This is a genomic window from Flavobacterium ovatum, assembly GCF_040703125.1.
Lineage (GTDB): Bacteria > Bacteroidota > Bacteroidia > Flavobacteriales > Flavobacteriaceae > Flavobacterium > Flavobacterium ovatum.
The window spans coordinates 2,711,715-2,769,385 of the sequence record NZ_CP160035.1; the positions used below are offsets into that span (position 1 = coordinate 2,711,715).

The following is a 57,671-nucleotide window of genomic DNA, read 5'->3' on the forward strand; positions in this document are numbered from 1 at the left end:
CTGACGTAGGCTCGTTAATATTTTTTCCTTTTTTCGAATATAAATCTGAATACAGAGGATCTGTGGTGTCAAATTTATCTTTCTTGTTATAGTAAGACCAGTTGAAAGCAAAGTGAGAAGAAGCTCCCATGATCATCCCTTTGTCACGTCCTGCTTTAAATAACTCCCCTAAGATATCTCTTTTTGGTCCCATGTCAACAGCATTCCATCTGGTAACAGTAGATTTGTACATCGCAAAACCATCATGGTGTTCTGCTACAGGAATTACATATTTAGCTCCTGATTTTTTGAATAAATCTATCCATTCTTTAGCATTAAATTTTTCTCCTTTGAACATTGGAATAAAATCTTTGTAACCAAATTTCTTTTGATCACCCCATACTTCTTTGTGGTGAAAATACTCTTTTGCAGCCCCTTTCATATCTGGTTTCAATTGAGCTGAGAATTTGATAGAATCCATATACATATTACGTGGATACCATTCAGATCCAAATTCAGGAACAGAGTATGCTCCCCAGTGGATAAAAATTCCAAATTTGGCTTTGTTGAACCATGCTGGATCTTTGTAGTTAGCTTTAATAGATGCCCAATTTGCTTCGTATTTAGGCTTTCCGTTAGCGGTAACTTTCGAAGAACCCGATTGGGTAGGTTTACATGACGCAATAAGCAGCACAGCAGCTATTGGGATCATTAAGTTGAGTTTCTTTAAATTCATCTTAGTGCGAAATTAATTGATTGTTTATTTTACTTTGCGAAATTCGTTTACTAGCCGTTAACAATGTGCTACGTATGTCTTAAATCATAGCTTAAATGATTCTGTACAGTTTTAACTAGACTTTTTTGGCTTTTAATCTTGATATAAGTATCGAATCCGCTTGATTAGACCAAGGTGAGATGAACTTTTCTCCTTTTATATTCCCCGTTTCGGGAGTCAACTCTCCTGTTATTACATTAAACCATTGCATCGTGCGATCCCCGTGCTCTGGTTTTAGATGCCAAGCATTGAATCCGTAGTTTTCTTTATTAACATACATTAAAGTTACAGCTCCATCCTCTGAAGTTAAATTATACGCACTTCCATTTTTTTGAGGAGTAGGTTTCATTTTACCAAAATCGACCATTGTAAATAATTTTTCCATGTGTTTGAAGTACTCAAACTTGGGTTTCATAAAATCTACTGGTTGCTCATATGGATTGTAAATTATAGCGTTCCATGATGTTCCTTGCCAGTAATATGTTGTGTAAACACCTGCAAAAAGACACATATAATTGCGTCGCAAACAATGTTCAGCATTTATATAATCTCCTGTAAATACCACATATGGTGATTCTTCATACCCACCATGTTCAATATTGAAAACTGGTTTTTTGAATTTGGTTTTTGCCTCCAGCATTTTGTTGTATAAATTATCAGACCAATCTTGAGTGGAAATAAAATCTACATTTTCTGGGTATTTCGAACAAAATTTAAAATCATGTACCGACAATAATCGATTGAATTTATCCCCTTTTCTAGCACGCTCAATGCGACCATTGATGTATTTTTCATCGGCTCTACCGTAAAATAATGCTTCTTTAGAAATGTCCCAAACCACATTCGGAAAAGCTTGATACCTTTTGATGACATAATCAAAATACATATTATCAGCTTCTGTATCCATATCTGGCCAAGCGACCAATTTGTTCCAAACATAAATCATCAAGTGAGAGGCGATTCTTTTGTCATGCATCAAACTGATGGTTCGGTCTAACTTTTTGAAAAATTCAGGATTCAAACTGCTAAAATCTGGTTTTTTATTATTTCCTAAAAAAGGATAAATGTCCTGAGGTCCACCAAATTCATGTTCAGGATGGTCTTTTAATTTCGGATCTTTTTTCCAACTCACATCATAAGAAAAGACATTCATCACTACTTGATTGAACCCATTCTCTTTAATAAGGTTCAATAAATGCTCTGATTTTGGGGTTGCTTTATCATTTTTATAATCCAAAGCAAATAACCAATCACACTCAAATGCCAATAGGAAATAAGGGGTTCCATCTTGGTAAAAAAAGTTTTGCGGTTTGTCTTTATTAATTACTATTCCTCCATGGTTGTCTGCCTTGTTTTTGGTTACAGTGACTTTTCCTTGTTTATTATCTAATGCTTTATCATCTGCAAAAGTGACATAGTTCCATTCACCTTCTAGAGAACTAGAAAAGCGAATTACCCATTCATTATTTCCATTGTAAAATCCAGGAACTTCTTGTGTTGTTCCATTTTTATGGTTGAAAGTCGCTCCAAATCGAGTTGTAAATGGTGATTTTTGGTTTGATTTGGTAGTAATTATTATATCTAAAACTTCCCATTTTGGAATACTACTATTTTGGTTCGATTTGTATTTTATGGAAGTTATTTGGCTACTGATTTGAATCGAAAAGAGTAGTAGGGCAAGAGCAGTTAATTTCAATAGTGCTTTCATGGTTATCAAGATTAGTCATTCCAATGTTGGTCAATCACTTTTTGAATGTGAGGGAATTTTTTTCCATCTTCTTCTTTTAATTCTTTTCTTTTTGCAGCCAATTGTAATTTCAAGTCGGCAATAACCTCCTTATAGGCTGGATTATTATAGGCATTATTCATTTCCTCTGGATCTTTTGATAAATCATAAAATTCCCAAGCTGCTGGTGTATCCATTTCAAAAAGATTTCCCCAACTTTTTTTATTCCAATCTGCTTTTGGATCTTTAGTATCTACCCAATATTTTCCGTAAAAAAAGATTAGTTTATATTTTTTGGTACGAAGTCCAAAATGTGCAGGATTTGCATGGGAGTGTGCCATGTGCATCCAGTACCTGTAGTAGGTAGATTGTTGCCAACCTGCAGGCTCTTTTCCGGTTTCAAGAATGGTTTTAAAACTGTGGCCTTGCATTTGTTTTGGTGCTTTTCCTCCCGCTAATTCGATTAAAGTTGGAGCAAAATCGGTATTGTTGATAATAGCATTGGTTCGTTGACCCGCTTTAATTTTTTCTGGATATCTTATAAAAAATGGCATACGCATGGATTCTTCATACATCCATCTTTTATCAATATAATCGTGCTCTCCTAGCATAAATCCTTGGTCACCAGTATACACAATAATAGTGTTCTCATAAAGTCCTTCTTTTTTCAGGAATTCGATTAATCGCGCTACATTATCATCGACACCTTTTACACAACGCAAATAACGTTTTAGGTACTCTTGGTACGTAGCGTGAGTGTACGCATTTGGAGACATATCATCTCTAATTTTTTTAGCTGGATCGAAATTAGGGTCTGAATTTTTAAGGGAACTTTTGTTCCATAACATCATTCCTTGACTTCTGATGGTATTTCTTTTAGAAACGGATGATCCTATAACATGTAGCAACGAATCATTGGCGCCTCTAGTAGCGATTGATCCATTGTTACCGTTGTAATACAAACTTGCTGGTTCTGGAATTTCGGTATCCTCCAGATAATCTTTGTAACGAGGAGCGTATTCAAAATTATCATGTGGTGCTTTGAATTGGTGAAATAATACAAACGGTTTATTTTTGTCTCTCTTATTTTTTAACCAATTGATCGAAATATCTGTAATTACATCAGAGCTATGACCTTTGTATTGTTTCCCAATTTTATCTCCTGCATCTGGATTTGCATAAGGTGTTCCAGATTCTGTTAAATACGGATCAAAATAAGACCCTTGTCCTCCGTGCTGCGTCAACACGCTGTAGTAATCAAAATTGGGTTGATCATGTAAATGCCACTTTCCTATTAATGCTGTTTGGTATCCTAATTTCTTCAACTCAATAGGTAAATATTGTCTGTCCATTGGTAATTCTCCTTCAAGATCTAAGACGCCATTGGCCTGGCTGTATTGACCTGACATGATAGCTGCCCTACTTGGTGTACAGATAGAGTTATTCACAAAGCAATTATCAAATATAATTCCTTCGTTTGCAATTTTATCTAAAGTAGGAGTGGGGTTTAATTTTGCCAATCGACTTCCATATATACCAAATGCTTGAGTGGTATGATCATCCGACATGATGTAGATGATGTTGGGTTTTTGAGTTTTTTTTGAATTTTTTTGAGCATTTATATTGGTAGAAATCACCAATGCAAGAACACAAGTTGCAAATGTTTTAGGAATCATTTTTTTTATTTTTATTGAATGATAAATATCTATATTTAGAAGTGAAAGGACTACCACATATGATTTTTATAAGGAAACAATGGGTTTTATATGCTAAAAGGAGCGGTCTGTGTAGACCGCTCCTTGACAAAACTAGACAAACTAGCTCTTATTTTTTAATTATTTTGGCAGATTGACCATTGTCTGTTTTCAGCAAATAAACTCCTTTTTTCAATCCTGATAAATCAATAGTTTTTTGAGCAGGGATTGATTTTATTATTTGTCCTAAACTATTAACGATAGAAATCGTTTTTACACCATCAATATTCGGTAATGTCACATAATCTGATGTTGGGTTTGGAAAAACATTAATTTCGCTTAGGTTTGATTTTTTAAGTCCCAATGATGTTGTAACTGTAAAATCAGTAGTATTTGGTTTTACTGGGGTGAAATTTGGATCAGTTCCATCTGCAATTCTAAACATATAAATATAAGTAGGTGCAGGTGTTGAAGCATGATTCACATAATTATTTCCAGCATCTCCGGCATTCGGATCAAATACAGGTCCTAACTCTGATGATAAATACATTGACCCCGTACTACTATTAATTAAAGCAGCAGGTACATTTACATTCAAAATTGCAGAAACATTTGTTCCTGCTGGTAAGACAGTACTGTTAGTTACTGCACCATGCCACACATCTGAAAACAGATTTACATCATTTACAGTCCCTCTAGTTTCTGTCCAAAAAATAAATTTTATTCCGTCTACAGCAATATCTGTATCTGAAGTGTACTTAATTGGAACAGCCAAAGATGTTGCTGAATTAAAACTCATAGGACTTGCATCCCACGACCATGCATCGCCAGAAGGAGCTACGATCGTAATATTTTGTTCTACCGCACCACTAGACCATTGCAAATTGCTATTTTGGAACCCCACTCTTAAAACGTAATATTCACCTGGTGCTAATTGCGCACTAGTAGGAAACGCGACCGCAGGATTACCAATTGTAGCTGGTATAGTCCATGCTTTTGTTGATGTCCCAGAATTTGTACCTGTAGCTGTTGCATCATTTACACCTGCTTTCCAACTAGATGAACCTGCAGCATTTTTTAACTGAATACTGTATTGCAGAATATTGCCACCACCAGGTTTACCTACCGTGTAATTTGTACCTGCGCCATCATTACCAGCATCATAGCTAGCAGAGAAGGTGTAGTTTTTTCCAATTTCAAGTGTGGTATGATTTGAAATCCAAGTTACAGTTGGTGCGGTTTGTGCAAACACAATAGTAGACATTATTAGAACGGTTAATAGTAGTATTTTTTTTATCATCTTTAATATTTGTTTTTTGTTGTTTGTATTAAATTATAAACCCGTTGGGTGAAATTAGTTTTAGAAAGTAAATTTTAATCAGTTCGAGTGATTTTTGATAGAACCCTGAAGCGTCGGGAGTATCGAGAACTAGAAAATTTATTTTCAACGCTAATAGTTATGTTTTTACCAACTTCACCCAACGAGTAAATTATAAACAGAAATTTAGGCGTTTTACAATTCTATTCTGCCTACTAAAATTATAGTATTTTGTAAATAGAATAATTAGATAATTTCAAAAACCTTTTGAAATTAATTAGCAATTATCATAGTAGCTTGAACATTCTTAAGCTCTGGAGTAAACGAAGCATCATTACCTTTAATCATACGTAGCTGATAAAAGTAATTTTTGATTGGAGCTTTGTATTGGTCATCCTTAGCATTTGGGTCATGACTAGCCAACTCAGCTGACGGCCAAATTAAATTGTTTGTTTCCAAACCTGTAGGAGGATTTATAGTGATGGTAGTACTCACATTTGTTCCTGCTGGCAACACCCTTTTGTTAGAATATAAACCGTGCCACACATCACTAAATGGATTTGTAATGGTCCAGAGGGTGAACTTCAATCCATCCACTGCGATATCTGTTTCTGAAGAGTAAGTAATTGGTATTTCTAATTTTTCAGCTGCTTTCAAGGTGATTTCTGCTGCTTTAAATCCAACAGCATCCGCCACAGTTTCAGAACCTCCTATAATGATTTCATATTCTGCGGATGCTTTTGCCCAAGCATCATTATCATTTTGAAAGCCAACTCTCATTACATATACTGTTCCTGGAGTTAAGCTAGCCGACGGTGCTAAAGATGGAATTTTCCAATCCCTCCCAGCCATACCAGCATGCTTATTAATAGATTCCGGAATAGTAACACCTGCTTTCCATGTGTATTTATTCCCTGCTTTTTCTGAAATTGAAAATTGAACAGTTGTTTTGGCATTGTATTTTTTTCCATGCCCATCATCACCAGCATCATATTTAGCTGCCAGTGCATATGTTTCACCCACTTCCATTTTTGCGGGTGGCGCACTTAACCAAGTAGAAGTTGGAGCAGTTTGTGCAAATCCTACTGCTGTAGTCAATAGTAGTGTTAGTAAGTGTGGTTTTCTCATAATCATTTGTTTTAAAAAATTAGTATTTTGTCAAAATTAGAAACTAATACTGCCTACCCCTTGTACAAATGGTTTTGAAACTACCTCAAATGATCTAATACTGCGTTTTTCACAATAAAAAGCCGTTTGCGTCTAGTTAAACTAGACACAAACGGCTTTTGTAAAAATAGAATTATTTAAAGTTTACGGTCTCACAGACTTAACAGCGATGTAAAAATTGTCGTAATAAACCGTTCCTGCACCTGGATTTAATTGAATATAAAAGGATTGACCAGCTGCATCTGAGGTAGGTACATAATCGATTTCGTAGGTTTTCCATTGATCATTATCTGCAGCATTATAGGTAGAACTAGGTCCATTTATTTGTACTTGCGGATAAATTAAAAATATTTTATCCCCACTCACGGATCCTCCTGATTTTACAAAACGGCTGTAACGAATGGTATAAGTAGTTCCTGCAACAAGATTAAAAACTTTTGAAGTTCCGTTTCCTGAGCTCTGAAAACGTGCTCTTTCTACTCCTTGCGCAACTGCTTTTATACTTGATGATCCTGTTAGCTTTTGCTCTGTCGAATAAGATATTGTCCCGCTGTTATTATTACTTGCTACCCAAGTTGCACCAAAAACATCTTCAAAACCACCAGCTGCTGTTCCTAAAAAGTTCAGATCATAATTAACAACTGCTTTATCTGTAAAGGCTACTAAATTTCTTTCATCCGAAGATTTTATACTTCCAGCTGCATAAGAAATAGTCACTACATCTGCAGGGTACAATTTACCAATTACTTTAATATCTAATATTGATTCATTAGTTGCATTTTGTGTAACCGAATTAATCGGGAAACTTATACCGTTTACTTTTACAGTAAAAAAGCTTTTTTGATCTGCAAATCCAGGTTCAATATCGGCACTCAATGGAAGTTGAATTGTTCCATCAACAAGTGTTTTTATCGATCCTGCTTGTACAAAGGGTTGATCAGAAGGACCTACCCTAAACTGAATTGGAATTTCATAGATTGTAGAACTACCGGGTACATTTTCTGTAGCTGCTCTCGATGCTGTTAACGTCGCGCTGAAAGTTCCTAGTTTTTTGAAAATGATAGATGCTATTTCCAGTTGAGAACTCACAATTACAGCTCCAGTAGCAATGTTTGTAATTTTCCAAGTACGACCAGTAGGTCTTGAAGTATTAGGTACTAATGCACTTAGATCTTTGAACTCCAATTTCTCACCTGCTTTTAAATCTATAAAAGCGCCAACTTGCTTGTGGTCAATAATAGTTCCATTTTGTGAAATACTTAAATCTGGAACAACAAGATCATAAACATCTACAATGATATCTATTTCAAGAACGTATTTTCCAGCCCATTGACCTTCAGTTTGTAACACAGCGACCACATCACCACCCGGATTATTTGCATAGATACTTGCTGGTCCTCTTCTAAAGGTTACAGGTTCGTTAAAAACATTAAACATTTTAACTTTTGAGGTAATGTTTCCTTTTTTGAATAATACATTTATTGTTTTCTCCTCTGTCTTTGTTTGTCCAGGATTAGCAATCAGGTGGTCATATGTTTTTGCACCTTGAGGAATTGGTCCTTTTAAGAATTCATTTCCTTCTTCTATTTCCCAAGTATGGTATATAGCCCCTTGTGAAACATCTTGAAAAGTTTCATAGGAACCATAAACTGCTGTTTTATTATCTCCTTTTCCATAAGTACTGTAAAATCCAGCATCAGAATAGGTACTTGGCACTACATAATCTTGATTACCACAACCTACTGCAACGAATACAAGCAGTATGGGTGCTATTATTTTTATTATTTTTTTCATGACTTTGTGTTTTTTTTTGAACGTTTTTTCACAACAAATCCTTATTTATAAAGACTTGAATTGGCATTGATTTCAGAAAGTGGGATAGGTAAATATCCATGTCTTTCGGCATCATAATTTGCAGCCGCTAGTACGAATTCATTTAATTCTGGCTCAGCAATTCTTTGATTTACTGCATTGGCATCTGGAATATCACCCGTGTCATAAACTACACATCTAAAACGGATAGGGTGTGTACCATTAGTATTAGCTTTTAAATTATAGTTATCATATCTCAAAGTAGAAAGATATTGAAAACGTTGTTTTGTTATTCCCCATCGTCTTAAATCCAGTAATCTATTGTCTCCACCTTCAAAAGCTAGTTCTAGTGGTCTCTCAGTATGTCTTAAGTGCTCAGTAAGTGTAGTCTTCGTATAAACTATTTCGTCAAAAGAAGTTTTACCATCATTAAACTCAGAATTAGCAGGGTTTGTTGCGCTACCTAATAAAACTACATGCGAACGTTTTCTAACCTTATTAATATATTTTGTTGCTTCACCAAGATTACTAGATTCAATCATACATTCTGCATACATTAAGAATACATCGGCCAAACGAATCAATCGTACATTAACTCCTGATCTACCTCTAATTCCTGAAGCAGTGTTTGTTTCATCTTTGGTTTGAATATCCCAGTTGGTATATTTTCTCCAATACGATATGTGTTGTTTATCAAATTTAGCTAATTCTGCAGTTGTATTAGCCCCATAATAACCAAAATCGGGATTAGTATCATCTGCTAGAGCAATAGAATAGGAAGCTCTTTCGCTATACCTTCTATTTTTGATAACACCATAAACATCTGTAAGTCCAGTATTTTTTGGATCCAACATATCAACAGGGTCTTTTTTATACTTCATAATTACCCAGGTAGCTGGAAACGACCCATTCCATCCTCCAGCACCAATTTGTTGTCCTAATTGACTAGAAAGCAATTGATCATTATTAGTTTGATCTGCTTTTAAAGTAGCCGTGTAATTCACTTCCAAAATTGATTCTTTATTGAATTCATCTTGGGTAGTAAAATTACTTCCAATGTTTGGCATCAATTCATACCCATAATTATCAATAACACTTTTAAAATAAGTTGCCGCTTTTGTAAAATTGCCCTCATATAAGTAACTTTTACCCAATAGAGCTTCACAAGCACCAGCTGAAAATCTTCCTGCAGGAGCATTATCTGCTAAAGGAACTTCCAACAATTTTTCTTTAGCGATTTCTAAGTCATCTCTATAGAATTTTAGAACTGCATCAGAAGAAGATAATGGTTTTTGATACTGTGTTTTGTCTTTTGGCACAAAATCAAAAAGGACAACAGATCCTTTGTTGAATGAATTGTGTAGCATAAAATAATACCATCCTCTTAATGCTCTTGCTTCTGCATAAATTCTTAACGCTACTAATTCACTATCTGCATTAGCAAACGTACCTTTTAATCTATCATAAGCTTCGATTACTTGATTTGCTCTAAAAACTCCTTGATACAGCGCAGACCATTTGTTGTCTGGCAACTTACTTGTATTATTAAAAAGCTGCTCGTAGTATTCAAATTGTCCATTTAATGGTCTCAAATAACTAGGATATGCAATATCACTTCTTTCGTTTTCACTGGTCATATAAACACAATTCTCATCTTTAAAGGAATGATAAACAGCATTTAGTCCACTTTCTAGGTCACCTGTAGTTTTCCAAAATTCACTTGCAGGAAGTGCATTGGGATTTTTTTGATCTAAAAAATCATCTTGACAAGAGTTAAGCACTAGTGCCAACCCAAGTAAAATAATTAATCTATTTTTTATATTTTTCATCTGATTGTATTATTTATGAAACTTAGTAATTAGTTATCTTCTCTTAAAATTGAAGCTGAAGTCCACCGTTAAATTGTGATACCGTTGGGTAATTACCTCTATCTAAACCTCTTGTACTTAAACCATTATTACCAACTTCAGGATCATAACCAGTATATCTAGTTAAAGTTAATGGATTTTGTGCTGTTACATAAAAACGCACCTTACTAAAAGCGGTTTGACTTAATGTCTTTTTAGGAATTGAATATCCAAAAGTTAAATTTTTCAATCTAATATAAGATCCATCTTCTAAGTAGTAATCAGAGTTTCCTCTATAACTATTTGTATTTACACCTCTATTAGCAGGAACCTCTGTATTGGTATTTTGAGGACTCCAAGCATAAAGTATATCTTGATGTGTTAATGATTGATAAGCATAAGCTTTTGTACCATTCATTACTTTTGAACCCGAAACACCATACCATTGCATAGATAAATCAAAATTTCTGTAATCTAATGAAAGATTGAAACCCATCTCAAAATCAGGTAAGGCACTACCAAAATAGCGTCTATCTGCTTCGGTGATATATCCATCTCCTTTATCAGCAACACCATCATTGTCAGTATCAATAGTTGGTTGATCAACATATCTTAAATCACCTAGCTTAACATTTGCATTAGGAACTAGTGCCTTATACTCATCTAACTCTGCTTGATTTTTAATTACTCCGTAAGAATCTAATAAGAAATAAGCACCTGCTTCATAACCCGGTGTAATAACTGTTACCAAATCATTATTGTTGGATCTATTACTGATGTAGCTATTATCAAGATTAATAAATGGATTTTCTGGAGGTGTGTGTGTAACTGTATTTTGGTTTTTAGTATACGTAAGTCCTACATTAATTTTCATTTTTTTGGCATTGAACTTATAATTAAGCGCATGCTCTATTCCGACATTTTTCATACTACCAATATTGAATACAACATCTCTGTTCGATCCAGATACACCTGCAGAAGGAGGTAATACAATACCAAATAATAGATTTTCTTTCTTACTTTGATAAATATCTGTAGTTAAGGTAAGTTTGTTTTTGAAGAAACTCATATCATAACCAAAATTAAATTCTTTTGAAGTTTCCCAACCCACTTCTTTATTTGCATACTCTAACTGAGTGGTACCATAAGCAATTGATTGACTGTTTCCAGTACCGAAGAAGTAATCTTGAGTTGGAGAAACAGTTGATTGATACGTATATTTAGAAAAACGATCGTTTCCTGTCGCACCATAACTTGCTCTAAATTTGAAATTATTGACTATATCTTTATACTTTTTCCAAAAATCTTCGTCAGACACATTCCATCCCACAGAAACCGATGGAAAATAACCAACTCTACTATCAGATGCAAATTGTGACGAAGCATCTCTACGCAAACTTGAGCTAAACAAGTACTTCCCTTTGTAGTTATACTGTACTCTACCCAAGAAACCAACAAGTGTAGCAGTGTAATCATTATTGCTTGAACCTACAATTGCACTACCAATATAATTATCTAAAGTAGTAATTAGCGGATTTGCATTTTGTTGTTTAGTTGCATAAAAACTAGAAAACTCTGTTATCTCAGAAGATGCTACTAATACAACACTTAAGTTATGTTGTCCAAAAGCTTTTTTATAATTGGTAATAAATTCTCCTGTTAACTTAGAATAAGTATCACTAGTAGTTGTGTTTGAAGAAATTGGATTTTCAGGAACTAATTCTCCATTACTTCTATAAACATCCAATTTTGGAATAATTCTAATTCTTTTAAAATCATTAAAAGTAGCACCTCCACGAGCGGTAAAACTTAAATTTTTTGTTAACTTATATTCGGCTTGGATGTTTCCAATACTACTGTTTCCGTTTTTATTATCCTGAATTTTAAGGTTTCTAGCTACAGACGCTAGTCTTTCTCCTTCAACTCCATCATCAACACCTGCGATTAGTTCAACTCCAGGCTCCAATGATTGTTGGTAGGCATGGTATCTTAATATTTGTAAATTAAGACCATTGTTTCCTACTTGCTGCTCGTCTCTTCTAAAACTTACTCCAGTATTAATTTTCCATTTTCCTTTAGTAAAAGCAGTATTAGAACGAATATTAAAACGAGTAAATCCTGAATTAATTAAAACTCCATCTTGCTTGAACAAACTAGAGTTAAGACTGTATGTCAAATCTTCTTTACCCCCAGAAACGTTTACGCTATGATTCTGAATAGGAGCATTATTTTGTAAAATTGTTTCAGACATATTGGTGTTGTTAGACAACTGCGACTTATTTCTTTCAATATTATTAGCAATACTTCCAAATATATTTGCAGGATTTGCTGCTTCATTTTGAATCAATTGTACATATGATTCTTGTTCTGGCGAAAGAAAGTGGTTCTTTGAAGTAATCTTTTGGATTCCATACTCACTATTCACACGAATAGCCATGGTGCCTTTTTTACCTTGTTTAGTCGTAATTAAGATAACTCCACCCGCAGCACGAACACCATAAATAGAAGCAGAAGAAACGTCTTTTAACACTTCTACAGATTCGATTTCGCTATTACTCAAACCAGGATCACTGTCAAATGGAATACCATCAACAACAAATAAAGGCTTGTTTTGTCCTTCTAATACCGAACTAAAACCACGAATAACAATGTTTGAATTCGACCCCGGATTACCTCCACTCGATACAACATTCAATCCAGCAACCTGTCCTTGTAAAGCATTACCCAAATCAGAGGTAGTTTGTCTAACAAGATCTTCTGCAGTAATCTTTGTAACAGCTCCAGTAACTTCTTTTTTCTTTTGTGTACCGTAACCTACAATAACAATATCATCAAGTTCGTTAATAGTTGTTTTTAAATCAATATTTACTGTAGTTCTGCTATTTAATTTAGCATTTTGAGTAACAAAACCGATATAACTAAAGCTTAATATATCAGTCTCTTTTGCTTGGATTTTGTAATTTCCGTCAAAGTCTGTAATAGCACTTTTACCATTAGGTCCCTTGATAATTACACTCACCCCAGGTAAAGGACCTCCGTCGCCGGTTACCTTTCCTGTTACCAATTGGACTTTCTGTGCTTGGACAACTCCAAAACAAAATAATAACAACATTGTTATTGTTTTAGATTTGAGTTTCCAATTCATTAGTAAATTGAATTTCATAATTGTTTGGTTATTTAAAGTTTAGATTACAAAGGTTTAAATTATATAGGTTTCACAGGGGAACATATGTTTTTAAAACTGTAACATATGTGCGTTTATGTTAAATTCAGTTAATTTATGATAAAATTATCTTTATTATTAGAGATTTTTTATTAAAATAAATTTTAAATTTAATTGCTACTTTTATAAGTAAACGGAGTCATTGATAATAAATTTACTAATTTTTTCCTCTTTATTATTCATAACATAGTTAATTCCTATAATATTTATAGAGAGTTGTAGGAAACTATAGAATATGTATTGACTACGCTAGTACTGAGAGAATTATTCTAACTATTATTTTACAGTTATCTAGTATTATATAGTCACAAGTAGAAAATTTTTCTATACAACAAGCTAATAATTTGTATTAAACAAAAAAACGCTACACAAAATGAATTGTAGTAACGTTTTCTTTGTTAATTATTATAATTAAAAGCTTATACCAATTGAAAAACTTTTTCTAAGGTAATCCATTTTTCACCATCTTTAGCCCAAGGCAATTCTTGTTGGTAATTCCACATTAGTTTTTCCCATTCTTGCACTTTTGGGTTTTCGGCATCCATTTTTGATTTTTGAACTGGGTCGAAAGTTTCATCGACTTCCATAATCATAAACATTCTATTACCTGTTAAGTAAATTTGCATATCAACAATACCAGCATCTTTGATACTTTTTGTGATTTCTGGCCAAGCCTTACCTGCGGCATGGTATTCTTTGTATTCAGCGATTAATTTGGAATCATCTTTTAAATCACATGAAAAACAATATCTTTTTGTACTCATTTTTATTAGTTTTTTGAAAGTTTGTACGTTGAATAACCGTATAAAGTCACAACAGATAAACAGATTAAGGGTAATAAGAATGAAAAATTAACCTCAGGAATAAATCCTAAAATTTTTACATCCGAAAAACCAGGACCTCCCCAGTCTAATATTCCTCCTTGTAAAACGGGCATTAATGCACCACCTACAATTGCCATAACTAATCCTGCAGATCCAATTTTAGCTTCTTCTCCCATATTTTTCAATGCAATTCCGTAAATTGTAGGAAACATAATTGACATAAAAATAGAGATACAAATTAAAGAAATCAATCCAGGAATTCCTTGTAAAACAATCGCACCTGCACAACAAAGCACTCCTCCAATACCAAAAAGCATTAGTATTTTGGATGGATTTATTTTTTTCATTAAAGCTGTACCTACCCATCTTCCTGTTAGGAACAATATCATCGCAGTTACATTATAATAAGTAGCTGTCAATTCTAATCCAAATGTTTGATTGATATTATCAACATATTGAAAAATATAAGTCCAACACATAATTTGAGCACCCACATAAAATGCTTGTGCAACTACACCTAATTTATAATTTTTATTAGCAAACAGTTTCGAAAACGATTCTGACAATGACATTTTATCTTCTTGAGGTGTTTTTGGGATTTTTGTAAAAATGATTATCGCTAATATCACTAGTACTAAAACTCCTAGACCAATATATGGAATACTGATGATTCCTAAATCATTTTCACGAATGGAAGCTACTTCAGTTGAAGACAAAGCATTGTATGCTTCGGTTGTATAATCATCAGATTTCAAAGCATTCATTACAAATACTTGCGCCATAATCATTCCACTTAAAGATCCTATTGGGTTAAAAGCTTGTGCTAAATTCAAACGCTGTGTAGATGTTTCAGGGTCACCTAAAAATAAAATCAAAGGATTTGAAGTAGTTTCCAAAAAAGCTAAACCACAAGTAATAATCCATAATGAAAGTAGGAAATAGGTAAAGTCTTGATAAGCTGCTGCGGGATAGAACAAAAAAGCACCTGTAGCATATAAAAGTAAACCTACAATGATTCCTGATTTATAACTGTATTTTCGAATAAAAAGGGCCGCTGGCATAGCCATGAAAAAATATCCGAAATAGAAAGCGAACTGCACCAAAGAAGCTTGCATGTTTGACAACTCCGGCATTACTTTTTTGAAAGCAGAAACCATCGGATTAGTTAAATCATTTGCAATTCCCCACAATGCAAATAAGGAAGTAATAATGATAAAGGGAAAAAGTAGTTCTTTGCGGACTACTGGTTTATTCACGGTTGTATTCATAATTTGTGGTTATAATAGTTATCTGTTGCTATACTAAAAGTTTTCAGTTGATAAAAACAACAATTAGGTTAAATTATTAGAAATCGTTCTTGTTTATTTTTTTAAATTCGTTGAGGCTAATTTAGCAGCAATGATGGTTTCGGTAATTTCATCAAATATAGATTCCTCTAATTTACCTTCTTCCCAAGCATTAAGTAAATCAACCATTTGTTCTTTTTTACTTGGTCCCACCACTACTCGGTCTGCCTCTTCGATAGAGAAGACGTATCTTAATGCTAATCGAGACAATGGGATGTTATTTTTAATAGCTATCTCGTTAATTTTAAGGGCTGTATCTACGTCTAAATTGGTTACCCATTCATTATTTGGTCTATCGGTATTATATTCTTCCAATCGTCGTCCTAACAATCCCATGTGTAATGCTGAAGCCGCATAATAAGCAATATTCTCCTTTTGAATTTGAGGAATATCTCTCTCAAAACCTGACAAGTTGCAAGCATCCATTTTTAGAAATCCCGAAAGCACATCAAAGTTTTTTTTAATCATATGAGGATAAAAAGGCTCAGTTGGATTTCCCCCAATTCCTAACATTTTGACAATACCTTCTTTTTTCAAACCGTTCAAGCAATCCATAATTTCATCCATTCTTTCTACAGGTACCAAATGTGGCTCGTGTATAAACAATAAATCTATAGTATCTATACCAAGTACATCTAAACTTTCATAAACACTTTTTCTCATGGTTTCTGGAGAATAATCAACGATACAATCATCTGCTCGATCTGCTTTTAAGCGTCCGACTTTTGTACTAATGAATGGTTTTTCGCCAGTCCATAATTGCAATGTTTTCCCTAAAAACTCTTGAGATCTGTTGTAGGACGGGGCTGTGTCAAAAACACGAACTCCATTTTCTAAAGCATACATTAGCGTGCCAACTGCGTCTGATTCCTCAATAGGTCTCCACACTCCTCCTAAACCGGAACACCCACAAACGAGACGGCTTTGATTATTAAAAAAATCACTTTTTGTATAATCCCCTTTTATATAAGTCGGTTTTATTTTCATTTTATTTACTATTAAAGGTTATAAAAATTAATCGCATTTTTTCCCATAATAGCATTTTGCTGTTCTGGTGTCAAATGAGCTATAAATTGTGTTACTAATTCTTTTGTTTTTGTATAATTTCCAGCCACTAAACATACTGGCCAATCAGACCCAAATAATAATCGCTCTGGCCCAAAAGCTTGTAAAACCAAATCTATATATGGTTTGATTTGCTCCGGTGTCCAAGATTGATAGTCGGCTTCAGTAGTCATTCCAGATAGTTTGCAATACACATTTTCGTGTTTTCCAATAGCCAACATTAAATTTGCCCAACCTTCATAAAACCCATCTTTGATATAGGGTTTTGCGATATGATCGATGACAAATTTTTGGTTTGGAAACTTTTGTACTAATTCTAAAGCTGCTCCTAACTGATGTGGTAAAATCAAAATATCATAGGTAAAACCATAATTCTCTAAGGCAGCAATACCTCTTAAAAAATTTGGCCTTAGTAGAAAATTATGATCTTCTTCTCCTTGAACAACGTGTCTAAAACCTTTTAGTTTTGGATACGAACTATAAACCTGAAGTACTTCTTCAATGTTATTAGCTCTTAAATCTACCCAACCTACAACTCCTTTTATAAAGTGATTCTCATTAGAGAGTTGCAATAAAAAATCAGTTTCTTCTAGCGTTTGATCAGCTTGAACTGCAACACAACCATCGATTTTATTTTCTGAAAAAACTTTTTGTAAATCTTCGGGCAAAAAATCCTTGCGAATGACAGCCATTTGGTCGTCAATCCATTCGTGTTTTTTAGACTCATATTGCCAAAAATGTTGATGTGCATCTATTATCATGACAATACATTTTTGATACAAGACTCAATACCATTATTTTCAATTTCTTCCAAGTTTTTTGCTACAGTAGCGCTTAGATTTGGTATAGTATTTAGGTTCACCCCCCAAATGGATTCATTACCTAATATTTTTTGTACCAATTCAGTGTAACCAATCGAATCAGCATCTTTTTGACTCCAAATTATTTTGAAGAAGTCTAGTGTCTCTGTAGCATCATTGATAGGAATGATTTCGTTGTTGTATTCTCCTTTGTAAAAACGAATTAAACAAGAAAGTGAAAAAGCAATTCTTTTAGGTAATTGCCCTTCATTCTCCGTGTATTCTTTTAAGGCAGGATACAATCTCGCCATAAATTTGGAAGTGCTATTTAAGGATATACTAATCAAGAAATGCTTTAATGTTGGGTTCTTGAAACGATCTAACACTGCATTGACGAAATTTTGCAGTTCATCATCTGGGAAATTTTGTAATGTTTTGGTGATTTCTTCTGATAAAACTTCCTTTACAAATTGTAAAATAACTGGATTATCCATCGATTCTTTTACTGTTCTTACACCTAAAAGATATCCAACTGGAACTAACGAAGTATGTGCTCCGTTGAGAATCCGCACTTTCATTTCGCGATAAGCACTTATATCATCTACAAATTGTACGTTCAAATTGGTTTTAGCAAAAGGCAATTCTTCCTGAATAATTTCAGGTCCTTGAATTACAAAACTGTGGTAATCTTCACCAGCAACTAGTAAAGGATCATTATAACCAATTTTCTCTAAAATCTCATCGGCACGGTCTGTTGGGTAACCAGACACGATGCGATCGACCAATGTATTACAGAAATAATTAGAATCTTCAATCCATTGAATAAAATCATTTGATAAATTAAAATGATGCGCATATTGAAGGATGGCTTTTTTTAAAGCTTCACCATTATTTTCAATTAATTCACAAGGCATCAAAATACAACCTTTGGAAGGTTCACCCTTAAAATGATTAAAACGGTGGTGCAACCAAACGGTCACCTTTGCAGGAAATTCGTGTGGAGGATTATCGTTTAATTGGTCAGTTTCTGAAAAACGAATACCCGATTCGGTTGTATTTGAAATGATGAACCTCAAATCTGGATTTTCAGCTAGTTTCAAGTATTCATCCCATTCTGTGTAGGGCTGAATCACACGACTCACGCTTTCTACAAGGGTAACAGTTGATATTAAAACTCCTTTTCGGATACCATCCAAGGCAACATGAAATAAACCATCTTGTTGTTTTAGTTCCTCATAATCACCTCTTTGTGTAGGTTTTATTATTACGACACTTCCTTTGAACTCCGTTTCTTTATTTAATACATCAAACATCCAGTCGCTAAAGGCACGAAGGAAATTCCCACCGCCAAATTGCATGATTCTTTCTGGTGCAGTATAGCTGTTGTTTGCTGTTTTTCTATTTAATGGTTGCATGTTTTTTCTATTTAAAATTATAGTGAAACACCTCTTTTCCAAGGAATAAAATCGTTTTGTCCTTTTAATTCGGCTTTCGTAATTATTTCTCCGCTGGCTGTTTTGATAATAAATTCTAATAATTTTTCGCCCATACTTTCAATCGTATCTTCACCGGTAATTACTGTTCCAGCATTAATATCAATGATGTCTTTCATCTTCTCGTAAAGCTTTGTATTACTGGACATTTTAATAACTGGTGCAATAGGGTTTCCTGTTGGTGTTCCTAATCCAGTTGTAAAAACGATAAGATTACAACCAGAACCGGCAAGTCCTGTAGAACATTCTACATCATTTCCTGGGGTACAAAGTAAATTTAGACCTGGCTTTGTGATTCTTTCTGCATAGTCTAATACTTCAACCACTGGCGAAGTACCACCTTTTTTGGCCGCACCAGCCGATTTCATAGCATCGGTAATCAAACCGTCCTTGATATTTCCAGGCGAAGGATTATTTTCGAAACCAGAACCAACTGCTATTGCAGATGCTGAATACGCACGCATAAGAGTTGAAAATTTGGTTGCATCTTCTTTAGTTTCACATCTATTGATAAGATCTTGTTCCACGCCATTCAATTCTGGAAATTCAGACAAAACAGGAGTTCCTCCAAGCCCTACTAATAAATCGGATGCGTATCCCAAAGCTGGATTAGCAGAGATTCCTGAAAACCCATCTGATCCTCCACATTCTAATCCTAGAACGATTTTGTTAATAGGAGCAGGCTTTCTTTCGATTTTATTGGCTTCAATTAAACCAATAAAAGTATGTTTTACCGCTTCTTCGATTAATTGTCTTTCGCTAGCACTTTTTTGTTGTTCTAAGTAATGAACTGGCTTTGAAAAATTAGGATCTAATTTTTTGATCGCATTCTGAAGCATTTCTATTTGGGCATTTTGACAACCTAAACTAAAAATAGTAGCCCCCGCCACGTTTGAGTTTACAATATAGCCTGCTAATAAATTGCATAATACTTGAGAATCCTCACGAGTACCACCACAGCCGCCATCGTGTTTTAGGAATTTTATTCCGTCCACATTTGGAAAAAGTCTATTTTTTGTTATTTCTTCTTTGGTAGCAATAATTGGTGTATTCAAAATATCTTCGGCAGAACCTCCTTGCTTGTATTTCTGAATCAAAGCATCGGTATCAACAGCGAAATCTTTTTTAGTTTGATAGCCTAATTTATCAGCTAATGCGCCTTCGAGTACATCAATATTTCTATTTTCACAAAAAGTAAGCGGAATCACCAACCAGTAATTTCCAGTTCCAACAGAACCATCTGCTCTGTGATACCCGTTAAAAGTGCGACCTTCAAATTTTGAAGTGTCAGGAGCTTTCCATATAAACTTTTCTTGAGACTCATTAAAATCTGCTGATGCATGTTTGATGTTTTCAGTCGTAATTGCAGCCCCTTTTAAAATAGGTTGTGTTGCTTTAGCGATTAAAACACCGTACATAAAAATTTGGTCCCCAACTGCTAAATCAGTTGTGGTAAATTTGTGTTTTTGTTTGATGTTTTCGACAAGCGTGATCTCAACATCATTATGTGTAATTACAGTTCCTTTTGGTAAGTCAACAAGGGCTGCAATTATAGTATCATTTGGATGTATTTGTACAAAAGTTTTTGACATTTTATTTGAATTAAGAATTAAAAACTACAGTTGCTTTGATAACCCCAGTTTCGGGATTTAACCAACTATCAAAATTTTCAATCATTTCTGTAAATGGAACCGAGTGCGTTATAAATGAATCTGTTGGAAACTGATTAAGCACGCTAATTACGTGCTCAAAATCCTCAGTAGTAGCATTTCTACTGCACATTAAAGTCATTTCTTTAGCATGTATTTTTGGATGAGTATAAGTCAGTTCCCCTTTTGATAGACCTACTAAAACAAAGCGTCCTCCATGAGACATATAGTCTGGACAAGCTTCTATCGCGTACTTGTTTCCAGAGGCATCAAATACGGCGGTACATAGATCACCGTTTGTGATTTTCATAATTTCTTCTACTGCATTTTCTCCTGCTTTTACAGTATAATCAACTCCTATATCCTCTTTGGCATATGCCAAACGTTGTTCGTTCATATCTATTGCGATTACTTTAGCACCCGCAATTTGAGCTAATTTCATAATTCCAATCCCAATAGGACCACAACCCACAACTGCAACAGTTTCGCCCGGTTGAATAGCCGCTCTACGAATGGCATGCGCGCCAATAGCTAATGGTTCTACAATTGCCATTTCGTTATCCGAAAGGTTATTGGCTAGTAAGAGAATATTGGATGGAACCGTAATTTGTTCTTGCATACCACCGTCAGTATGAACACCTAATACTTTAATATTGGTGCAACAGTTTGTTTTTCCATTTCGACAAGCGATACAAGTTCCGCAACTTATATACGGCATAACAACCACCTTGTCTCCAGATTTTATTCCTCTTGCATTTTCTCCAATTTCAATCACTTCAGATGCTAATTCATGACCTAAAATTCTTGGATATGTAAAGAAAGCTTGGTTACCTGCATAGGCATGTAGATCAGTTCCACAAATTCCAACTTTATTAATTTGTAATAAAGCTTCATTTTCTTTTCTAATAGGAGCTTCTTTTTCTTTTAAGATAAATTCTCCTGGTTTTTCGCAAACAATATATTTCATTTATAAAATTTTATGTGGTTTAGTGACAATAATTCAATCGATTGAACAACTTGATAAAAATAAAAGATTTACATTAAATCTTTTATTGAGTTGTCTATCTATAAGTACTTGTTTTACTTATAGATAGATGTGTATTTTTTATAAAATATATATTTTGTTTTTTAATAAAAAGGATATATATTTGTTCAATCGATTGAACAAATATAAAAAAAAATTGGAAATAAAAAAAAAATCAACCATAAAAGATATTGCAGCTGCTTTAGGGTTAACTCCTTCGGCGGTATCTAAAGCGCTGAGTGATCATCCGCGGATAAGTGATAAAACGAAGGAAGCTGTTAGGCAAATGGTTGTGACGTTAGACTATCAACCAAATACTTTATCCAGTGCATTGCGAAAAGGAAGGAGCAACTTAGTAGGCGTTATTATCCCTAGGATAAATAGTAACTTCTTTTCTTCGGTAGTAGAAAACATGGAAGAAGTTTTAAATGCTAATGGTTACAATATTGTCATGACGCAGTCTAATGAGTTATATGCCAAGGAATGCAAAAGTATTGATTCCTTACTTGGTATTCAAGTTGATGGAATCATAGCTTCTATGGCAAATGAGACAATTTGTTTGGATCACTATGAAAAAATTAAATCCAAAGGAGTTCAATTAGTGCTATTTGATAGGGGAGAAGATGAATTACAAGTAGACTACGTAGGTATTGATGATTATAAAAGTAGCTACTTAATTATCGAACATTTGTCGAAACAAAATTGTAAAAAAATTGCTCATATCGCAGGTTTTAATCATATTCGCATTTATAAAGACAGAGCTTTAGGATATAGAGATGCCCTTGAGAAATATGGATTACCTTTATACGAAGAAATGATTATCGAAAGTAATTTACGAGTTGAAGACGGGCGAAGAATTATGAAAGAATTATTAGCTTTGCCGGTAAGACCAGATGCTGTATATGCTGCGGGTGATTATGCCGCTCTTGGTGCGTTACAAGTTTTGAAAGAAGAGAATATAAAAGTGCCTGAAGAAATTGCTTTAATAGGGTTTAGTGACGAGCCCTTTACTTCATTGTCATCTCCTTCTATTACCACGATAAATCAGCACAGTGCGCAAATCGGAAAATTGGCGGCCGAATCTTTTTTAGAGAGAATAAAAAACCCTAATAGTAACAAGAATTTAAAAAAAATTATTCTAGAACCCGAATTAATTATTAGAGATTCATCAAATAAAAAAACACATAAGAAAAATTAATACACTCAACAATGCCACAAGCTAATAAACATACAACCAATATTTCCCGTTTTTCTACTTTTATAATATTCTTTTTTTTGTTTACATATGTTTGTAATGCACAAAAAAAGAATGCCTTTATTCATTTAACTACAGAAAATGGTTTGTCACAAAGTGATGTAAATACTATTTTTCAAGATAGTCAAGGCTATATGTGGTTTGGAACTCACGACGGATTGAACAAATATGATGGTTACAATTTTACGGTATTTAATCCAATTTTAAATAATAATAAAAGTATAAGTAGCAATCTCGTTTGGAAAATAGTAGATGATATCAAAGGCAATTTGTGGATTGGAACTACCGGAGGTGGGTTAAACTGTTTTGATAAAAAAACAGAAACTTTTACTCAATTTAAAAATAAAGTTGGAGACTTTAATAGTCTATCGAACAACACCATCAATTCTTTATTTAGAGATAAAAAAAACAGACTCTGGATTAGTACTAAAAATGGTATCAATATGTTGGACTTAAATAAGCCTATCAAGAAAGCTATATTTAATCATATTGGTGTAAATCTATCCAAAATGAGTGTAACTAATAGTAATCGAGGTTTTCAATCTTTTTTTGAAGATTCTAATGGGGATATTTGGTTAGGAAGTAATTTAGGACTATTGAAATTATCAAGAGATAATCAAGGTGAACTTTTTTTTCAATTGGTTAATCTAGGAGGTGAACTTGAAAACACATTGGTTAGAAGTTTGGTAGAAGATGATTTTGGGAGATTGATTCTGTCAACTTCTAAAGGGATGTATATTTTTACTAAAAATGGAGACAATAAGAAATTAGTAAAAATTCATAACGAGAATTTCAATATTTTACTAAGTACCAAAGGTTATCTTTGGGGATCTTCGAATAATGGTTTGTATCGTTTTGAAAATTCTTCGGATTTAACTGTGCCAAAAGAAATTAATTATTATATCAATGATTTAAAGAATCCCGATTTTAGTTTAAGTAAAAATGATGTTCGCTCATTATTCATCGATAGGGCAGGAATGTTATGGGTAGGAGTCAATGGTGGTGGAGTAAATAAATTTGATCCAAATATCAAAAAGTTCAAGCATGTAAAAAAAGATCTTAATCCCAAAAGTATTAATAATGATAAAGTACGTGCACTTTTTGAAGATAGCAATGGCTATTTGTGGGTAGGTACTGAAGGAGGTGGATTGAATTATTCTCCAAAAGGAGATAATACTTATACTTCTTTTGAAAAATTGAATTCTTCAATGCCTAAGATTTTTTCATTTGCAGAAGTTCAGGAAGGAGCAACAAAAAAACTACTTATAGGTGGTGAGTTTCAACATGGACTTTATGAATTGGATATCACCAACCCGAAGACTATTTCTTCAAGTAAGCTCAAGTATATAGATGGTGTTAATCTAAGTGTGTTTTCCCTATTAGTCGATTCCAATAAAAATATATGGATTGGAACTTATGGTACTGGAATCCACAGATGGTTGGCTACAAAAACTCCTGGAGTTTATAAAAAAGACATCCTTTATGAAAATGTAAATAATTTGAAAAGTGTTCCAAGTAATATTATTCGATCTATATACGAGGATAAAAAAGGTACTATATGGTTTGGAACTGGTGATGGTTTATGCAAACTTCCAAAAGATCAAATTAACGCTATAAGTCCAAAATTTGAGGTCTACAAAAACATACCCAATGATGATTCTAGTATTAGTCAAAATTATATTTTGTCTTTGTATGAAAGCAGTAAAGGGGATCTATGGGTTGGTACTTTTGGTGGTGGTTTAAGTAAATTAATTGCTGGAAAAGGAAATAATAAGAGTGCATTCAAGAATTACACTGAAAAAAATGGATTACCGAGCAATGTAATCAAAGGTATTCAAGAAGATGATTTTGGGAATATTTGGATTTCAACCAATAAAGGTTTATCTCGATTTAATACAAAAATTGAAAAATTTAAAAATTATGATGTAAACGATGGTTTGCAAAGTAATGAATTTAGTGAGTTGGCTTTTTGTAAACGTGCCAATGGAGAAATGCTTTTTGGTGGTGTAAATGGATTTAATGCTTTTTTTCCAGCTGATATAGAAGATAATTTGATTCCACCTAAAACTGTTTTAACATCCTTATCTATTTTTAACAAGCCTATAAATATTGGAGATGATTTTAATGGTAGAATTATACTTCCTGAATCGATAAGTACTATTAAAGACTTAGAGTTGAAATATAGTGAAAATAGTTTTTCTGTAGAATTTGCTGCTTTACATTATTCTGCTCCTAGAAAAAATCAATTTGCCTATAAATTAGAGGGCTTTAATGATAATTGGATTTATACCACATATAAAAACCGATTAGCTACTTATACAAATTTAGCACCAGGAACCTATACTTTATTAGTTAAATCCTCTAATAATGATGGGATTTGGAATGAAACGCCGACGGAGTTATCCATAACAATTGTTCCCCCTTTTTGGAGATCTGATTTAGCTTATGTGTTTTATTTATTATTCTTTGTTGGCTGTTTAATGGCTTTTAGAAGGTTTACAATTATTCGAACAACCAAAAAGCACCACTTAGAATTAGAGTTATTTGAAAAAGAAAAGCATGACGAAATGCATCTTTTAAAACTAGAATTTTTTACGAATATTTCACATGAATTTCGAACACCACTGACATTAATTAAAGGTCCATTAGAATATTTACAAAAAAGTGATAATTCTATTTCTCCATCAAAAAGGAATGAACAATATACTATCATGCATAAAAATATTGATTATTTAATGCGTTTGGTAAATCAATTATTGGATTTCCGTAAGATGGATAAAGGTAAAATGGATTTAATTTTATGGAAAAGTAATGTTTATGAATTTGTAAAACTTGTTGGTGAACCTTTCCAGTTTTTGAGTCATAAAAAGAATATTGATTTTAAAATTTCTTCAAAATTAGAAGCACCTATAATTTGGTTTGACACAGATGCTTTAGAAAAAATAATGAATAATTTGTTGTCAAATGCCTTCAAGTTTACGGCTGAGGGTGGCAAAATTCAAGTCGAAGTGTATTCTGGTGAAGCCAATGAATTAGTACCTAATATGGAAATTGTAGGTAATCCTTCTGATTATATTGTAATCAAAGTTAAAGACTCGGGTGTTGGGATTCCATCTCATCGACTTAAAGTAATTTTTGAACGTTTTTATGTAGATAAAGATTTTAGAAAAGTAAATGGAGAAGGTACGGGCATAGGATTGGATTTTACCAAAAAATTGATCGAATTACATCAAGGTTATATTGATGTTGCCAATAATAAGAAAAAAGGAACTTCTTTCTTTATCTGGTTACCAAAGAAGAAAGAAGCATATATTAATGTTCAGGGAATCAGTTTTGGAGATAATGATTCGGAAAATAATGTTTTTAATAACGAAATTAACGCTGAAACACATGCTGTTGAAGTATTAGATGAAATTGTGGATCTAAATGAGCACAAATCAAGATCAAAACTCCCTGTACTTTTAGTAGTGGAAGATAATCCTGATATTCGAACATTGATTAAAAATGGTTTAGACAAAAGCTATGATATTTATGAGGCCGAAAATGGTCAACGTGGTTTCGAATTAGCCAATAAATTGATGCCGAATATAATTTTGACAGATATATTCATGCCAATTATGGATGGAATGGAGATGTGTGAAAAATTAAAAACTACCTCAGAGACTAGTCATATTCCTGTTGTAATGCTTACAGCAAAAACATCACAAGAATGGGAAAAAGAAGGTTTAAAGAATGGTGCCGATGGTTATGTACGAAAACCATTTGACATGGAAATTTTGGAATTAAAACTTAAAAATATTTTAAAATTTAGAGAGGATTTACGTAGAAGATTCAATAGAGATACGACGCTACAACCTCATGAAGTAACGGTAACATCAGCAGATGAACGCTTTTTACAAAAAGCTATTGAAGTTGTCGAAAAACACATGATGAATACGGAATTTAGTGTGGAGTTAATGGTAAAAGAAATGGCTTTAAGTAGAAGTAATTTATATTTGAAAATCAAAGAGTTAACCGGTTTGTCTTCGAGTGAATTTATAAGAAATATTCGTTTAAAAAGGGCTATGCAACTTTTAGAACAAAGTGATTTATCTGTCAAAGAAATTATGTATATGACTGGATTTAACACCGCTTCTTATTTTTCAAAATGTTTTAAAAAGCAATTTGGTGTCATCCCAAGTAAATATTTGAGAGAAACAGAAGTAGAAGAGGAGAAAGATGACGAAGCGGATGAAAATTAATTAAGGAGTTTTGAAAATATAAAAAGGGATGAAGTTCATTTTGAACTTCATCCCTTTTTGATTGGTATAATATAAATTGCCTAAGCTTTTTCTTTTTCAAATCTATTAATTACATCTTGATAATAGTCAAAAGTAGTTTTAGCAATTGATTCCCAGCTAAAGATTTTCAAAACACGTTCACGACCTGCTTTTCCTAATTTTGTTGCCAATGCTTCATCGTCTAAAAGGAGGTTGATTTTCTTAGCAAATTCCTTTTGGAACAACTCAGGATTAATAGGATTGAAGTCAGTTCTAGATTTACTTTCTAACGGAATTAAATATCCTGTTTCACCTTCTACAATAATCTCAGGAATTCCACCTACATGGCTTCCTACGACAGGTGTTTCACAAGACATAGCTTCTAGATTGATAATCCCAAAAGGTTCGTATAATGAAGGACAAGCAAAAACTCTTGCTTGGCTATAAAGTATTTTTATTTTATCTCTTGAAAGCATTTCTGAGATTAGAATAACACCTTCTCTTTGGGTTTTTAATTCGTCAATTAATTGTTCCGTTTCGGCAGCTATTTCTGGAGTATCTGGAGCACCTGCACAAAGCACAATCTGACAATTTTTGTTGAAATATTTAGCAGCAGAAATTAGTTGCGAGATTCCTTTTTGACGAGTAATACGTCCCACAAATAAAACAAATGGAATATTTGGATCGATTCCTAATTCTTCCAATAAGGCATTGTCAGTTGTAGGTTTGTAAAACTCAGGATCGATTCCGTTGTGTATTACAGTAACTTTATCAGGATTCACTCCATAAGCTTCAACAACATCTTCCTTCATTTGCTCACTTACAGCAATAATTCCATCAGCGGTATTGTAAGCACTGTTCTCAATCCAGCGAGATAGAAAATAGCCGTTTCCTAATTGTTCTACTTTCCATGGACGATGTGTTTCTAAGCTATGTGTGGTTAAAATTAAAGGTACTTGTAATAACTCTCTTGTCAAGACACCCGCTAAATGGGTATACCAAGTATGACAGTGTATGATATCAGCTTGAGGTGTAGCCTGTGACATTTCTACATTTTTACTAAGATTATGAAACATCTTAATGTGAGAATTGTTTTCGTCAACAGGATTGCTAAGACAAGAATTTATACCACGAACGTTAATATTCGCTTTGTCTTCTTTTTGGTCTCCAAAACATCTCACTTCAACTTCTCCTAATTTCAAAAGTTCTTGACTAAGGAAATCAATATGTACACCTGCACCGCCATAAATATTTGGAGGGAATTCATTGGTAAAAAGAGCTATCTTCATTTGCTATTAATTTAATGTATATTGTTTTAGTTTATTGTAATAGACTAATTGATTAGTGTTTGGGTATTGTTCAATAAATAATTAGATATGAAAATCCATTATTTTACTAAAGTAGCAAAATAATGCTATAAAATCCAAAAGGCACCTAGTTTTGTAAAATATTTTTCATGAACGCTAAGAGAAAAACGGGAATTATAGAGCCTTTTTATCTCCTTTGTTTTCATTACCATCTCCTAACAAAATAGCTAATGTTTTTAGGGAATCTGTTCGTTCAGCAATAAGTTTTACGATACTAATAAAGGGTATAAAAAGAATCATTCCAGCTGCTCCCCATAAGATGCCACCGGCACTTATCATAATAAGAATTACTAGTGTGTTTATTTTTAAACGTCTTCCTACAGCATATGGGAAAATAATATAAGCCTCTAACAATTGAACAAAAGTAAAAACAATAATTACAGCTATAGGATATAAAATGGAATTATAAGTAATCCAAGAAATTGCAATTGGTAATAAGGCGGAAATCAATATTCCAACATAAGGGATGAAAGTTAATATTGAAGCAATAAACCCAAACATGATAGGGTGTGGGATGCCAATTATTGCCAGACCAATACTATTCAATGTACCCACAATAAGATAAACTAATGCCATACCTTTAATGAAATTATAATAGGCATTTATTGTTTCGATTAGGATTTCATAAATGGTTTCTTTTTTATTGGTTGGAAATAAATGAAACAGAGCTTTAACTAACAAGGAACGATAATACAAAATCAATCCAGAAAATATAGGGATAATTATTAAATAAAATAATGATTCTGAAAAGGAATAGACCATATTCTGAATTAATGAAAAGGTTTGATTTCCAGAGTTATTAATAGCATTTTTTATAAAAAGGATTTGTTCTTCATGGCTAATTTTGAAATAATCGGTCATATAGAAACTCAATTGATTAATTGTTTCCAGAAGTTTTATTTTGAAGGTATCCCATTCATTTGAAAATTCATATAATTGTAAAAATAGTAGGTAAAAGAGACTAACAGTAATTATAAAAATGCTGGATAATGTAATACATATGGCAATAACTTTGTTAATTCCTATTTTTTCCATCCTTTTGCATATTGGATAAAGTATAAAAGAAATCAATAATGAAAAGCTTAATGGAATAAAAAGTAACTTTCCAAAATACAATACTAAAGATAATAGTACAATATATTGCAGGACTTCAAGTGTAGAGTATTTTTTACTGGATAGGTTTGGTTTCTCAGTTAATGACATCATAAATTTAGAAGCTTAATTGTTAATAGATTGAATAACATTTTAGAGTCCTAAATATAGATTAAACGATAGCAATAAAGTTTAGTCTCTAAAGGTTATGGTAAATTTTGCGCCTTCATTTAATTTACTGTCAACATTAATTTTACCCCCCAGATTATTGATATGGTTATAAACTAAATAAAGTCCAATACCATTGCTATCTGTATTGTTGCTAAACTTTTGATGTAAGCCGAAAATTTTATTTCCGACTTTTTTCATATTAAAACCAATGCCATTATCCGTAATAATTAATTGCTTTTGACCATCAATCATTTTAGTATAAATAGATATAATAGGTAAAACATCAGGTTTTGAGTATTTAATAGAGTTTGTAATCAAATTTAAAAAAACGCTTTTTAAATATATTTTATTAAAACTAATATTTTCAAGTTCAGAAAAATCAATATTGATCGTAGTTTTTGAATTAGAAATTAGTGAACTAATTGAATAAAGTACTTCTTCTAATACTTCTTCTAAATTTAGATATTCAAGTGAAGCACTACTTTTATTTCGCTCATTAAAAATAGATATGTATTCATTTAATGAATCTCGTAAATTGTGAGAAGTTTCTTTTATAATAGAAATGTACTCTAAAGTATCAGGGTCTTTTATTTTATTAGTATCTAGCAACTCAAATATTGAAATTAAATTATTCACAGGCGATCTTAAATCGTGTGTTGCAGTATAAGTTAATTGTTTAAAGTCATTATTGATTTGAGTAAGTTTTGCTAAATGATAATTGCGTTCTTCCTCAAGTTTCTTTTTATAAGTAATGTTTTTACCAACAGCGTAAATTAATTTTTCATTTTCTAAAGGGGTTGAAGTCCAAAGTAACCATACCAGTTTACCGCTTTTAGTTTGGTATCGATTTTCAAAATCGATTAAAGGATTTCTTTCCCTAAGTGAGTTTCTAGCTGATTTAGTTTGAGTTTTGTCTTCATGATAAACAAAATCATTGATAGGCCTTGATAATAATTCATCTTTCGAATATTCGAGTAATTTACAAACAGCAGGATTAATTTTTTTAAAATACCCATCATATCCAGCAATGCATAACAAATCTAGTGAATGATTAAAAAAATCTTCAAATTTAGCGTCTGCGTTAAAATTGTTGTTTGATGCATTATTAATAATGCGCATCATTTTTCTCATCCTCATTCTCTATAATTTTTTCAATAAAAGCATATTTGCTTTCAGATTGCTTATTTATAAAATGATTATTTTTAAAGTAAGTTGAATGTTCCTAATGATCGTGGTATTATTTATATGATAATTTTACCAACTGTCTAGTTTTTTAAGAAAAATAATAGAATACACTAGTTGATATTTCAAATAATGTATTCTATTACTATTAATACAACACCACTAAATTACAGCTAATTATCATATAAAAAAACATGCTTATGGTTATTATTAGGAATATTTATTTAAAACTGTTGTGTTTGAGTAAGAATCGATTAAATTCTAAAGATGCCCCCTAAAGCAATAATTCTTTGAAAAAAGAAAAACTCTTGAGATGCACTATCTTCAGTGTTTATTGTAGTACGGATATCCTGCATATTAATGTATCCACCTTTTAATTCACCTTGTATATAAAAATGTTTGAAAAAAGTAATATTCAGTCCCGCTTTGATTGAAGTTCCAAAACCAGAAACATGAAAATCGTCATGACGGTCTTTACCTAATATTTTTGTATTGGTTTTTGGGTATAATAATCCAAAACCAATACCTTCTGTTAGATTAATTTGAATTTTATCAGTATTTCCAATTTTAAATATTTTGGAAATATCATCAAATCGAGAAACCTCAGTATGAACATAATTTAATCCATCTGTATGTTCGTAGGTTAAAAATGTTTCGTTTGTAAAATCAACTGGGATATTGTTGTAAACACCATTATGTACAGAACCAATTTCTGAACTTGGTAGATGAATTTCACCACTAACATTGGCTGTTTGATTTTGTGTCATTACATATTTCATGTGGTCAACGCCAATGGTTACACTATAATGATCATTAAAAAAATAGCCTAAACGAAAATTAGTTTGAGGAATTGTCATACTTGCAGGATTAATATAATCAACATGCCAACCTTTTGGTTTGTCATGAGCGGTCATATTATCTATCGTGAAATTATAATCTTTACCTTTAAATGTTACATCTGATTTGCTGTAACTTTCTCTATTTCCTCCCCATGAGACAAAGAATTTGCCTTTGTTATGAGCAGTATATTTTTCCTGTAATTTAATTTGATCCTGAGCACTTAAGGTATTGATAAACAAAAGTCCTAGTAAACAAAAGCAAGTAATACTATTTTTCAATGTGATATAATTAAAATGAATTAATAGTTTTTCTAATAGCGACTAATTTAGTCATCAATGCTTCAAAATAGTCTAAGTGTAGCATATTGGCTCCATCACTTTTAGCATTAGCTGGATCAAAATGAGTTTCAATAAAAATCCCATCAACACCTACAGCAATTCCAGCTTTAGCAACGGTTTCAATCATATCTGGTCTTCCTCCAGTTACACCAGCAGTTTGATTGGGTTGTTGTAATGAGTGTGTTACATCAAGTACAGTGGTTGCGTATTGTTGCATAGTAGGTATTCCTCTATAATCTACGATCATGTCTTGGTAACCAAACATGGTTCCTCTATCAGTAACCATTACATTTTGATTGTTACAATCCAATACTTTTTGCACAGCATGTTTCATGCTTTCAGGACTCATAAATTGTCCTTTTTTCAAGTTGACTGTTCTTCCAGTATTTGCAGCAGCAACAACTAAATCTGTTTGGCGAACTAGGAATGCTGGGATTTGTAAAATATCCACGTATTGAGCAGCCATTTCAGCATCTTCATTTGTATGAATGTCTGTAACGGTAGGAACATGAAAAGTTTCTGATATTTTTCTTAGAATTTTCAATGCTTTTTCATCTCCAATACCCGAAAAACTGTCAATTCTAGAACGGTTAGCCTTTTTAAAAGATCCTTTAAATACAAAAGGAATTTCCAATTTATCGGTAATACCTATTAATTTTTCAGCAATTCTCATAGCCATTTCTTCTCCTTCAATGGCACAAGGACCAGCCAATAAAAAGAAGTTTCCGCTATCGGTATGTTTGATTTGAGCAATTTTTTCTATGTTCATAATGGGTTTTTTTTTAAAGTGCAAAGGTACTTGGATTTAAACTTTTCACTTATAGAATTAACGTTTATTTTAGTTGTCTTTATTTTTTTATCGAAAGGCCTACAGGAACCATCAAATAACCTTTTTCATAAATATTCATATACAGCTGAATAGGTTTTTTTTGTCCTTCCCATTTCAACTCGTATACATCAAGAAAACCAGCTCCCATACCACTTCTTTTAGTAGGGAAAGGGCAACAACTTTCTAGCTTGGAATAGCTTATTTGTTCTCCCTTAGGCCCTGCCAATGCATTAAGGAAACGTACCGCATTGATGGTATCGTTATAGGTATTCATAAAAAATACATTTACAGGGTAATCTTCCTCGTAACCGTACTTTTTATCTTTACTATATTCAGATATGATAAAGGTATTGTACGAACCTAATTGTGGTGTTGGAGCATTGTCATCTACATTTTTTAAAGTAGATTTTGTACTCACACAAGAGGCTATTGCCAGTGAGAAAGCGAGTGTAATAAATGTTTTTTTCATATTGGAAAGCCTCATACAAAGAGTAAAAATGGATTACTATTTTTTACTACAAATATAATGAGAACTTTAATTTTATTGATTCATGTCAGTTATAAATTTAATTAATTCACATCCATTAAGAGTAATGAAGAACAGATCTTATTTCGAATCGTTAAAAACAACCTATATTTGCACACTAAAATAATTAATATGAATGTATTTTTTCAAACTTGGCCTTGGTATGTTTCTGGTTTTATAATTGGAATGATTATGTTAAGTTTATTGTATTTCGGTAAATCATTTGGAATGTCTTCCAACTTGCGCTCGATGTGCGCAATAATGGGAGCTGGAAAAAATGTAAGTTATTTTGATTTTGATTGGAAATCAAAACGTTGGAATTTGTTAGTCGTTCTAGGAGCTATGCTAGGAGGATATGTAGCGGTAAATTTGATGAGTGATCCTTCGAATGTTGCTATTAATCCCAAAACTATCGATGCTTTAGCACAATTAGGTATTGATGCACCAAACGGACGTTTAGTTCCCGAAGCACTTTTTGGTAATCAGACCTTCCAAGACCCAATAAACATAGCTATTTTATTAATTGGTGGAATCCTAATCGGTTTTGGTGCTCGATATGCCGGCGGTTGTACCTCTGGACATGCAATTTCAGGTTTGAGCAATATGCAACTTCCGTCTTTGAAAGCCGTTATCGGTTTCTTCATCGGTGGTCTCATCATGGTACACCTTTTATTCCCTTTAATTTTTTAAGATTATGAATATATTAAAATATATAGTTGTTGGTTTTGTATTTGGAATCGTTTTAACAAAATCAGAAGCTGTTTCTTGGTATCGAATTTATGAAATGTTTCACTTTCAATCCTTTCACATGTACGGTATTATTTCAGTAGCAATTGTAACAGGTGCCATTGGAATACAATTAATCAAGCGCAATAACATCAAAGACATTGATGGTTTGTCTATCGAAATTCCGAATAAAGAAAAAGGAAATTACCGATTTTGGATTGGTGGTTTAATTTTTGGACTAGGTTGGGGACTGGTAGGTTCTTGTCCAGGACCTATTTTTATCTTACTTGGTGCTGGATTTTATACTATTATAATCGTTTTAATAGGAGCCATGTTGGGAACCTATTTGTACGGTGTCATCAAGGACAAATTGCCAGATTAATCTATAATGTAAAGTAACAATAATATTATTTTAGGCGTGCCCCGCCGAAAAAACCGGGTCGAGCTATTCGTTACAAGTCCTCAACAAGTTCCGCTATCGCTACACTTATTTGTGGGCTTTTCTCTGCTATCTCTCACGCAAAATCCAGTTCGTAATCAGTAATCAAAACAAAAAAGCATTCTCAAATTTTGAGAATGCTTTTTGTTTGAATAGAAAAGTAGTTTTTAAATAATCTCTGCACTAATACCTGCTTCTAATAATTGCAAGCATTGTGGTTTTAATTTCTTTAATGGACCTGTTTTTACAGTACATTTACCGTTATAATGTACGATTAACGAACATTGTTCGGCTTGTTCCGGACTATGCTCACATACTCGAATCAATGTATCAATAACATGATCAAATGTATTTACATCGTCATTATAAACAACTATTTCATTGTTTAAAGTCGGGATTTCTTTAACACTGACTTTCTCTCTTATTTTTTCTTTAGTACTCATTTTTTTGTGGTTTTGTACTTGTGATTGATAAAATAGCTAACTCTAATTTACGTATTTTAATGATACCCAGTTGTTTCTTTCGAACTTTTTAACATAAGTTAAGCCTTTTTCAGTACAAGAAGCATCGATAAAGGGAATGTCTTCGGTATAGAAGCCACTTAACAACAGCGTTCCTTTAGGATTTAAACAATCTACATACGCCTGCATATCGTTCAACAAAATATTGCGATTAATATTGGCAATAATGAAGTCGTATTTTTTATCTTTCAATAATGAAGCTTCGCCTTCATAAACAGTGATGTGTTCACAATTGTTACGTTCTGCATTTTCAATTGAGTTCAGGTAACACCAGTTGTCAATATCAATAGCATCAATAGGTTGTGCACCTTTCATTTCTGCAAGAATTGCTAAAATTGCAGTTCCACAACCCATGTCAAGTGTTTTTAATCCCGTAACATCTGTTTCTAGTAAATGCTGAATCATCATATGAGTCGTTTCATGATGACCTGTACCAAAACTCATTTTTGGCTCGATTATAATATCAAATTCGGCATCTGTTTTTGGGTGAAAAGGTGCGCGTACGTGGCAATTTCCATCTACATCTATAGCTTCAAAATTCTTTTCCCATTCTTCATTCCAGTTTACTTGTTCGATTTCCTCAAAAGAATAATTGATTTTAAACTCTTCCGATTGCAAAATTTGGATATTTTCCAATATTGCTTCGTCCCACAAATCTTTTTGTACAAAGGCAGATATTCCAGTTTCTGTTTCTGTAAAACTTTCAAAAGCAGTTTCTCCTAATTCTGCAATCAGAATTTCAGACCCTAATTCTTTAGGCTCTACAGTAAAATGGTATCCGATATAAATATTTGACATTTTATTTTTTTTGCAAAGGTAGTATTTCTCTTTTATCGTTTTTGCATAAACCATAAAAAGTATTTATTTTTTGATACTACTTTTGATTGATAACCAAGGAAACATTAATTTATTTAGTAATTATGGTACCACCTAATTGTAACATTAAAGAATAATTTCTGAAATATCTTTTTTTCTTAAAATATTGATTTTTTCTCTTTTTTAGGAGGTAAAAAAAAGATTTAATAGCGTTTTTGGTTGGATTTACGGTTGTTTTTTGTTAAGTTTGAAATATTAGTAATCAAAAAAAAGTTAAATGAAAAAAATTGTAACCCTTTTATTTGTCCTGTTTTTATCTTTAAGTATCAATGCACAACAGAAAAAAAGTTTTAATGACGCAGTAAAAACACTGAATCTTCCAAAAGAAACTGTACATAAACTTCAAGAAGTTAACAAAGAAAGAAATGTTAAGGCAAAGGAAATCGTAGCAATGAAGCTAAGTAAAGAAGACCAAAAGGCTAAAATGAGGGAATTAGCAAAAGCAACTTATCCTAAATTAAGTGGAATTCTAGGAAAAGAAAAAACAAAAGAATGGTCAGCTTATTGGAGAAAATAATTTCAATCAATAAATAATACTACACAAGGCTAATCTACATGATTAGCCTTTTTTTAAGTTTTTGTAAGTCAATTAGTTTAGCGCAACAACTTTTGAAAATCAAGGAGGTCTTAGCAGTTACCGGCAGTTTTTTTTAATAGTAAACTGTAGTTTTAGAATTAGAAAAGGTTAATTTGTTATCTCCAGGGTAAAAACCATCCATAGTTGATAAAAGTTCCATTTTCATAATAATCGATTTTTTCTCGATTTTTGAGTTTTCATTTTTGCAGTCTTCGGTTTATTTTTCGTAATTAATTCTTCTATTTGATAAATTTGTAAAAAAAAAATATTTATTTACTAATCAATCTACCATTACTTTAAAACACAAAAAAAAAGCGGTAAAACTTAGTTTTACCGCTTTTAAGTATTTTGTAATCAAAAAAATTTATACAGCTGCTTTTACAATAGCTAAGAAATCATCTGCTTTCAAAGCAGCTCCACCGATAAGACCACCGTCCACATCTGGTTTAGAGAAAATTTCAACAGCATTTTCTGGTTTTACACTACCACCGTAAAGGATCGATACTTCTTCAGCAATATCAGCTCCAAATGATTTGAGAACTGTTTCTCTGATAAATTCGTGCATTTCTTGTGCTTGTTCTGGAGAGGCAGTTTCACCTGTACCAATAGCCCAAACTGGCTCGTAAGCTAAAACGATTTTTGACCAAGATGCTTTTTCGATTTGGAACAAACCATCACGCAATTGGTTTTCAACTATATTAAAGTGTTGTTTGTCTTGACGATCTTTCAATTCTTCACCAAAACAAAAAATTACGGTCATGTCATGTTTCAAAGCAGTATTTACTTTCTCAGCAATTACAGCGTCAGTTTCGTTAAAGATAGCTCTACGTTCAGAGTGACCTAAAATTACTGTGTTTACTCCAACGCTTGTTAGCATATCTGCAGTGATTTCTCCTGTGAATGCACCACCTTCAGCTTGATGTAGGTTTTGAGCAGCTACAGTGATTCCTTTTCCTTCCAATTGAGTTACAGCTGCCGCCAAGTTTACAAATGTAGGTGCTACAATTACTTGAGCAGTTGTGCTTGCAGGTAATTTAGCAACTAATTCGTTTAATAATTCAGCAGTTTGTGCTGCATTTTTATGCATTTTCCAGTTTCCAGCTACAATTTTCTTTCTCATTTTATTCTGTTTTGTTAGATTTTAAATTTTTATTTTAGTTCAGTAATTGTTTTATTTATTTGATCAAAATCGGTTTCGATGGCATGATACAAAGCGATTTTACCAGTTTTATCTATGACGATATATCTTGGAATCCAATCTACGTCAATCGCTTTTGCAAATTCCCCTTTCATTTGGTCGTTAGCCATATAGTGCGCACCGTTTAATTGGTGTTTCTCAATTCCGTTTTGCCAAGCAGTATCAGATTTGTCCATCGATATAAATACATAGTTTACATCTGGATGATTGGCTTGCAACTCTTTTAGTTTTGGTATTGCCTGAATACAATCGCCACACCAAGAAGCCCAAATTTCGATAACCGTTGTTTTACCTTGGTTCTCTTTTACAATGGACTCAAATGAAACTTGATTTCCTTCACGTGTCAATAAAGTTTCGGTTAAAGCTTCCTTAGAAAAACTGGTTTTTTCCGAATGATTTTTGGAACAAGCTATAAAAACAAAGACTAATATGAAAAGTGATATTATTTTTTTCAAATGAATTAAATTTTTGCTAAGTTAATTAAAGTAGAAAGATTGCCCTATTAAAAGCATTCAAAATCCCCTTTTTGGTTGCTTTTTTATCGTAAAATCAATAAATTTCTGTTGATTTGATTATGAAAACGTAATAGTTTGTTTGACTATTGAATATTTATCATAAGTAAACCTATTTACTTTTGGAATCTATAATTTCAAATTAGAGATATCGTTATAATGTACTTTTTGAATAATTGTTCCTTGATTCAAAATTACAATACTAGGATTAGCTCTTTCAATGGTTTTTAAGGTTATAGCATCACAGAAGTAAAAGTCAAAGTCAAAAGCATATTGTTTTTGAGTGTTTACAATCTGTTCCGGAGTAGAGGCTGTCATTCCAATAACTTTGTATCCTTTTGCTTTCGCTTCAGTTGTCAAAGTTTTTAGCTCATTCATTCCTTCAGGAGAAGCATTTGGCAAATCGTAAGCCACAAAAATCATAAGTTTAGGTTGTGCAAGAAATTCTTCCTTGTAATCAGAACCATCCTTCATCATCGCAAAATCATGAATTGGAGGAATGTAACCTTCTGTTATAACTTTATCTTTTCTGTCTACAAAAATAGCGCCTTCAGGGATGTTCATCAAATCTTTATCAGTAAATTCAGTGTCCACACCGTTTACTTTGTAGATAAAAATCATTTCCACAACCGATTTTGGTGCGTCTTCTGGAATCTCCATTCCTTTTTGGATGTTGGTACCTACTTGGTACGGTCTAAAATCTATTACAGGTAAATGATTCAATACATAATACCCCAAAAATCCTGATGCTACAAAACTACTTAAAGCCAAAAATGTTTGAGTTTTTGGTCTAAATAATGGTTTTACTAATTTTTGATTGAATGTCAAAATCAAAATAAAGACTAATAAAACAATATCTTTAGTAAACGATTCCCAAGGGGTTAAGTGCAAAGCATCTCCAAAACATCCGCAGTCTTTTACCACATTAAAGTATGCAGAGTAGAAGGTAAGGAAGGAAAACTTGACAATCATAACCAATAAAATCCAAATCGTCCATTTGGATTTATAACCAATTAATAAAAAGACGCCTAAAACCACTTCTAGAATTACTATAAACAAAGCAATTACCAAAGCGTACGGAACAAAGAACGGCATGTTAAAGACGGGTTCGCTAAAATATTCCGCTAGTTTATAAGAGAATCCTAGTGGATCATTCAATTTGATTAATCCAGATATTATGAATAAAAGGCCAACAAATAGTCTCGAAAATTGTGTAAGTATATTTTTCATTATTTTTTGAATCCCATTAGTATTAATGCAAAAACAGAATAGTTTAGCATGTCTTGATAGTTAGCGTCAATTCCTTCAGAAACCAATGTTTTTCCTTTATTGTCTTCAATTTGTTTGACACGCAAAAGTTTTTGTAAAATCAAATCGGTCAAAGAACTCACTCGCATTTCACGCCAAGCTTCCCCATAATCATGGTTTTTAGCTTCCATTAATTCTTTGGTTAATAATGCTTTTGCATCGTATAATTCGGTTGCTTTTTCTAGGTCTAAATCGGGTTGATCCACAACTCCCAATTCCAATTGAATTAAAGCCATAAGGGAATAATTGATGATTCCGATGAATTCTCCTGTTTCATCTTCGTCTACTTTGCGCACTTCGTTTTCTTGTAAACTGCGAATACGTTGGGCTTTGATAAATATTTGGTCAGTAAGTGATGGCAATCTCAATATGCGCCATGCACTTCCGTAATCTTTCATTTTCTTGGTAAATAAGTCGCGGCAAATTGCCATAACCTGATCATATTCCTGAGAAGTATTCTTCATTATTGATGTATATTTGTCTAAAATTTCATCAAAAATAAGGATAAAATTTAAAAGGAATAAGTTTCAGGTTTAAAGTTTCAGGTTTAAAGTTTTTGGTAGATAAAGTTTAATCTTTTAAACCTGATTTTTTACACTGAAAAATTCAAATAATTTCAAGATTTATGTGAATAACTTTAAACAAAAAAACTTTAAACAATTTTGTAAATGACAATAAACTGCAAAGGACAATTAATCGATTTGAATACACCCAAAGTAATGGGGATTCTAAATGTAACACCTAATTCATTTTTTGATGGTGGAAAGTATAAGGAGAAAAACACTCTACTTTTACAAGTAGCAAAAATGCTTACTGATGGGGCTACTTTCATTGATATTGGAGCTTATTCCAGTAAACCCAATGCTGAATTTGTTTCAGAACAAGAAGAAATCAGTCGGATTGTTCCTGTGGTCGAATTGATTTTAAAACATTTTCCAGAAACGTTACTTTCGATTGATACGTTCAGAAGTCAAGTAGCTAAAATTTGTATCGAAAGTGGGGCTGCTATAATCAATGATATCTCAGCAGGAAAATTAGATGTTAAAATGTTAGAAACCGTTGCTCATTATAATGTACCTTATATCATGATGCACATGAAAGGAACGCCACAAACGATGCAATCCTTGACTCAATATAATGATATTGTCAAAGAAATGTTGTTCTATTTCTCCGAAAGAGTGAATCAAGCTAGAAGTCTTGGTATAAACAATTTGATTGTAGATCCTGGATTTGGATTTGCCAAAACCTTGGAACAAAACTTTGAAGTACTTCAAAAACTAGACTTGTTTCAAATGTTAGAATTGCCTTTGTTGACAGGAGTTTCAAGAAAATCTATGATATATAAAACATTAGAAAATAGCCCAGAAGAAGCTTTGAATGGAACAACCGTTTTAAATACAATGGCATTAACCAAAGGCGCAAAAATTTTGCGAGTTCATGACGTTAAAGAAGCGGTAGAAACCGTTAAATTGTGGAATAAATTAAATTCATAAATGATGAAATATTTAAGTTTACTAGTAGCACTAATGCTTTTTTCTTGTGGAAAAGAAGAAAATATAATGTTGCCAAAAGCAGCCAAAACGATTGTAAATGATGTTCAAGACCATTCGCCAATCTATATTTTTTTTAGAACCAAGGACAAAGATACTTTGGCAGAAGTCAATCGAAAAAACAGTATTATTTCCACCAATTGGATATTGAATATAGATGCTCGTTTACCGTTGAAATTAGTCATTCCGGAGGTGATGAAGTTACAAGATAAAAAACGAAAAGAGAAAGCTCACAAAAACGAAAAAGCCGAAAATTACTATGCTTACGCAGATACCATTGGAAAAAACATGGCGTTTATTTCGTTTACAAAAGTATTTTATACCGTTGGCAAACCAAATAAAGATAAATTAGTTTTTCACTTTCGAAAAGGAAACGATTTTATTTTTCTAAATGGTGTTGAAGTAAAGAAAACAGATTTGATAACAGAATTTAGTAAAATTAAGTTTGAAATTATGCCTGATGTTGTTTTGCTATTCGACAAGAATATGTCCTATGGTGAATATATTCAAGATAAAATTCTAATAGAGGATTTTAAAGGTACTAATCAAGAATATATTTTCTAAGATGGATTAATTCAATTGCGTCGAGCTTTAGCTCGATGATTATAAAAGAATATTATAAAGGCTTTATCCGAAAACTTTCAGGGTTTTGGCTAAAGCCTTTTTCATTTGGGAATATTTCAATCGGTCTAAAGACCGATTCTATTGATGAAAATCAGTAATCAAAAGTCAAAAACGTAAACAGCAACTGAGAACTGATAACCGTGACTGTAAACGGATAAATGCTACTGAAAACTAATTCTACTGGTGATGATACGGTTCATTTTTCAAAATCGTAAAGCCACGGTACAATTGTTCGATAAAAAACAAACGCACCATTTGGTGAGAGAAGGTCATTAGCGAAAGCGAAATTTTGCCTTTTGCTTTGACATAAACCGTATCTGAAAAACCGTAAGGACCACCAATTACAAAAACTAGGGTTTTGACACCAGAATTCATTTTTTTTTGCAAATCTTCGGAAAAAGCGACACTCGAGAAGGTTTTTCCATTTTCATCTAATAAAATGAGTTGGTCGGTAGGGGTAATTTTGGATAAAATTAATTCGCCTTCTTTTTCTTTTTGTTGGCTTTCAGACAAGTTTTTTACATTTTTGATATCGGGAATCACTTCTAAATCAAATTTGATGTAAAAAGACAAACGCTTAGTGTAATCGTCAATTAGTGATTGAAGTGCTTTATTATCTGTTTTGCCAATAGCAAGAAGTTTGATGTTCATGAGGTTTATTTTTTCAATAAAAAGCAAAGATAGGAAACTAGTTTTGTATTCTAATTTCCCCTTCAGAACCTGTGGCTTTTGGGGTTAATTCGAAAATGGAATTAGGTGCTAATAATTTTTCAACGCGATGAGAAACAAAAATAATTGCTATAGTGGTTTCTTTGGCTAAATGTGAAATAAGTTGAGTAACCAAAGCTACGTTTTCATCATCCAAACCTTCTGTTGGTTCGTCTAGAATCAATAAAGGAGGATGTTTTAATACAGCGCGAATAATCATTATCACACGTTGTTGCCCTACCGAAAGAAGGATAAATGGTGTTTTCTTTGCTTGTTGCATGTTAAGAAAATCAAGCCATTCATTCATTTTTTTTATTTGCAAACTACTTGGGATATTATAAAGACCAACTGAATCGAAAAAACCAGAGAGAATCATTTGTTCTACACTATGTCTTTTTTGAAACATTTCGATCATTGATGACGAAAATTGCCCGATTTTTTTCTTAATGTCCCAAATACTTTCGCCACTGCCTTTCTTTTTTCCAAATAAATACAAATCTTGTCCGTACCCTTTTGGGTTGTCGCCTGTAATCAAAGAAAGTATAGTACTTTTTCCCGAACCATTTGGACCAATGAGTTGCCAAAATTCCCCTTTTTTAATTGTCCAATTGATGTTGTTTAAGATAGGTTTTTCGTTGTAACTCACTTTTAGATTGTTCATCTGTATTAAAACAGGATTAGGACAATCTATCTGCTCGATGGGTTTAGGAATTGCTTTTAATGTAAGATAATGTGTATTTGAAACGGCTGTCAAAGGGTTCAAATCAAGTGAATGATCATTGATTTGTCGTTTGTTCTTTATAAATGGTAATAAATCGGCTGAACGATTCACTAGCTGAATCAAAATGATGTTATGGGCTAAGTCTTCTAGATGAATATGTAATTCTTTTCTAGAAGCAAAATCCAAATGATCCAAAGGATTATCGAGAATTATAAAGTCAGGATTCCGGTTGATACAGTATTTTAAAAAAGCTTTTTTACGTTCACCAGATGAAAAGGTTCGTAGTTGGCGATGCATTTCTGGAGCAGCTTCAACAGATTGGTATATGTATTCTTTTTCGATAAATTTTTCTATTGATAAGTCTGAAAATAGAATTCCTTTTTTAGTATTGAATGGTTCTAATTCTCCTTCGGCTTGTCCAGAAATGATTTTGTCAATAAAATCTTTTTTGGCTACTTGATTGCCTAAAAGGATGTCCCAATGAGTAAGATGCTGCATTATATATTTTTTATAAATTCAATTTTAATTATCGTTTTTAGTTTCAATGTTGGGCAAAAATCCAGTTATAATACCGATTAAAGGTAAAAATGCACAGACTTGAAAAATATATTCTATAGAAGTCATATCGGCAAGTTTTCCTAAAACAGCAGATCCAATTCCAGCCATCCCAAAAGCAAACCCAAAGAAAAGCCCCGCTACCAGACCTACTTTTCCAGGCAATAACTCGGTGGCATATACCAAAATTGCAGAAAAAGCAGAAGCCAGTATTAATCCTATTATTACGGATAAAATGCCAACCCAAAATAAGGATGCGTACGGTAAAATAAGCGTAAAAGGTGCGACTCCAAGAATAGAGGCCCAAATTACATATTTTCGACCAAATTTATCACCCAATGGACCACCAATAAATGTTCCAACTGCAACAGCGCCCAAAAACACAAATAAATACATTTGGGATTCTGGAATGCTAACATGGAATTTATCAATAAGAAAGAACGTATAGTAACTCGTTATGCTGGTTAAATAGAAATATTTTGAGAATATCAAAATCAATAATATAACCAGTGATGAAATAACTCTATTTCTTGATAAATGATGAACAATTGTTCTTTCGACCGTTTTATTGATGCGTTTTAATTCTAAATGGTCACGATACCAAATACCTATTTTGTACAAAACAAAGATACCTAGTAAGGCAATCAAACAAAAGTAAATAATGTAGTATTGTCCGTTTGGCATGATAATTAAAGCAGCTAGTAAAGGACCAATTGCGCTACCCGCATTACCGCCTAATTGAAAAATAGATTGTGCTAATCCTTTTTTACCGCCAGAGGCCAAATGGGCTACTCGGGAGGATTCAGGGTGAAAAATAGAGGAACCTATACCAATTAAGCTTACTGCAATTAAAAGATGAGTAAAGCTGTCAGCAATGGAAACAAAAAAAAGTCCAACTAAGGTAAATGACATTCCTATTATTAAGGAAAAAGGTTTAGATCTTTTATCGGTGTACATTCCAACAAATGGCTGTAAAATGGAAGCGGTTAGTTGGTACGTAAAAGTGATCATACCAATTTGAGCAAAGCTAAGTTGGAATTTTTCTTTGAACAATGGATAAACAGCTGGAATGATAGCTTGCAGTAAATCATTTATAAAATGTGCAAAACTAATAGTGAACAGAATAGAGAAGATAGTCTTCTGGACAAATTCGGGTGATTCTCTAGTTTTGACTATCGATGGGATTTCTGCTTGCATGAGGCATTTTTTTTATTTTACAAAGTTCGGCTAAAACATTCTGTCCAAATTACTATATTTGAACAATGAATAATGATTATCAGACATATTCGGTCATGGATTATGGATTTCAAATAAATCCATTGTTACCCATCATAGGGTATACCGAAGTTATTTCGGATGCTGTTTGCTTGACACATTCACATCCTCGTGGACAGTTGTTATACGCTACGACTGGTGTTATGAAGGTCATTGTCGAAAATCAAATTTGGTTTGTTAATCCACTGCAAGCAATTTGGATTCCTGGGGGAGCGGCGCATCAAGTCTATTTTCAAAAGAATGTGGGGTTGTACAGTGCTTTTATAGATCCATCGGTCGCTAGCAGTTTGCCCGCAAAAAGTTGCGCTTTTGATATTTCTATTTTTCTAAAGGAATTACTATTTAAAATTATTTCTTTTAAAACGGATGATGAGCTTATGTTAATTCAAGAAAGAATTATTGCCGTTTTTTTGGATGAAATGGCATTAATTGTTCCTAGCGAAACTTTTTTGCCTATGAGTAATAACATGAAGTTGAAAAAAATAATTGATTTACTGATGAGTAATAAAGCAAGTAAACACACTATAGATTATTATGCGGATGTTGCTTGTGTCAGTAGTAGGACCTTGTCACGGCTTTTTATTAAGGAATTAGGAATAAACTTTAGCGATTGGTGCATTCGATTAAAACTAATGGAAGCTATAAAAATGTTGGGAGACAAGAAATCCGTGAAGGAGATTGCATTGGGCTTAGGGTATGAAAACACGAGTGCTTTTATATATATGTTTAAGAAAAATACAGGAAAAACACCTGCTACTTTTATTATTTAATCAATGGGAATTAAAGATTGTTTTAGAAAAAGGTATTTACTACGTAAGGACTGTTTTGTGTGAGGGATGGAGGCGAGCTACCGAAGTAGCGCCGAGAGCCCGACAGCAGTAAGGAAAGGGGCTGAATAAAGACAAAGTGAAATAAGCCCCTTTTCTTACTGCTGGCACACCCGGAAACTTTTTAACTTAATTGATTGGACGATTGTGGTTGATAAAAAATGATAAAGACTCGGGAACTAATTTTCATTTCGCCAAAAATGTCCTATTTTAGCCTAAATAAATAATGATACCAAATGATTACTGAAGCTCAATTCCAGGACGAATTACAAATCTTAATTGCGAATGCTATCCGAGAAGACGTAGGGGATGGTGATCATAGTTCGTTGGCCTGCATACCAGAGTCGGCGCAAGGAAAAGCAAAACTTTTGGTAAAAGACAACGGAATTATTGCTGGAGTGGCTTTTGCAAAAATGATTTTTGAATATGTAGACCCTAACTTGCAAGTGGAAACTTTTATAGAGGACGGTGCTGCTGTGAAATTTGGAGACGTTGTTTTTCATGTTTCTGGGAGTTCACAGTCAATATTGAAAGCGGAGCGATTAGTGCTGAATTCGATGCAAAGAATGTCGGCTATTGCGACTAAAACCAATAGTTATGTTCAATTATTAGCTGGGACGAATACCAAAATATTAGATACTAGAAAAACAACACCTAGCTTTAGAGTGGCCGAAAAATGGGCTGTGAAAATAGGTGGTGGCGAGAACCATCGTTTTGCTCTTTATGATATGGTGATGTTGAAAGACAATCATATTGATTTTGCAGGCGGAATCTCGTTGGCAATTGCCAAAACAAAAGAATATTTGACAGCTCAAAATCGCAATTTAAAAATTATTGTGGAAGCGAGAGATATTGAAGAAGTCAAAGAAATTATGGCTTGCAAAGGAGTTTTTAGAATACTATTAGATAATTTTGATTATGATATGACTAGAGAAGCGGTGGCTTTAATAGGAAATGAGTGTTTGACTGAATCATCTGGAAATATTAATGAAGAAACTATTAGGGAGTATGCAGAGTGTGGTGTAAACTACATTTCCTCAGGTGCATTAACGCATTCTATTTATAATATGGATTTAAGTTTGAAAGCTTTTTAGAATTAATTCTAGTAAATAAATTATCGATTAATGTCAGCAGAAATTGAAGAAATAATCAATCGAGTCCCTGTACTACGAAGCGTAGTAAAGGGGTTAAAAAAAGTAAAACTTCCTAGACTAGAAGGGCTTACTTTATACGATTTATTGGAACTGTACGGACTTGGTTTAACCGAGGGGGCATTTTCTAATAGAGCAGGGTCGATTGCATTTAGTTTTTTCATGGCATTATTTCCATTTGCCTTATTTATCTTGAATTTGATTCCTTATATTCCAATTGAAGGATTTCAACAAGATTTTTTAGAATTTGTTGCTGATGGAGTTCCTCCTAATACGTATACGGCTATTGAAAGTATTATTGATGATATCCTTAATAATAGTCACTCCGGATTATTATCTACGGGTTTTTTATTATCCATTTTTTTAATGGCTAATGGACTGAATGCAATTTTGGGTGGTTTTGAAAAATCAGCACACGTATTGGTGAAAAGAGGTTTTTTTCAACAGTATTTAGTGGCATTGGGAATGTCATTATTTTTGTCTTTCTTGTTGATCTTGACAGTAGCCATTATTGTTGTATTTGAAATTGTTATTCAATTGAAGGCAATTCAGGATGTTTTGAGTGATAGTATTCCTTTTATCATTATGGGTAGATATGCTTTTTTGATATTAATGTTACTAATCACGACTTCTATATTGTTTAAATTTGGTACCAAGCATAATTATAAAGGAGCGTTTATATCTGTAGCATCAATATTTTCAACATTATTAACCATTGTGATTTCTTATTTTTTTGGAATTTGGGTCATTCATTTCTCTAAGTATAATGAATTGTATGGCTCCATAGGAACCTTATTAATTGTTATGTTTTATATCTGGATTAACTGTATGGTTTTACTCCTTGGATTTGAGTTGAATGCAACAATTGGTAAATTAAAAAAGGAAAAATTTCAAGAAAAAAACGAAAAATAAATTTCAATTTTACCTAAATCACTTATAAATTATACCAAATGCTTTTTTTTGTTGAAGTTATTATGCCACTTTCACTTGCTAAAACATTTACTTATAGTGTTTCAGAAGCTGAATATAATTATATTAAAAAAGGAATGCGATTGGCGGTACCTTTTGGAAAAAATAAAATATATACGGCTTTGGTTATTGACATTCATCAAAACAAACCCAGTTTATATGATGCCAAAGAAATCCATCAAATTCTAGATGAAAAACCAATAGTTACCGAAGATCAAATTGTACATTGGCAATGGATTGCTACCTACTATATGTGTGCTATAGGAGATGTATATAGAGCGGCTATGCCTTCAGCTTTTTTACTAGAAAGTGAAACTCAAATTCTCCAAAAACAAGGTGTTTTTGTAGATGAAGCTCAGTTGTCAGACGAGGAATACTTGATCTATCAAGCGTTACAGCTACAATCATCATTGAAAATTCAGGAAGTCAGTGCAATTTTAAATAAGAAAACAGTTTTTCCAGTCATTCAAAAAATGATTGATAAAAATATTATAATATTAGAAGAAGAAATTCAAGAGAGTTATAAGCCAAAATTGGTTCGTTACATTCGTTTGCATTCTAAATACGATTCGAATGAAGGTTTGAGTTTGTTATTGGAAATGTTGAAAAATGCTGCTAAGCAAAAAGAAATTGTATTATCCTATTTTCAGATTAGTGCTGTTGAAAAGAAACCTATTGCGGTAAAAAAACTAACAGAAGTTGCCAATACAAGTTCAGCTATAATCAAAGCTTTAATTGATAAAGAAATATTTGAAGAGTATTTTATTCAAGAAGATAGGGTGCAGTTTAAAGGGAAATCTTCTGAAGATCAAATTGTTTTGAGTGAGGCACAAGAAAATGCTTTCGACACCATCAGGCAATGTTATGAGACAAAGGATGTTTGTCTTTTGCACGGGGTGACTTCGAGTGGGAAAACTGAGATTTACATAAAACTGATTGAAGAATATATTGCTACAGGAAAACAGGTTTTGTATCTGTTGCCGGAAATTGCTTTAAGTACGCAACTGGTTAGTAGATTACGGGCTTATTTTGGTAATAAAATAGCTGTTTTTAATTCTAAATATAATAATAATGAAAGAGTTGAAGTTTGGAATCAAGTATTGCATAAAGCCGAAAAAGCGCAAATTGTAATTGGTTCTCGATCTTCGTTATTTTTGCCTTTCCAAGATTTAGGTTTGTTGGTTATTGATGAGGAACATGAACAAACTTTTAAGCAAATGGATCCTGCACCACGATATCATGCTCGTGATGCTGCCATTGTTTTGGCTAATTTATACAAGGCCAAAGTACTACTAGGATCTGCAACTCCAAGTTTAGAGACCTATTATAATACTCAAACTAATAAATATGGCTTGGCGACCATTACAGAACGTTTTGGAAAAGTCTTGATGCCAGAAATCGAGTTGGTAGATATTAAGGATAAATATTTTCGAAAACAAATGACGGGCCATTTTAGCCATATTTTAATCGAGAGAATTACTAATGCTGTTTCATTAGGAGAGCAGGTAATTTTGTTTCAAAACAGGAGAGGGTATTCGCCTTTATTAGAATGTATGACATGCGGCCATGTACCACAGTGTCAACAATGTGATGTAAGTTTGACCTATCATAAACATAAAAACCAATTGCGGTGTCACTATTGCGGTTATTCTATTGCGAAACCCACCAATTGCCATAATTGTTCTAGTATTGATTTGACGACTAAAGGTTTTGGGACAGAACAGATCCAGCAAGAGTTGGTGCAGCTTTTTCCAAATGCTAAAATTGGAAGAATGGATCAAGATACGACTCGTGGAAAATTTGGTTTTGAAAAAATTATTGATAGTTTTAAAAATCAAGAAATTGATATTTTGGTGGGAACCCAAATGTTAGCCAAAGGTTTGGATTTTGATAACGTAAGTTTGGTAGGGATTATGAACGCTGATAATATGCTATTTCATCCTGACTTTAGAGCTTTTGAAAGAAGCTTTCAAATGATGACTCAGGTTGCTGGAAGGGCGGGAAGATCTTCTAAACAAGGAAAAGTTGTGATTCAAACGTATAATCCAAATCATAATACAATTCAGCAAGTGACTCGCAATGATTATATGGGAATGTATAAGGAGCAATTGTATGATCGAAAAATTTATTATTATCCACCTTATTATAGGATTGTAAAATTGACTTTAAGACAAAGAGAATATAATAAATTGAATGAAGGAGCAGCGTGGTTGTATAATGTGTTGACCCAAAACTTGAATATTCCGATTTTAGGGCCAGAAGAGCCTGCAATTAACAGAATTAGGAATGAGTACATAAGGACGATTATGATAAAAATCCCTCAAGACAAGTCAATTAATGGTACAAAAAAAACTATCCAAAAAATATTGAATAGTTTTGATGCTGTACCACAGTATAAAGCTATAAGAGTGACAATAAACGTAGATTTTTATTAAAAACTAGTCAATTGAAAGTGCTTTAACAAGATCTTCTTTTTTGTTTCTACTCAACGGAATTTTTGTTGGACCAATTTCAGCAAATTTACTATTGAAACGTTCTACTTTGTCAATATTTATAATGTAGGATTTATGAACTCTAACAAAACGGTTTCCAGGTAAGTCAGCTTCGAAGGATTTCATAGTAGAAAGAACTAGATTGCTGTCATCTTCTGTTACTACTCTAACGTAATCTCCAAAAGCTTCAATCCATTTTATTTTAGAAGTGAATATTTTTAATTTTTTTAAATTACTTTTAATGAAAATATGTTCTCCATCGTCATCTTTATTATCATTTTTATACAAATACTGGTCAACAGCTCTTTTGACTGAGGCGTTAAAACGATCGATTGCAATAGGTTTTTGCAAATAATCAGTAGCATCATAATCAAAGGCTTTCATAGCATATTCTGCTTTAGAAGTAACGAAAATAATTTGAGGCTTCGTTTTCAAACCATCCAAGAAATCAAAACCACTAATTACAGGCATTTCAATATCGAGAAAGATTAAATCTACATTATGTATAGACATACAGCTTTTGGCTTCAATAGCATTAGAAAAATCACCTACTAAATGTAGATTTGGATGATTATTTACTAACTTCGCTATAATCATCCGCTGTATGGAGCTATCATCAACAACTACACAATTTAGTTTCATAATTATTTTATTTAAGATTTGGTTCTGTAAAAATAAGATGTTTTTTTAAATAAAACTAATTTTATCGGATTTATTTGCCTTTAATCGGTTTTTCATGTATTTAGTCGAATTATTGTTCTTTTTGCTTGTGTGTTGAATTAAAATAATTATTTTTGCACCCAAATTAATAAATACATATATAATATGAATCATTATGAAACTGTTTTCATTTTAAATCCCGTTTTATCTGATGTTCAGGTGAAGGAAACAGTAAGCAAATTTGAAGATTTTCTTACTACTAGAGGGGCTACAATGGTATCCAAAGAAGACTGGGGCCTAAAAAAGATGGCTTACGAAATCCAAAACAAGAAAAGTGGTTTTTATCACTTGTTCGAATTCAACGTTTCTCCAGAAGTTTTAATCGCTTTTGAAACTGAATTTAGACGTGACGAAAGAATTATGCGTTTCTTGACTGTAAGTCTTGACAAACATGCTATCTCTTGGGCTGAAAGAAGAAGAGCAAAACTTAAATCTCAAAAAGCTTAATTATCATGGCAACATTACAACAATCTGCTTCAGGAAAAAAAGACGGAGATATCAGATATCTTACTCCTTTAAACATAGAAACTAACAAACAAAAGAAATACTGTCGTTTCAAAAAATCAGGTATCAAGTATATCGATTATAAAGATGCTGATTTCTTATTGAAATTTGTAAATGAGCAAGGAAAAATTCTTCCTCGTCGTTTAACAGGTACTTCATTGAAATACCAAAGAAAAGTGTCTGTAGCTGTTAAGCGTGCACGTCACTTAGCTTTAATGCCATACGTGGCCGATTTACTTAAATAATAATTAAAAATAAAGTTGTTGTCCCGATAGCTATCGGGACTAACTTCTATAACAAAGGACAACAACATGGAACTTATATTAAAACAAGACGTTCAAAATTTAGGATTTAAAGACGATGTAGTAAACGTGAAAAACGGATACGGTCGTAATTTCTTAATTCCTCAAGGATTTGCTCATTTAGCAACTTCTTCTGCGAAAAAAGTATTAGCTGAAAACCTAAAACAAAGAGCTCACAAAGAAGCTAAAGTTGTTGCTGATGCTCAAACATTAGCAGAAGCTTTAAAAGCTATCGAAATCAAAATCTCTGCAAAAGCAGGTGGTGAAAAATTATTCGGTTCAATCACGAATATTGATATCGCTGCAGTTTTAGCTAAAGGAGGTCAAGTAATTGATAGAAAATTCATCACTAGCGGTATCGTTAAACGTACTGGTAAATACACTGCAAGTGTTCGTTTACATAGAGATGTAATTGTAGAATTAGCTTACGAAATTATTGCTGAATAATTTATTATTCGCAATTGAATATAGAATCCCGATGAAAATCGGGATTTTTTTTGTTTGTTGTTGTTGCTGATTATAAAGTAATAACATCATATTAACTTTTAACAATTTGGAACGAGATTGCTTCGTTCCTCGCAATGACATGAAATACGCAAGATTAACAAAAGAACAATTTGAAGAATTAACGCAAGAATTCACCAATTTCCTAGCATCACAATCAATTGACAAAGGAGAATGGGATAGTATTAAAGCGGATAAACCAGAAGTTGCCGAACAAGAATTAGACGTTTTTTCTGATTTGATTTGGGAAGGAGTACTTTCTAAAGCAGAACATTTGGAGCATTTTTCCAAAAATCATATTTTCCTATTTCAAACTTTTGACACCTATATCAATTCAATTGTATTGAAATCATTGGTTCCTGAAGTAGATTTTTTGACTAATGAAGGCTTGCAGTGGTTGAGTGATAATATGTTCACAGACACCATTGAAATGAAAGTAGGTAAAAAAGAATTTTCAGAAGAACGTAATGCCTCCTTATTCGCACTGATTCAACAAGGTGCGTTTTTAAGTGACGGACAATTATACAAACAAATAAATACGATTATTGAATCGTAATTTGGATGTTATTTCTTTTAAATTGGTTATTTTAGTACGCAAAATTAAATACTAAAATAGCCAATTTTTTTTTATGGATATGCTACCAAAAATACTTTTGTTAAGAGAAGAACTCAGCCAGCACAATCACAATTATTATGTGTTGGACAATCCAACAATTTCTGATTTTGATTTTGATTCCAAATTAAAAGAACTACAAGAGTTAGAAAAAAAAAATCCTCAATATTTTGATGTCAATTCGCCTTCACAAAGAGTAGGTGGATCGATTACTAAAAATTTTATGACGGTAGCGCATGAACAACGCATGTATTCTTTGGATAATTCGTATTCCAAAGAAGATTTGTTGGATTGGGAAAAACGAACTCAAAAACAATTAGGAGAAATTCCATTAGAATATACTTGCGAGTTAAAATACGATGGTGCTTCTATGAGCATCACTTATGAAAACGGTCGTTTAATTCGTGCAGTAACTCGTGGTGATGGTTTACAAGGGGATGACGTGACTAACAATATAAAAACGATTCGATCTATTCCGCTAAAATTAAAAGGGAATTATCCACCTAAATTTGATATCCGTGGGGAAATTATCTTGCCTTTTAAAGGTTTCGAAAAAATGAACCAGGATTTAATCGAAATAGGGGAAGCTCCCTATTCAAATCCTAGAAACACCGCTTCGGGTAGTTTGAAATTACAAGACAGTGCTGAAGTAGCAAAACGTCCTTTGGATTGTTTGTTGTATTCAATAGTTGGAGATAATTTACCATTTGATTCTCAGTTCGAAGGATTGGAAGCGGCGAGAAACTGGGGATTTAAAGTTCCTTCGGCTTCAACGTTAGCTAGTAATTTGGACGAAGTTTTTGATTTTATAGATTATTGGGATGTTCATCGTCATGATTTGCCTTATGAAACAGATGGTGTAGTGGTGAAGGTAAACAGTCGTCAGTACCAAGACGAGTTGGGTTATACGGCTAAATCTCCCCGTTGGGCGATGGCGTATAAATTCAAATCGGAACAAGTTTCTACTGTTTTAAATTCGATTTCTTACCAAGTAGGAAGAACAGGAGCAATAACTCCAGTCGCTAACTTGGAACCCGTGCAATTAGCGGGAACGATTGTAAAAAGAGCTTCGTTGCACAATGCAGACCAAATCGAAAAATTAGATATCCGTATTGGGGATATCGTTTTTGTCGAAAAAGGAGGAGAGATTATTCCGAAAATTATAATGGTTGATTTGTCGCAACGTTCTACCACTGCTGAAAAGACACAATATATTACTCATTGTCCTGAATGTAAAACCGAATTGGTGCGATCAGAAGGAGAAGCCAATCATTATTGTCCTAACTTTTATGGTTGTCCTCCGCAAATTATTGGGCGTATTCAGCATTATATTTCGCGTAAAGCCATGGATATTGAAGGACTTGGTGGTGAAACGGTAGCATTATTGTTTAATAATGGTTTGGTGCGCAATTATGCTGATTTATATGAACTTAGTGTAGCTCAAATTATTCCTTTAGAGCGAATGGCACAAAAATCCGCTGAGAATTTAGTTAAAGGTGTGGCTGAATCTAAAAATATTCCTTTTGAGCGTGTGTTGTATGCTTTGGGAATTCGTTTTGTGGGTGAAACGGTAGCTAAAAAGTTAGCCAAACATTACAAAAACATTGATGCTCTGGCAAAAGCCACTTTGATGGATTTAGTTTTGGTGGACGAAATTGGAGAACGTATTGCGAAAAGTGTGATTGACTTTTTTGAAAATACCGAAAACCGTTTAATTATCGAAAGATTGAAAGAACAGGGTGTTCAATTTGAAATCGTAGAAAAAGTAAATCTGAATGCTACTGAAATCCTGCTAGGAAAAGTATTTGTAGTTTCTGGAGTATTTACCGAATTTTCACGTGATGATTTAAAGAAAGCAATTGAAGACAATGGTGGAAAAGTAGGAAGTTCGATTTCGACTAAAACCCATTATGTGGTGGCGGGTGATAATATGGGACCTGCCAAATTGGATAAAGCCAATAAATTGAATATCCCGATTATATCAGAAACCGATTTTATGGAGATGATAAAGGAATAAGATTCAGACACGAATTACACAAATTAGCACTAATTTATTTGTGTCTAACTTTTTTTTTAAATGTAATTATGAAAATATTCGTGGTTTTTTAGCCCCGGTTGAGGCGGTATCCTCTTGCTCCCAACCTTTAGGGAGTAAGAGATTGAGCCGAAAACGGGAGGAATCGTGAAAAAAAGTAGTTTCGTCTGCTCCTAAAAACTAAAATGGGCGGAATAAGTAGGGGCTTCCTATTTTCAAACTTCGTACCTTTGCCGCTTAGAAAATTAGAAGAAATGATTAAAATAGGAAAATATAATGCGCTGAAGATTTTACGTGATACTCAGGTGGGTTTGTTTTTGGGTGATCCCGAAAATGATCCCGAAGGTGTTCATGATGTGCTTTTGCCTAATAAATATGTGCCGAATGTTTTTGATATAGGAGAGGAATTGATCGTTTTTGTGTATTTGGATCACGAACAACGTCCTGTAGCTACCACTTTGGAGCCTTATATTTTATTAAATGAATTTGCGCTGTTGCGTGTGAATTATACCAATCAAGTTGGTGCGTTTATGGACTGGGGGATGGAGAAAGATATTCTGGTTCCGTTCAAAGAGCAAGCACGTCCAATGGAAAAAGGGAAACGTTACTTGGTGTACCTATATATGGACGAGAAAACAAATCGTTTGGTAGCTTCGAGCAAAACGAATCAGTTTTTGAAAAACGAAGAATTGACCGTTGAAAAAGGGGAAGAAGTCGATTTAATCGTGTCTCATATCACCGAAATTGGAATAAACGTAATCATCAACGAGCTACACAAAGGTTTGTTGTATAAAGATGAAGTTTATGATGATGCTATTCGTACGGGTGACCGCATGCGTGGATTTATTAAAAATATTCGTCCTGATAATAAAATTGACGTAGCGTTGCAAGAGCAAGGATACGCTAGTGTGGAGCCGAATGCTGAATTGATTTTGAATGAGTTGCGCGCAAGTCGTGGTTTTTTGCGATTGAATGACAAATCACATCCTGAAGATATTAAGACAGTGCTGAAAATGAGTAAAAAAATATTCAAAAAGGCAATTGGTGCCCTGTACAGAGAGAAATTAATTGAAATAAAAGAGGACGGAATTTATTTGATTGAATCGTCACTATAGTATAAAAAAAGAAAGACTAATCGATTGTGATTAGTCTTTCTCTTATTTAATAGCTCCTCTTATTTTTGAAGTGCTGTATTATTTAACAAATGGAAACTAAAATATGCTGTTTCCTTCTCGTGAATCTTTCCTTATCTTTTTTAACTACTAAAATTGTTTCAATCCCTATTAGAACCTTTGGTTTTTAGTATCGTCTTTGGATTTTACTTATTCATTTTACTAATTTTGCAATCAAGTATAGTAATCCAACTTTTAACCTTTGATGCTACCAGTGTTAACTGTAATTAATCTTAGTGTTTCCCATTTGGGCTCTTTTCTTCCGAATTTTAAATTTAGTACCGTACAAAAAAGAGTGATAAAGCGTGTTGTGTTTTTCAATAATCTTTTTTTAGGTTAATAATTCAGTGAAATAATTTTCAGTTAGTCCGTATTGTAAATATTTGACCAATGCTCCAACTAACTATGTCTAAATTAGTAAAAAAAAAGGTTTCAAAATAATAATTACGCAATTATTTTCTAAATTTTAACAGTATCATTGGATTAACGGGAGAAGGATTACTTGGAACTGTTGAAATCATTTGATCTAAAAATTTGTTAAAATTCTGCGGATGCGGTTTTATTCAAATCGAATACTTTCTGACTTTATCACAATTTCTTGGATTAGGCTGTCTAGCTCATTGCTGGAAATAATTATGTTTTCTATAAAAAAAGCTTTTTCTTCTTCAGTAACATCATGTTCTTTTAGAAGATCGGTAATCGCCATCAATCGGGATAGTGGAGCTCTAACCATATGAGATTGAATCCACGTGATTTGTTTTAAAATCTCATTCTGTCTTTCAATTTTGTTGTTATGCTCGATGCTTTTTTTGAAGCTTTCCTCTAAACCATGAAATAATTTAGGGACAAGTGCGCACATCAAAAAACTAAGAAAAATCAAATTTGAAAATACTGCAAATAACTCAATTGGATTGAAAGTTATCGAGGGGACGGGAGTTAAATTTAGATATGAGAGTATGATGTAAGCAATTGAGATATAAACATTCAATAAAGCAGGTGTGTATTGATTTTTAAAGCTATGTATGAATGTTGACAAGAAGCAAGTTGCAAGTAAATAAAGAGTGCTGTTTAGTCCTGCATAATAAATAAGGAATGTGCCTAGGATATATATTTCTCCAATAAATAGTAGCTTCCTGTTTTTTATGCTGATATCTTTTTTGAAGGCAATAAGTAAAACGACTAATAGGGCTA

Annotated in this window: 49 protein-coding genes (2 of these 49 cut by a window edge); 17 read left to right on the top strand and 32 right to left on the bottom strand. The window is 32.9% G+C overall.

Annotated features, from left to right (window positions below):
- The 15 genes from ABZP37_RS11415 to ABZP37_RS11485 all read right to left on the bottom strand — a co-directional run.
- A protein-coding gene (locus tag ABZP37_RS11415; RefSeq protein ID WP_366183109.1) for an alpha-L-fucosidase crosses the window boundary here: on the bottom strand, window positions 1-715 show its beginning. 833 nt of this gene lie to the left of the window's left edge; 715 of the gene's 1,548 nt are visible here — the first part of the coding sequence; it begins with the start codon at window positions 713-715; its stop codon lies beyond the left edge, outside the window.
- A 115-nt stretch (window positions 716-830) separates the two neighbouring features.
- Window positions 831-2,462: a DUF5060 domain-containing protein gene (locus ABZP37_RS11420; RefSeq protein ID WP_366183111.1), complete on the bottom strand. Its 1,632-nt coding sequence runs from the start codon at window positions 2,460-2,462 to the stop codon at window positions 831-833.
- A gap of 11 nt (window positions 2,463-2,473) precedes the next feature.
- Complete coding sequence (locus ABZP37_RS11425) at window positions 2,474-4,156, bottom strand: sulfatase (RefSeq protein WP_366183113.1); 1,683 nt, start codon at window positions 4,154-4,156, stop codon at window positions 2,474-2,476.
- Between the two features lie 148 nt (window positions 4,157-4,304).
- Window positions 4,305-5,474, bottom strand: a complete 1,170-nt coding sequence (locus tag ABZP37_RS11430) for a T9SS type A sorting domain-containing protein (protein WP_366183115.1) — start codon at window positions 5,472-5,474, stop codon at window positions 4,305-4,307.
- Between the two features lie 291 nt (window positions 5,475-5,765).
- Window positions 5,766-6,620: a hypothetical protein gene (locus tag ABZP37_RS11435; RefSeq protein ID WP_366183117.1), complete on the bottom strand. Its 855-nt coding sequence runs from the start codon at window positions 6,618-6,620 to the stop codon at window positions 5,766-5,768.
- A 183-nt stretch (window positions 6,621-6,803) separates the two neighbouring features.
- Window positions 6,804-8,453 carry a hypothetical protein gene (locus ABZP37_RS11440; protein ID WP_366183118.1) on the bottom strand — a complete coding sequence of 550 codons (1,650 nt, stop codon included), beginning with the start codon at window positions 8,451-8,453 and terminating at the stop codon, window positions 6,804-6,806.
- 41 nt (window positions 8,454-8,494) lie between these two features.
- Window positions 8,495-10,300, bottom strand: a complete 1,806-nt coding sequence (locus ABZP37_RS11445; RefSeq protein WP_366183120.1) for a RagB/SusD family nutrient uptake outer membrane protein — start codon at window positions 10,298-10,300, stop codon at window positions 8,495-8,497.
- 43 nt (window positions 10,301-10,343) lie between these two features.
- On the bottom strand, window positions 10,344-13,481 hold the full coding sequence (locus ABZP37_RS11450) for a TonB-dependent receptor (protein WP_366183122.1): 3,138 nt from the start codon (window positions 13,479-13,481) through the stop codon (window positions 10,344-10,346).
- Between the two features lie 479 nt (window positions 13,482-13,960).
- Window positions 13,961-14,305, bottom strand: a complete 345-nt coding sequence (locus ABZP37_RS11455) for an L-rhamnose mutarotase (RefSeq protein WP_366183124.1) — start codon at window positions 14,303-14,305, stop codon at window positions 13,961-13,963.
- Window positions 14,306-14,310: 5 nt separating this feature from the next.
- Window positions 14,311-15,633, bottom strand: coding sequence for an L-fucose:H+ symporter permease (gene fucP / locus ABZP37_RS11460; protein ID WP_366183125.1), 1,323 nt, complete (start codon window positions 15,631-15,633; stop codon window positions 14,311-14,313).
- Between the two features lie 93 nt (window positions 15,634-15,726).
- Complete coding sequence (locus tag ABZP37_RS11465) at window positions 15,727-16,698, bottom strand: aldo/keto reductase (RefSeq protein WP_366183127.1); 972 nt, start codon at window positions 16,696-16,698, stop codon at window positions 15,727-15,729.
- 11 nt (window positions 16,699-16,709) lie between these two features.
- Window positions 16,710-17,537 carry an amidohydrolase family protein gene (locus tag ABZP37_RS11470; RefSeq protein ID WP_366183129.1) on the bottom strand — a complete coding sequence of 276 codons (828 nt, stop codon included), beginning with the start codon at window positions 17,535-17,537 and terminating at the stop codon, window positions 16,710-16,712.
- Entirely contained in the window at window positions 17,534-18,991 is a 1,458-nt protein-coding gene (locus ABZP37_RS11475; RefSeq protein ID WP_366183131.1) for a tagaturonate reductase, read from the bottom strand. The genes ABZP37_RS11470 and ABZP37_RS11475 overlap by 4 nt, the downstream gene beginning before the upstream one ends.
- Window positions 18,992-19,008: 17 nt before the next feature.
- Complete coding sequence (locus tag ABZP37_RS11480) at window positions 19,009-20,661, bottom strand: altronate dehydratase family protein (protein ID WP_366183133.1); 1,653 nt, start codon at window positions 20,659-20,661, stop codon at window positions 19,009-19,011.
- 10 nt (window positions 20,662-20,671) lie between these two features.
- Window positions 20,672-21,685 carry a zinc-binding alcohol dehydrogenase family protein gene (locus ABZP37_RS11485; RefSeq protein ID WP_366183135.1) on the bottom strand — a complete coding sequence of 338 codons (1,014 nt, stop codon included), beginning with the start codon at window positions 21,683-21,685 and terminating at the stop codon, window positions 20,672-20,674.
- Between the two features lie 193 nt (window positions 21,686-21,878).
- On the opposite strand from ABZP37_RS11485, the gene ABZP37_RS11490 reads away from it, so the two are divergent.
- Window positions 21,879-22,940, top strand: a complete 1,062-nt coding sequence (locus ABZP37_RS11490) for a LacI family DNA-binding transcriptional regulator (RefSeq protein WP_366183137.1) — start codon at window positions 21,879-21,881, stop codon at window positions 22,938-22,940.
- Between the two features lie 11 nt (window positions 22,941-22,951).
- Window positions 22,952-27,238 carry a two-component regulator propeller domain-containing protein gene (locus ABZP37_RS11495; RefSeq protein WP_366183139.1) on the top strand — a complete coding sequence of 1,429 codons (4,287 nt, stop codon included), beginning with the start codon at window positions 22,952-22,954 and terminating at the stop codon, window positions 27,236-27,238.
- 80 nt (window positions 27,239-27,318) lie between these two features.
- On the opposite strand, the gene glgA is transcribed toward ABZP37_RS11495, so the two are convergent.
- From glgA to ABZP37_RS11525, 6 genes are all read right to left on the bottom strand, one after another.
- Window positions 27,319-28,545, bottom strand: a complete 1,227-nt coding sequence (glgA, locus tag ABZP37_RS11500) for a glycogen synthase (RefSeq protein WP_366183141.1) — start codon at window positions 28,543-28,545, stop codon at window positions 27,319-27,321.
- Window positions 28,546-28,737: 192 nt separating this feature from the next.
- A complete protein-coding gene (locus ABZP37_RS11505; RefSeq protein WP_366183142.1) occupies window positions 28,738-29,829 on the bottom strand; it encodes an AI-2E family transporter in 1,092 nt (363 codons plus the stop codon).
- A gap of 78 nt (window positions 29,830-29,907) precedes the next feature.
- Entirely contained in the window at window positions 29,908-31,023 is a 1,116-nt protein-coding gene (locus ABZP37_RS11510; RefSeq protein WP_366183144.1) for a PAS domain-containing sensor histidine kinase, read from the bottom strand.
- A gap of 299 nt (window positions 31,024-31,322) precedes the next feature.
- On the bottom strand, window positions 31,323-32,186 hold the full coding sequence (locus ABZP37_RS11515; protein WP_366183145.1) for a hypothetical protein: 864 nt from the start codon (window positions 32,184-32,186) through the stop codon (window positions 31,323-31,325).
- A 10-nt stretch (window positions 32,187-32,196) separates the two neighbouring features.
- Entirely contained in the window at window positions 32,197-33,015 is an 819-nt protein-coding gene (gene kdsA / locus ABZP37_RS11520) for a 3-deoxy-8-phosphooctulonate synthase (protein ID WP_366183147.1), read from the bottom strand.
- 79 nt (window positions 33,016-33,094) lie between these two features.
- Window positions 33,095-33,544 carry a 2-dehydro-3-deoxyphosphooctonate aldolase gene (locus ABZP37_RS11525; RefSeq protein WP_366183148.1) on the bottom strand — a complete coding sequence of 150 codons (450 nt, stop codon included), beginning with the start codon at window positions 33,542-33,544 and terminating at the stop codon, window positions 33,095-33,097.
- Window positions 33,545-33,733: 189 nt separating this feature from the next.
- On the opposite strand from ABZP37_RS11525, the gene ABZP37_RS11530 reads away from it, so the two are divergent.
- Together ABZP37_RS11530 and ABZP37_RS11535 are read left to right on the top strand one after the other, a co-directional pair.
- On the top strand, window positions 33,734-34,291 hold the full coding sequence (locus tag ABZP37_RS11530; protein ID WP_366183149.1) for a YeeE/YedE thiosulfate transporter family protein: 558 nt from the start codon (window positions 33,734-33,736) through the stop codon (window positions 34,289-34,291).
- 4 nt (window positions 34,292-34,295) lie between these two features.
- Window positions 34,296-34,709 (top strand): DUF6691 family protein, encoded by a 414-nt coding sequence (locus ABZP37_RS11535; RefSeq protein ID WP_366183150.1) that lies wholly within the window; start codon window positions 34,296-34,298, stop codon window positions 34,707-34,709.
- 224 nt (window positions 34,710-34,933) lie between these two features.
- On the opposite strand, the gene ABZP37_RS11540 is transcribed toward ABZP37_RS11535, so the two are convergent.
- Window positions 34,934-35,209 carry an ATP-dependent Clp protease adaptor ClpS gene (locus ABZP37_RS11540; RefSeq protein WP_366183152.1) on the bottom strand — a complete coding sequence of 92 codons (276 nt, stop codon included), beginning with the start codon at window positions 35,207-35,209 and terminating at the stop codon, window positions 34,934-34,936.
- A 42-nt stretch (window positions 35,210-35,251) separates the two neighbouring features.
- The gene (prmA, locus tag ABZP37_RS11545) at window positions 35,252-36,085 is read right to left on the bottom strand and encodes a 50S ribosomal protein L11 methyltransferase (RefSeq protein WP_366183154.1); all 834 of its coding nucleotides are present in this window, start codon (window positions 36,083-36,085) and stop codon (window positions 35,252-35,254) included.
- A 295-nt stretch (window positions 36,086-36,380) separates the two neighbouring features.
- Here prmA and ABZP37_RS11550 point away from each other — a divergent pair, with 295 nt between their 5' ends.
- Window positions 36,381-36,680 carry a hypothetical protein gene (locus ABZP37_RS11550; protein WP_366183155.1) on the top strand — a complete coding sequence of 100 codons (300 nt, stop codon included), beginning with the start codon at window positions 36,381-36,383 and terminating at the stop codon, window positions 36,678-36,680.
- Window positions 36,681-37,104: 424 nt separating this feature from the next.
- On the opposite strand, the gene tpiA is transcribed toward ABZP37_RS11550, so the two are convergent.
- The 4 genes from tpiA to ABZP37_RS11570 form a co-directional block, all read right to left on the bottom strand.
- Window positions 37,105-37,860 carry a triose-phosphate isomerase gene (gene tpiA, locus ABZP37_RS11555; RefSeq protein WP_366183157.1) on the bottom strand — a complete coding sequence of 252 codons (756 nt, stop codon included), beginning with the start codon at window positions 37,858-37,860 and terminating at the stop codon, window positions 37,105-37,107.
- Window positions 37,861-37,889: 29 nt separating this feature from the next.
- Window positions 37,890-38,393: a TlpA disulfide reductase family protein gene (locus ABZP37_RS11560; protein WP_366183159.1), complete on the bottom strand. Its 504-nt coding sequence runs from the start codon at window positions 38,391-38,393 to the stop codon at window positions 37,890-37,892.
- Between the two features lie 186 nt (window positions 38,394-38,579).
- On the bottom strand, window positions 38,580-39,680 hold the full coding sequence (locus ABZP37_RS11565; protein ID WP_366183161.1) for a BT_3928 family protein: 1,101 nt from the start codon (window positions 39,678-39,680) through the stop codon (window positions 38,580-38,582).
- Entirely contained in the window at window positions 39,680-40,222 is a 543-nt protein-coding gene (locus tag ABZP37_RS11570) for a DUF1599 domain-containing protein (protein ID WP_366183163.1), read from the bottom strand. Before ABZP37_RS11570 ends, ABZP37_RS11565 begins: the two co-directional genes overlap by 1 nt.
- A 204-nt stretch (window positions 40,223-40,426) precedes the next feature.
- Here ABZP37_RS11570 and folP point away from each other — a divergent pair, with 204 nt between their 5' ends.
- Window positions 40,427-41,251: a dihydropteroate synthase gene (folP, locus tag ABZP37_RS11575; RefSeq protein ID WP_366183164.1), complete on the top strand. Its 825-nt coding sequence runs from the start codon at window positions 40,427-40,429 to the stop codon at window positions 41,249-41,251.
- Complete coding sequence (locus ABZP37_RS11580) at window positions 41,252-41,872, top strand: hypothetical protein (RefSeq protein ID WP_366183166.1); 621 nt, start codon at window positions 41,252-41,254, stop codon at window positions 41,870-41,872. It begins immediately after the preceding gene.
- Between the two features lie 237 nt (window positions 41,873-42,109).
- Here ABZP37_RS11580 and rlmH read toward each other — a convergent pair whose 3' ends face one another.
- The 3 genes from rlmH to ABZP37_RS11595 are packed head-to-tail and all read right to left on the bottom strand — an operon-like array spanning window position 42,110 to window position 45,113.
- On the bottom strand, window positions 42,110-42,583 hold the full coding sequence (rlmH, locus tag ABZP37_RS11585; RefSeq protein ID WP_366183168.1) for a 23S rRNA (pseudouridine(1915)-N(3))-methyltransferase RlmH: 474 nt from the start codon (window positions 42,581-42,583) through the stop codon (window positions 42,110-42,112).
- Window positions 42,584-42,620: 37 nt separating this feature from the next.
- The gene (locus ABZP37_RS11590; protein WP_366183169.1) at window positions 42,621-43,859 is read right to left on the bottom strand and encodes an ATP-binding cassette domain-containing protein; all 1,239 of its coding nucleotides are present in this window, start codon (window positions 43,857-43,859) and stop codon (window positions 42,621-42,623) included.
- Between the two features lie 24 nt (window positions 43,860-43,883).
- Window positions 43,884-45,113 (bottom strand): MFS transporter, encoded by a 1,230-nt coding sequence (locus ABZP37_RS11595; protein ID WP_366183171.1) that lies wholly within the window; start codon window positions 45,111-45,113, stop codon window positions 43,884-43,886.
- 65 nt (window positions 45,114-45,178) lie between these two features.
- On the opposite strand from ABZP37_RS11595, the gene ABZP37_RS11600 reads away from it, so the two are divergent.
- The 4 genes from ABZP37_RS11600 to priA all read left to right on the top strand — a co-directional run bounded on the left by ABZP37_RS11600 (window position 45,179) and on the right by priA (window position 50,573).
- Window positions 45,179-45,961 carry a helix-turn-helix transcriptional regulator gene (locus ABZP37_RS11600; protein WP_366183173.1) on the top strand — a complete coding sequence of 261 codons (783 nt, stop codon included), beginning with the start codon at window positions 45,179-45,181 and terminating at the stop codon, window positions 45,959-45,961.
- A gap of 293 nt (window positions 45,962-46,254) precedes the next feature.
- Window positions 46,255-47,112 carry a carboxylating nicotinate-nucleotide diphosphorylase gene (gene nadC, locus ABZP37_RS11605; protein WP_366183175.1) on the top strand — a complete coding sequence of 286 codons (858 nt, stop codon included), beginning with the start codon at window positions 46,255-46,257 and terminating at the stop codon, window positions 47,110-47,112.
- Between the two features lie 30 nt (window positions 47,113-47,142).
- Window positions 47,143-48,081 (top strand): YihY/virulence factor BrkB family protein, encoded by a 939-nt coding sequence (locus ABZP37_RS11610; protein ID WP_366183177.1) that lies wholly within the window; start codon window positions 47,143-47,145, stop codon window positions 48,079-48,081.
- Window positions 48,082-48,119: 38 nt separating this feature from the next.
- Window positions 48,120-50,573: a primosomal protein N' gene (priA, locus tag ABZP37_RS11615; protein ID WP_366183179.1), complete on the top strand. Its 2,454-nt coding sequence runs from the start codon at window positions 48,120-48,122 to the stop codon at window positions 50,571-50,573.
- A 3-nt stretch (window positions 50,574-50,576) separates the two neighbouring features.
- Here priA and ABZP37_RS11620 read toward each other — a convergent pair whose 3' ends face one another.
- Window positions 50,577-51,272 (bottom strand): LytTR family DNA-binding domain-containing protein, encoded by a 696-nt coding sequence (locus tag ABZP37_RS11620; protein ID WP_366183181.1) that lies wholly within the window; start codon window positions 51,270-51,272, stop codon window positions 50,577-50,579.
- A 183-nt stretch (window positions 51,273-51,455) separates the two neighbouring features.
- Here ABZP37_RS11620 and rpsF point away from each other — a divergent pair, with 183 nt between their 5' ends.
- From rpsF to ABZP37_RS11650, 6 genes are all read left to right on the top strand, one after another.
- Window positions 51,456-51,797 carry a 30S ribosomal protein S6 gene (gene rpsF, locus ABZP37_RS11625; RefSeq protein WP_366183183.1) on the top strand — a complete coding sequence of 114 codons (342 nt, stop codon included), beginning with the start codon at window positions 51,456-51,458 and terminating at the stop codon, window positions 51,795-51,797.
- A gap of 5 nt (window positions 51,798-51,802) precedes the next feature.
- Window positions 51,803-52,099, top strand: coding sequence for a 30S ribosomal protein S18 (gene rpsR / locus ABZP37_RS11630; RefSeq protein WP_066077030.1), 297 nt, complete (start codon window positions 51,803-51,805; stop codon window positions 52,097-52,099).
- Between the two features lie 66 nt (window positions 52,100-52,165).
- Window positions 52,166-52,603, top strand: coding sequence for a 50S ribosomal protein L9 (gene rplI / locus ABZP37_RS11635; RefSeq protein ID WP_366183185.1), 438 nt, complete (start codon window positions 52,166-52,168; stop codon window positions 52,601-52,603).
- Window positions 52,604-52,742: 139 nt separating this feature from the next.
- Entirely contained in the window at window positions 52,743-53,216 is a 474-nt protein-coding gene (locus tag ABZP37_RS11640; protein WP_366183187.1) for a DUF6495 family protein, read from the top strand.
- A 73-nt stretch (window positions 53,217-53,289) separates the two neighbouring features.
- Window positions 53,290-55,290 carry an NAD-dependent DNA ligase LigA gene (gene ligA / locus ABZP37_RS11645; RefSeq protein WP_366183189.1) on the top strand — a complete coding sequence of 667 codons (2,001 nt, stop codon included), beginning with the start codon at window positions 53,290-53,292 and terminating at the stop codon, window positions 55,288-55,290.
- A 272-nt stretch (window positions 55,291-55,562) separates the two neighbouring features.
- The gene (locus ABZP37_RS11650; RefSeq protein ID WP_366183191.1) at window positions 55,563-56,423 is read left to right on the top strand and encodes a S1-like domain-containing RNA-binding protein; all 861 of its coding nucleotides are present in this window, start codon (window positions 55,563-55,565) and stop codon (window positions 56,421-56,423) included.
- Window positions 56,424-57,039: 616 nt separating this feature from the next.
- Here the strand turns inward: ABZP37_RS11650 and ABZP37_RS11655 are convergent.
- Window positions 57,040-57,671: the 3' portion of a hypothetical protein gene (locus tag ABZP37_RS11655; protein WP_366183193.1), read on the bottom strand. 205 nt of this gene lie beyond the right edge of the window; only the last 632 of its 837 coding nucleotides appear in the window; its start codon lies beyond the right edge, outside the window — the gene reads right to left on this strand; its stop codon occupies window positions 57,040-57,042.

Coding starts and splice junctions, on each gene's coding strand:
- ABZP37_RS11540 (WP_366183152.1), bottom strand. CDS start 35,209: ATGAGTACTAAAGAAAAAATAAGAGAGAAAGTCAGTGTTAAAGAAATC.
- rpsR (WP_066077030.1), top strand. CDS start 51,803: ATGGCAACATTACAACAATCTGCTTCAGGAAAAAAAGACGGAGATATC.
- ABZP37_RS11495 (WP_366183139.1), top strand. CDS start 22,952: ATGCCACAAGCTAATAAACATACAACCAATATTTCCCGTTTTTCTACT.
- ABZP37_RS11475 (WP_366183131.1), bottom strand. CDS start 18,991: ATGCAACCATTAAATAGAAAAACAGCAAACAACAGCTATACTGCACCA.
- priA (WP_366183179.1), top strand. CDS start 48,120: ATGCTTTTTTTTGTTGAAGTTATTATGCCACTTTCACTTGCTAAAACA.
- nadC (WP_366183175.1), top strand. CDS start 46,255: ATGATTACTGAAGCTCAATTCCAGGACGAATTACAAATCTTAATTGCG.
- ABZP37_RS11640 (WP_366183187.1), top strand. CDS start 52,743: ATGAAATACGCAAGATTAACAAAAGAACAATTTGAAGAATTAACGCAA.
- ABZP37_RS11590 (WP_366183169.1), bottom strand. CDS start 43,859: ATGCAGCATCTTACTCATTGGGACATCCTTTTAGGCAATCAAGTAGCC.
- folP (WP_366183164.1), top strand. CDS start 40,427: ATGACAATAAACTGCAAAGGACAATTAATCGATTTGAATACACCCAAA.
- ABZP37_RS11530 (WP_366183149.1), top strand. CDS start 33,734: ATGAATGTATTTTTTCAAACTTGGCCTTGGTATGTTTCTGGTTTTATA.
- ABZP37_RS11450 (WP_366183122.1), bottom strand. CDS start 13,481: ATGAAATTCAATTTACTAATGAATTGGAAACTCAAATCTAAAACAATA.
- ABZP37_RS11550 (WP_366183155.1), top strand. CDS start 36,381: ATGAAAAAAATTGTAACCCTTTTATTTGTCCTGTTTTTATCTTTAAGT.
- ABZP37_RS11535 (WP_366183150.1), top strand. CDS start 34,296: ATGAATATATTAAAATATATAGTTGTTGGTTTTGTATTTGGAATCGTT.
- ABZP37_RS11440 (WP_366183118.1), bottom strand. CDS start 8,453: ATGAAAAAAATAATAAAAATAATAGCACCCATACTGCTTGTATTCGTT.
- ABZP37_RS11565 (WP_366183161.1), bottom strand. CDS start 39,680: ATGAAAAATATACTTACACAATTTTCGAGACTATTTGTTGGCCTTTTA.
- kdsA (WP_366183147.1), bottom strand. CDS start 33,015: ATGAACATAGAAAAAATTGCTCAAATCAAACATACCGATAGCGGAAAC.
- ABZP37_RS11600 (WP_366183173.1), top strand. CDS start 45,179: ATGAATAATGATTATCAGACATATTCGGTCATGGATTATGGATTTCAA.
- ABZP37_RS11455 (WP_366183124.1), bottom strand. CDS start 14,305: ATGAGTACAAAAAGATATTGTTTTTCATGTGATTTAAAAGATGATTCC.
- ABZP37_RS11570 (WP_366183163.1), bottom strand. CDS start 40,222: ATGAAGAATACTTCTCAGGAATATGATCAGGTTATGGCAATTTGCCGC.
- ABZP37_RS11420 (WP_366183111.1), bottom strand. CDS start 2,462: ATGAAAGCACTATTGAAATTAACTGCTCTTGCCCTACTACTCTTTTCG.
- rlmH (WP_366183168.1), bottom strand. CDS start 42,583: ATGAACATCAAACTTCTTGCTATTGGCAAAACAGATAATAAAGCACTT.
- ABZP37_RS11485 (WP_366183135.1), bottom strand. CDS start 21,685: ATGAAATATATTGTTTGCGAAAAACCAGGAGAATTTATCTTAAAAGAA.
- rplI (WP_366183185.1), top strand. CDS start 52,166: ATGGAACTTATATTAAAACAAGACGTTCAAAATTTAGGATTTAAAGAC.
- ABZP37_RS11470 (WP_366183129.1), bottom strand. CDS start 17,537: ATGATAATAGATGCACATCAACATTTTTGGCAATATGAGTCTAAAAAA.
- ABZP37_RS11595 (WP_366183171.1), bottom strand. CDS start 45,113: ATGCAAGCAGAAATCCCATCGATAGTCAAAACTAGAGAATCACCCGAA.
- ABZP37_RS11510 (WP_366183144.1), bottom strand. CDS start 31,023: ATGAGGATGAGAAAAATGATGCGCATTATTAATAATGCATCAAACAAC.
- ABZP37_RS11580 (WP_366183166.1), top strand. CDS start 41,252: ATGATGAAATATTTAAGTTTACTAGTAGCACTAATGCTTTTTTCTTGT.
- ABZP37_RS11650 (WP_366183191.1), top strand. CDS start 55,563: ATGATTAAAATAGGAAAATATAATGCGCTGAAGATTTTACGTGATACT.
- ABZP37_RS11505 (WP_366183142.1), bottom strand. CDS start 29,829: ATGATGTCATTAACTGAGAAACCAAACCTATCCAGTAAAAAATACTCT.
- glgA (WP_366183141.1), bottom strand. CDS start 28,545: ATGAAGATAGCTCTTTTTACCAATGAATTCCCTCCAAATATTTATGGC.
- ABZP37_RS11465 (WP_366183127.1), bottom strand. CDS start 16,698: ATGAAAATAAAACCGACTTATATAAAAGGGGATTATACAAAAAGTGAT.
- fucP (WP_366183125.1), bottom strand. CDS start 15,633: ATGAATACAACCGTGAATAAACCAGTAGTCCGCAAAGAACTACTTTTT.
- ABZP37_RS11445 (WP_366183120.1), bottom strand. CDS start 10,300: ATGAAAAATATAAAAAATAGATTAATTATTTTACTTGGGTTGGCACTA.
- ligA (WP_366183189.1), top strand. CDS start 53,290: ATGGATATGCTACCAAAAATACTTTTGTTAAGAGAAGAACTCAGCCAG.
- ABZP37_RS11610 (WP_366183177.1), top strand. CDS start 47,143: ATGTCAGCAGAAATTGAAGAAATAATCAATCGAGTCCCTGTACTACGA.
- ABZP37_RS11480 (WP_366183133.1), bottom strand. CDS start 20,661: ATGTCAAAAACTTTTGTACAAATACATCCAAATGATACTATAATTGCA.
- ABZP37_RS11425 (WP_366183113.1), bottom strand. CDS start 4,156: ATGATTCCTAAAACATTTGCAACTTGTGTTCTTGCATTGGTGATTTCT.
- rpsF (WP_366183183.1), top strand. CDS start 51,456: ATGAATCATTATGAAACTGTTTTCATTTTAAATCCCGTTTTATCTGAT.
- prmA (WP_366183154.1), bottom strand. CDS start 36,085: ATGTCAAATATTTATATCGGATACCATTTTACTGTAGAGCCTAAAGAA.
- ABZP37_RS11430 (WP_366183115.1), bottom strand. CDS start 5,474: ATGATAAAAAAAATACTACTATTAACCGTTCTAATAATGTCTACTATT.
- ABZP37_RS11620 (WP_366183181.1), bottom strand. CDS start 51,272: ATGAAACTAAATTGTGTAGTTGTTGATGATAGCTCCATACAGCGGATG.
- ABZP37_RS11525 (WP_366183148.1), bottom strand. CDS start 33,544: ATGAAAAAAACATTTATTACACTCGCTTTCTCACTGGCAATAGCCTCT.
- ABZP37_RS11435 (WP_366183117.1), bottom strand. CDS start 6,620: ATGAGAAAACCACACTTACTAACACTACTATTGACTACAGCAGTAGGA.
- tpiA (WP_366183157.1), bottom strand. CDS start 37,860: ATGAGAAAGAAAATTGTAGCTGGAAACTGGAAAATGCATAAAAATGCA.